General features: G+C 61.0%; 56 protein-coding genes and 1 pseudogene (1 of these 57 only partly in view). 36 read left to right on the forward strand and 21 right to left on the reverse strand.

Annotation, left to right across the window (positions count from 1 at the left end; genetic code table 11):
• The first annotated feature begins 3 nt into the window (after positions 1-3).
• The 4 genes from BM110_RS18010 to rluB all read left to right on the forward strand — a co-directional run bounded on the left by BM110_RS18010 (position 4) and on the right by rluB (position 3,784).
• Positions 4-633, forward strand: a complete 630-nt coding sequence (locus BM110_RS18010) for an L-threonylcarbamoyladenylate synthase (protein ID WP_093125290.1) — start codon at positions 4-6, stop codon at positions 631-633.
• A 120-nt stretch (positions 634-753) separates the two neighbouring features.
• Positions 754-1,452 (forward strand): segregation and condensation protein A, encoded by a 699-nt coding sequence (locus BM110_RS18015; protein WP_164365898.1) that lies wholly within the window; start codon positions 754-756, stop codon positions 1,450-1,452.
• Between the two features lie 12 nt (positions 1,453-1,464).
• Positions 1,465-2,385, forward strand: coding sequence for an SMC-Scp complex subunit ScpB (gene scpB, locus BM110_RS18020; protein WP_093513919.1), 921 nt, complete (start codon positions 1,465-1,467; stop codon positions 2,383-2,385).
• Between the two features lie 187 nt (positions 2,386-2,572).
• Positions 2,573-3,784: a 23S rRNA pseudouridine(2605) synthase RluB gene (gene rluB, locus BM110_RS18025; RefSeq protein ID WP_093513920.1), complete on the forward strand. Its 1,212-nt coding sequence runs from the start codon at positions 2,573-2,575 to the stop codon at positions 3,782-3,784.
• A 194-nt stretch (positions 3,785-3,978) separates the two neighbouring features.
• Here the strand turns inward: rluB and BM110_RS18030 are convergent, their stop codons facing one another.
• Together BM110_RS18030 and BM110_RS29615 are read right to left on the reverse strand one after the other, a co-directional pair.
• Complete coding sequence (locus BM110_RS18030) at positions 3,979-4,938, reverse strand: CgnE/CgnB domain-containing protein (protein ID WP_093513921.1); 960 nt, start codon at positions 4,936-4,938, stop codon at positions 3,979-3,981.
• A gap of 72 nt (positions 4,939-5,010) precedes the next feature.
• Positions 5,011-5,148: a hypothetical protein gene (locus BM110_RS29615; RefSeq protein ID WP_163034543.1), complete on the reverse strand. Its 138-nt coding sequence runs from the start codon at positions 5,146-5,148 to the stop codon at positions 5,011-5,013.
• Positions 5,149-5,786: 638 nt separating this feature from the next.
• On the opposite strand from BM110_RS29615, the gene BM110_RS18035 reads away from it, so the two are divergent.
• Both BM110_RS18035 and arfB read left to right on the forward strand, forming a co-directional pair.
• Positions 5,787-7,208: an amino acid permease gene (locus BM110_RS18035; RefSeq protein ID WP_092246945.1), complete on the forward strand. Its 1,422-nt coding sequence runs from the start codon at positions 5,787-5,789 to the stop codon at positions 7,206-7,208.
• 113 nt (positions 7,209-7,321) lie between these two features.
• The gene (arfB, locus tag BM110_RS18040) at positions 7,322-7,735 is read left to right on the forward strand and encodes an alternative ribosome rescue aminoacyl-tRNA hydrolase ArfB (protein ID WP_093125308.1); all 414 of its coding nucleotides are present in this window, start codon (positions 7,322-7,324) and stop codon (positions 7,733-7,735) included.
• Here arfB and BM110_RS18045 read toward each other — a convergent pair.
• Together BM110_RS18045 and BM110_RS18050 are read right to left on the reverse strand one after the other, a co-directional pair.
• Positions 7,732-8,928: an MFS transporter gene (locus BM110_RS18045; protein WP_093125311.1), complete on the reverse strand. Its 1,197-nt coding sequence runs from the start codon at positions 8,926-8,928 to the stop codon at positions 7,732-7,734. The genes arfB and BM110_RS18045 overlap by 4 nt on opposite strands.
• A 104-nt stretch (positions 8,929-9,032) precedes the next feature.
• Positions 9,033-9,215, reverse strand: a complete 183-nt coding sequence (locus BM110_RS18050) for a hypothetical protein (RefSeq protein ID WP_093513922.1) — start codon at positions 9,213-9,215, stop codon at positions 9,033-9,035.
• Between BM110_RS18050 and BM110_RS29620 the strand changes: the two genes are divergently transcribed.
• Entirely contained in the window at positions 9,214-9,555 is a 342-nt protein-coding gene (locus tag BM110_RS29620) for a hypothetical protein (protein ID WP_156682176.1), read from the forward strand. The genes BM110_RS18050 and BM110_RS29620 overlap by 2 nt on opposite strands.
• 12 nt (positions 9,556-9,567) lie before the next feature.
• Here BM110_RS29620 and BM110_RS18055 read toward each other — a convergent pair whose 3' ends face one another.
• Entirely contained in the window at positions 9,568-9,879 is a 312-nt protein-coding gene (locus BM110_RS18055; protein WP_092246957.1) for an Mpo1-like protein, read from the reverse strand.
• A 160-nt stretch (positions 9,880-10,039) separates the two neighbouring features.
• Between BM110_RS18055 and BM110_RS18060 the strand changes: the two genes are divergently transcribed.
• Positions 10,040-11,098 (forward strand): AraC family transcriptional regulator, encoded by a 1,059-nt coding sequence (locus BM110_RS18060; RefSeq protein ID WP_093513923.1) that lies wholly within the window; start codon positions 10,040-10,042, stop codon positions 11,096-11,098.
• Here the strand turns inward: BM110_RS18060 and BM110_RS18065 are convergent.
• From BM110_RS18065 to BM110_RS18105, 8 genes and pseudogenes are all read right to left on the reverse strand, one after another.
• The gene (locus BM110_RS18065) at positions 11,055-12,509 is read right to left on the reverse strand and encodes a TrkH family potassium uptake protein (RefSeq protein ID WP_071489431.1); all 1,455 of its coding nucleotides are present in this window, start codon (positions 12,507-12,509) and stop codon (positions 11,055-11,057) included. The genes BM110_RS18060 and BM110_RS18065 overlap by 44 nt on opposite strands.
• 177 nt (positions 12,510-12,686) lie before the next feature.
• The gene (locus BM110_RS18070) at positions 12,687-14,030 is read right to left on the reverse strand and encodes an imelysin family protein (protein WP_093513924.1); all 1,344 of its coding nucleotides are present in this window, start codon (positions 14,028-14,030) and stop codon (positions 12,687-12,689) included.
• A 129-nt stretch (positions 14,031-14,159) separates the two neighbouring features.
• Positions 14,160-16,211 (reverse strand): putative bifunctional diguanylate cyclase/phosphodiesterase, encoded by a 2,052-nt coding sequence (locus tag BM110_RS18075; protein WP_092246961.1) that lies wholly within the window; start codon positions 16,209-16,211, stop codon positions 14,160-14,162.
• Between the two features lie 464 nt (positions 16,212-16,675).
• A complete protein-coding gene (locus BM110_RS18085; protein ID WP_092246967.1) occupies positions 16,676-16,900 on the reverse strand; it encodes a hypothetical protein in 225 nt (74 codons plus the stop codon).
• A gap of 300 nt (positions 16,901-17,200) precedes the next feature.
• A pseudogene (locus BM110_RS18090) lies at positions 17,201-17,478 on the reverse strand (IS5/IS1182 family transposase); the annotation flags it as partial.
• A 169-nt stretch (positions 17,479-17,647) separates the two neighbouring features.
• Positions 17,648-18,244, reverse strand: coding sequence for a superoxide dismutase (locus tag BM110_RS18095; RefSeq protein WP_003212997.1), 597 nt, complete (start codon positions 18,242-18,244; stop codon positions 17,648-17,650).
• 178 nt (positions 18,245-18,422) lie between these two features.
• Complete coding sequence (locus BM110_RS18100) at positions 18,423-19,022, reverse strand: LysE/ArgO family amino acid transporter (RefSeq protein WP_092246970.1); 600 nt, start codon at positions 19,020-19,022, stop codon at positions 18,423-18,425.
• 5 nt (positions 19,023-19,027) lie between these two features.
• Positions 19,028-19,429 carry an ACT domain-containing protein gene (locus BM110_RS18105; protein ID WP_093513925.1) on the reverse strand — a complete coding sequence of 134 codons (402 nt, stop codon included), beginning with the start codon at positions 19,427-19,429 and terminating at the stop codon, positions 19,028-19,030.
• Between the two features lie 98 nt (positions 19,430-19,527).
• On the opposite strand from BM110_RS18105, the gene BM110_RS18110 reads away from it, so the two are divergent.
• The 10 genes from BM110_RS18110 (at position 19,528) to BM110_RS18155 (ending at position 30,568) form a co-directional block, all read left to right on the forward strand.
• Positions 19,528-20,421 (forward strand): LysR family transcriptional regulator ArgP, encoded by an 894-nt coding sequence (locus BM110_RS18110; protein ID WP_071489437.1) that lies wholly within the window; start codon positions 19,528-19,530, stop codon positions 20,419-20,421.
• Positions 20,422-20,473: 52 nt separating this feature from the next.
• Entirely contained in the window at positions 20,474-21,472 is a 999-nt protein-coding gene (locus tag BM110_RS18115; protein ID WP_093125323.1) for an NAD-dependent epimerase/dehydratase family protein, read from the forward strand.
• A gap of 114 nt (positions 21,473-21,586) precedes the next feature.
• The gene (locus BM110_RS18120) at positions 21,587-22,432 is read left to right on the forward strand and encodes an ATPase (protein WP_071489439.1); all 846 of its coding nucleotides are present in this window, start codon (positions 21,587-21,589) and stop codon (positions 22,430-22,432) included.
• A 115-nt stretch (positions 22,433-22,547) separates the two neighbouring features.
• On the forward strand, positions 22,548-23,807 hold the full coding sequence (locus BM110_RS18125; protein WP_093513926.1) for a D-mannose isomerase: 1,260 nt from the start codon (positions 22,548-22,550) through the stop codon (positions 23,805-23,807).
• A 104-nt stretch (positions 23,808-23,911) separates the two neighbouring features.
• Positions 23,912-25,198: an ABC transporter substrate-binding protein gene (locus BM110_RS18130; RefSeq protein ID WP_092246984.1), complete on the forward strand. Its 1,287-nt coding sequence runs from the start codon at positions 23,912-23,914 to the stop codon at positions 25,196-25,198.
• An 81-nt stretch (positions 25,199-25,279) separates the two neighbouring features.
• Positions 25,280-26,188 (forward strand): carbohydrate ABC transporter permease, encoded by a 909-nt coding sequence (locus BM110_RS18135; protein ID WP_071489442.1) that lies wholly within the window; start codon positions 25,280-25,282, stop codon positions 26,186-26,188.
• A complete protein-coding gene (locus BM110_RS18140) occupies positions 26,181-27,026 on the forward strand; it encodes a carbohydrate ABC transporter permease (protein WP_071489443.1) in 846 nt (281 codons plus the stop codon). The genes BM110_RS18135 and BM110_RS18140 overlap by 8 nt, the downstream gene beginning before the upstream one ends.
• A gap of 2 nt (positions 27,027-27,028) precedes the next feature.
• Positions 27,029-28,189, forward strand: a complete 1,161-nt coding sequence (locus BM110_RS18145) for an ABC transporter ATP-binding protein (RefSeq protein WP_071489444.1) — start codon at positions 27,029-27,031, stop codon at positions 28,187-28,189.
• 84 nt (positions 28,190-28,273) lie between these two features.
• Positions 28,274-29,620 carry a carbohydrate porin gene (locus BM110_RS18150; protein ID WP_071489445.1) on the forward strand — a complete coding sequence of 449 codons (1,347 nt, stop codon included), beginning with the start codon at positions 28,274-28,276 and terminating at the stop codon, positions 29,618-29,620.
• A gap of 102 nt (positions 29,621-29,722) precedes the next feature.
• Positions 29,723-30,568 (forward strand): D-hexose-6-phosphate mutarotase, encoded by an 846-nt coding sequence (locus tag BM110_RS18155; protein ID WP_071489446.1) that lies wholly within the window; start codon positions 29,723-29,725, stop codon positions 30,566-30,568.
• Positions 30,569-30,690: 122 nt separating this feature from the next.
• On the opposite strand, the gene BM110_RS18160 is transcribed toward BM110_RS18155, so the two are convergent.
• Positions 30,691-31,551 (reverse strand): MurR/RpiR family transcriptional regulator, encoded by an 861-nt coding sequence (locus BM110_RS18160; RefSeq protein ID WP_170856097.1) that lies wholly within the window; start codon positions 31,549-31,551, stop codon positions 30,691-30,693.
• Between the two features lie 218 nt (positions 31,552-31,769).
• Between BM110_RS18160 and zwf the strand changes: the two genes are divergently transcribed.
• Genes zwf through BM110_RS18175 form a run of 3 tightly spaced genes read left to right on the forward strand, consistent with a single transcriptional unit; the run spans position 31,770 to position 34,619 of the window.
• Positions 31,770-33,236 carry a glucose-6-phosphate dehydrogenase gene (gene zwf, locus BM110_RS18165; RefSeq protein WP_092246987.1) on the forward strand — a complete coding sequence of 489 codons (1,467 nt, stop codon included), beginning with the start codon at positions 31,770-31,772 and terminating at the stop codon, positions 33,234-33,236.
• Positions 33,223-33,936, forward strand: a complete 714-nt coding sequence (gene pgl, locus BM110_RS18170; RefSeq protein WP_093513927.1) for a 6-phosphogluconolactonase — start codon at positions 33,223-33,225, stop codon at positions 33,934-33,936. The genes zwf and pgl overlap by 14 nt, the downstream gene beginning before the upstream one ends.
• 17 nt (positions 33,937-33,953) lie before the next feature.
• Complete coding sequence (locus tag BM110_RS18175) at positions 33,954-34,619, forward strand: bifunctional 4-hydroxy-2-oxoglutarate aldolase/2-dehydro-3-deoxy-phosphogluconate aldolase (RefSeq protein ID WP_026013852.1); 666 nt, start codon at positions 33,954-33,956, stop codon at positions 34,617-34,619.
• 94 nt (positions 34,620-34,713) lie between these two features.
• Here the strand turns inward: BM110_RS18175 and BM110_RS18180 are convergent, their stop codons facing one another.
• Together BM110_RS18180 and BM110_RS18185 are read right to left on the reverse strand one after the other, a co-directional pair.
• Positions 34,714-35,889 (reverse strand): aminotransferase class V-fold PLP-dependent enzyme, encoded by a 1,176-nt coding sequence (locus tag BM110_RS18180; protein ID WP_093513928.1) that lies wholly within the window; start codon positions 35,887-35,889, stop codon positions 34,714-34,716.
• A gap of 9 nt (positions 35,890-35,898) precedes the next feature.
• On the reverse strand, positions 35,899-36,135 hold the full coding sequence (locus BM110_RS18185) for a DUF3820 family protein (protein WP_092247157.1): 237 nt from the start codon (positions 36,133-36,135) through the stop codon (positions 35,899-35,901).
• Between the two features lie 205 nt (positions 36,136-36,340).
• Here BM110_RS18185 and BM110_RS18190 point away from each other — a divergent pair, with 205 nt between their 5' ends.
• Positions 36,341-36,808, forward strand: coding sequence for a ferritin-like domain-containing protein (locus BM110_RS18190; RefSeq protein WP_010208206.1), 468 nt, complete (start codon positions 36,341-36,343; stop codon positions 36,806-36,808).
• Positions 36,809-36,933: 125 nt separating this feature from the next.
• Here the strand turns inward: BM110_RS18190 and BM110_RS18195 are convergent, their stop codons facing one another.
• Both BM110_RS18195 and BM110_RS18200 read right to left on the reverse strand, forming a co-directional pair.
• A complete protein-coding gene (locus BM110_RS18195; RefSeq protein ID WP_010208208.1) occupies positions 36,934-37,404 on the reverse strand; it encodes a MaoC family dehydratase in 471 nt (156 codons plus the stop codon).
• Between the two features lie 57 nt (positions 37,405-37,461).
• Positions 37,462-38,406, reverse strand: a complete 945-nt coding sequence (locus tag BM110_RS18200) for an alpha/beta hydrolase (protein ID WP_093513929.1) — start codon at positions 38,404-38,406, stop codon at positions 37,462-37,464.
• Positions 38,407-38,638: 232 nt separating this feature from the next.
• Between BM110_RS18200 and fadD2 the strand changes: the two genes are divergently transcribed.
• A complete protein-coding gene (fadD2, locus tag BM110_RS18205) occupies positions 38,639-40,327 on the forward strand; it encodes a long-chain-fatty-acid--CoA ligase FadD2 (protein WP_092246996.1) in 1,689 nt (562 codons plus the stop codon).
• Between the two features lie 394 nt (positions 40,328-40,721).
• The gene (gene fadD1, locus BM110_RS18210) at positions 40,722-42,413 is read left to right on the forward strand and encodes a long-chain-fatty-acid--CoA ligase FadD1 (RefSeq protein WP_092246999.1); all 1,692 of its coding nucleotides are present in this window, start codon (positions 40,722-40,724) and stop codon (positions 42,411-42,413) included.
• 55 nt (positions 42,414-42,468) lie between these two features.
• Here the strand turns inward: fadD1 and BM110_RS18215 are convergent, their stop codons facing one another.
• Positions 42,469-42,846, reverse strand: a complete 378-nt coding sequence (locus BM110_RS18215) for a hypothetical protein (protein ID WP_016973105.1) — start codon at positions 42,844-42,846, stop codon at positions 42,469-42,471.
• 200 nt (positions 42,847-43,046) lie between these two features.
• On the opposite strand from BM110_RS18215, the gene BM110_RS18220 reads away from it, so the two are divergent.
• The 3 genes from BM110_RS18220 (at position 43,047) to def (ending at position 44,898) form a co-directional block, all read left to right on the forward strand.
• A complete protein-coding gene (locus tag BM110_RS18220) occupies positions 43,047-43,232 on the forward strand; it encodes a CsbD family protein (protein WP_016973106.1) in 186 nt (61 codons plus the stop codon).
• 169 nt (positions 43,233-43,401) lie between these two features.
• Positions 43,402-44,355: a YihY/virulence factor BrkB family protein gene (locus BM110_RS18225; RefSeq protein WP_058423207.1), complete on the forward strand. Its 954-nt coding sequence runs from the start codon at positions 43,402-43,404 to the stop codon at positions 44,353-44,355.
• A 3-nt stretch (positions 44,356-44,358) separates the two neighbouring features.
• The gene (gene def / locus BM110_RS18230) at positions 44,359-44,898 is read left to right on the forward strand and encodes a peptide deformylase (protein ID WP_092247002.1); all 540 of its coding nucleotides are present in this window, start codon (positions 44,359-44,361) and stop codon (positions 44,896-44,898) included.
• Positions 44,899-44,974: 76 nt separating this feature from the next.
• Here def and BM110_RS18235 read toward each other — a convergent pair whose 3' ends face one another.
• A complete protein-coding gene (locus BM110_RS18235; protein WP_093513930.1) occupies positions 44,975-45,793 on the reverse strand; it encodes a class I SAM-dependent methyltransferase in 819 nt (272 codons plus the stop codon).
• 59 nt (positions 45,794-45,852) lie between these two features.
• Positions 45,853-46,290, reverse strand: a complete 438-nt coding sequence (locus BM110_RS18240) for a GNAT family N-acetyltransferase (protein WP_092247006.1) — start codon at positions 46,288-46,290, stop codon at positions 45,853-45,855.
• A gap of 301 nt (positions 46,291-46,591) precedes the next feature.
• Here BM110_RS18240 and BM110_RS18245 point away from each other — a divergent pair, with 301 nt between their 5' ends.
• From BM110_RS18245 to BM110_RS18285, 9 genes are all read left to right on the forward strand, one after another.
• Positions 46,592-47,521, forward strand: coding sequence for a fatty acid desaturase (locus tag BM110_RS18245; protein ID WP_093513931.1), 930 nt, complete (start codon positions 46,592-46,594; stop codon positions 47,519-47,521).
• 9 nt (positions 47,522-47,530) lie between these two features.
• Complete coding sequence (locus BM110_RS18250) at positions 47,531-48,322, forward strand: phosphate/phosphite/phosphonate ABC transporter substrate-binding protein (protein WP_093513932.1); 792 nt, start codon at positions 47,531-47,533, stop codon at positions 48,320-48,322.
• Positions 48,323-48,430: 108 nt separating this feature from the next.
• The gene (locus BM110_RS18255; RefSeq protein WP_092247015.1) at positions 48,431-48,940 is read left to right on the forward strand and encodes a sigma-70 family RNA polymerase sigma factor; all 510 of its coding nucleotides are present in this window, start codon (positions 48,431-48,433) and stop codon (positions 48,938-48,940) included.
• Positions 48,937-49,881 carry a FecR domain-containing protein gene (locus BM110_RS18260; protein ID WP_093513933.1) on the forward strand — a complete coding sequence of 315 codons (945 nt, stop codon included), beginning with the start codon at positions 48,937-48,939 and terminating at the stop codon, positions 49,879-49,881. The genes BM110_RS18255 and BM110_RS18260 overlap by 4 nt, the downstream gene beginning before the upstream one ends.
• A 115-nt stretch (positions 49,882-49,996) precedes the next feature.
• Positions 49,997-52,633 (forward strand): TonB-dependent receptor plug domain-containing protein, encoded by a 2,637-nt coding sequence (locus BM110_RS18265; RefSeq protein WP_093513934.1) that lies wholly within the window; start codon positions 49,997-49,999, stop codon positions 52,631-52,633.
• Between the two features lie 31 nt (positions 52,634-52,664).
• Positions 52,665-53,678, forward strand: coding sequence for an ABC transporter substrate-binding protein (locus BM110_RS18270; protein WP_092247024.1), 1,014 nt, complete (start codon positions 52,665-52,667; stop codon positions 53,676-53,678).
• Positions 53,678-54,604 carry an aliphatic sulfonate ABC transporter substrate-binding protein gene (locus tag BM110_RS18275; RefSeq protein ID WP_092247027.1) on the forward strand — a complete coding sequence of 309 codons (927 nt, stop codon included), beginning with the start codon at positions 53,678-53,680 and terminating at the stop codon, positions 54,602-54,604. The genes BM110_RS18270 and BM110_RS18275 overlap by 1 nt, the downstream gene beginning before the upstream one ends.
• 56 nt (positions 54,605-54,660) lie before the next feature.
• Positions 54,661-55,665 carry an ornithine cyclodeaminase family protein gene (locus BM110_RS18280; protein ID WP_093513935.1) on the forward strand — a complete coding sequence of 335 codons (1,005 nt, stop codon included), beginning with the start codon at positions 54,661-54,663 and terminating at the stop codon, positions 55,663-55,665.
• Positions 55,662-56,224 carry the 5' portion of an aromatic amino acid lyase gene (locus tag BM110_RS18285; protein ID WP_093513936.1) on the forward strand. 868 nt of this gene lie beyond the right edge of the window, so 563 of the gene's 1,431 nt are visible here — the first part of the coding sequence; its start codon is at positions 55,662-55,664; the stop codon falls past the right edge of the window. Before BM110_RS18280 ends, BM110_RS18285 begins: the two co-directional genes overlap by 4 nt.

Below are 56,224 nucleotides of genomic sequence, written 5' to 3' on the forward strand. Positions count from 1 at the left end.
CACGTGAGTCAATTCTTCCAGATTCATCCGGAAAACCCCCAGGCGCGCCTGATCAAACAGGCCGTCGAGATCATCCGCGCCGGCGGCGTGGTGATCTACCCCACCGACTCGTCCTACGCCATTGGTTGCCAGATCGGCGACAAGGGTGCGGTCGAGCGGGTAAGACGCCTGCGTCAGCTGGACGACAAGCACAACTTCGCGCTGATCTGCAGCGACCTGTCCCAATTGGGGCTGTTTGCCAAGGTCGACACCGGCACCTTCCGCCTGCTCAAGGCGCACACGCCGGGGCCCTACACCTTTATTCTCAACGCTACCCGCGAAGTGCCGCGCCTGCTGCTGCACCCCAAGAAGCGCACCATCGGCCTGCGGGTGCCAGAGCACCCCATTGCCCTGGCGCTCCTCGAAGAGCTGGGTGAGCCGTTGATGAGCGTGTCGTTGATCATGCCGGGTAAAGTCGAGCCGCTGTACGATCCTTACGAAATGCGCCGGCTGTTGGAAAAGCACGTCGACCTGATCATCGACGGCGGCTATGGCGGCAACAAGGCCTCCACCGTGATCAACCTGGCCGACGGCGAACCCGAAGTGATCCGCGTGGGTTGCGGCGATCCGGCTCCGTTCATGGTCGAGGCCTGAATGTCGGCCGTGGAAACCGTCGACAGCCAGGCGGGGGCCCAGCAGGAACTGCCGTTTGCCATGGTGTATGGCCAGGCGGTCATGGAAATGCCTCTGGACCTGTACATTCCGCCGGACGCGCTGGAAGTCTTCCTTGAGGCGTTCGAAGGCCCGCTGGACTTGCTGCTGTACCTGATCCGCAAGCAGAACATCAACATCCTCGACATCCCGGTGGCGGAGATCACCCGTCAGTACATGGGCTATGTGGAGTTGATGCAGTCGGTGCGTCTGGAGCTGGCCGCCGAGTACCTGGTGATGGCTGCCATGCTCGCCGAGATCAAGTCGCGCATGCTGCTGCCGCGCTCGGAGACGGTGGAAGCCGAAGAAGATGACCCGCGCGCCGAACTGATCCGCCGCCTGCAGGAGTACGAACGCTTCAAGGCCGCCGCCGAAGGCATCGATGGCCTGAGCCGGGTGGGCCGCGACGTGGTGGTGCCCAAGCTGGATGCCCCCGAGGCCCGTGCGCGCAAACTGTTGCCGGACGTGAGCCTGGAAGAATTGCTGATGTCCATGGCCGAGGTGCTGCGCCGTGGCGATATGTTTGAAAGTCACCAGGTCAGCCGCGAGGCGCTGTCCACCCGCGAGCGCATGAGCGACGTACTGGAGCGCCTCAAGGGCGGTGGTTTCGTGCCGTTTGTCGAGCTGTTCACCGCCGAAGAAGGGCGCCTGGGAGTGGTGGTGACGTTTATGGCGATCCTCGAACTGGTCAAGGAGTCCCTGGTCGAGCTGGTCCAGAATGAGCCTTTTGCGGCTATCCACGTGCGGGCGCGAGCCGAATAACGAGCTGAATCGATGAATCTGACTGAACCCCGCGAACTGGCACCGCTGCTGGAAGCTTTCCTACTGGCGTCGGGCAAACCGCAATCCCTGGAACGCTTGTTCGAACTCTTTGAAGAAGCCGAACGCCCCGAACCGCCAGTGTTCAAGAAGGCGCTGGAGATTCTGCGCAAGTCCTGCGACGGTCGTGCGTTCGAACTGCGCGAGGTGGCGTCGGGTTATCGCCTGCAGATTCGTGAGAAATTTTCCCCTTGGGTGGGCCGCCTGTGGGAAGAGCGCCCCCAGCGCTACTCGCGGGCGATGCTGGAGACCATGGCGCTGATCGCCTATCGCCAGCCCATCACCCGGGGCGAGATCGAGGACGTGCGGGGCGTGGCGGTCAACAGCCACATCGTCAAGACGCTGCTGGAGCGCGAGTGGATCCGCATCGTCGGTTACCGTGACGTGCCCGGCAAACCGGCGATGTTTGCCACCACCAAGGTGTTCCTCGACCATTTCAACCTGAAAAACCTCGACGACTTGCCGCCGCTGGCCGAATTGCGCGAGATGGAAGCGGAGCCGGTGCTCGACTTCGACGATGCCCCGGTGCCGGCCAGCCTGCAAGAGCTCGCCGATGCGACGGCAGAGCCGGAAGAGCCGAAGGACGAAACCAGTTTCCATACCTTGCTGCTGGAACTGGACGACATGGAGCAGGGCATCAAGACCGACTTTGATGACTTGTTGCGTGACGGTGTGACTGAGGCAGAACCCCAGGAAACCGTTGACCCCGAGCCGGAACCCGACCCTGAAGAAGACATCCTCGGCGTCGCTGAAGCCCGCGAAAAACTCCTGGCCGCCGTCGCCGCCCTCGAACAGCCGCCGTTGAGCGACGAAGAAGACGAAGCCCGGGCCCTGGCTGAAGCCATTGAGGCCGAGCGCCGCCAGTTCGAAGATTGACCCGGACCCCACATGGCTCACCGGTCGGCGGAAAAACCGACGACCGGCCACTAATCGACTAGTCTCTGATGCGCAACGCGCGCCATGCGCGTATGATTCGCGACCCTTTGCCGAGCTATTCGGCCAAAGCCCCGCTTTCAACACTCTTCAGGCCATGCCTGAATCGACCCACCGGGAGGTGCTTAAGATGAACGACAAAGACCAGAACGACAGCCAGGAAATCGGCCCAGCAGGCGAAAAACTGCAAAAGGTGCTGGCGCGTATCGGCGTGGGCTCGCGCCGCGACGTCGAAGCCTGGATCACCCAGAAGCGCATCAAGGTCAACGGCGTCGAGGCTACCCTCGGCCAGCGCGTCGACCTGCACGACGCAATCACCATCGATGGCAAGGTCATCAAGCGTGAAGAGGCCGCCGAATCGGTGCGCCGCGTGATCATGTACAACAAACCCGATGGCGAGATCTGCACCCGTGACGACCCGGAAGGCCGTCCGACCGTGTTCGACAAGATGCCCAAACCCAAAGAAGGCCGCTGGATCAACATCGGTCGTCTGGACATCAACACCACCGGCTTGCTGATGTTCACCACTGACGGTGAGCTGGCCAACCGCCTGATGCACCCGTCCTACGAGATGGACCGCGAGTACGCCGTGCGTGTACGCGGCGAAGTCGATGACGAGATGATCGAGCGCCTCAAGGCGGGCGTGGTGCTGGAAGACGGCCCGGCCAAGTTCACCGACATCAAGCAGGCACCGGGTGGCGAAGGTTTCAACCACTGGTACCACTGCGTGGTGATGGAAGGCCGTAACCGTGAAGTGCGTCGCCTGTGGGAATCCCAGGGCCTGGTGGTCAGCCGCCTGAAGCGCGTGCGTTTCGGTCCGGTGTTCCTCAACTCCGACCTGCCGATGGGCCGCTGGCGCGAAATGAGCCAGTACGAAGTCGACATCCTCAGCGCCGAAGTCGGCCTGACGCCGGTGGCGATGCCGCAGATGAATGCCAAGAGCAAAGACAAGCTTGAGCGGATGCAGCGTAAATCGTCGCGCCCGGTGGCGCGCACCGAGCGTGTTGCCCGCACCCTGCGACCTGCGTTGAATGCACCGGCGACTGGCGGTCGTATCTCCCGAGAGCCGCAGATCGAAGGTGAACGCCGCCCAACCGCGCCGTCGCGTCAGGAAGGCGAGCGTGCGCCGCGTGCACCGCGTCCGGCCCCGGCCGGTGGTCGCAGCAACCGGGGTGAAGAGGATCGCCCAGCCGACAACGCCAGCACCAAGCGTCCAGCCAGGCCGGCGGCGAACAAGCGCCCTGGCCCGAAACTGGTCGCGGACGAGCCGTCTGGCAAGCGCCGTGGCGCACCGGCCGGTTCCGGCCAGCGTCCTGGTTTTGGTCGCAAGAAGCCGCAGTGATTTGATCGCCGCATAAAAAACGCCAACCCTCAAGTTGGCGTTTTTTTTTATCTGAATTTGAAATGCATTCAACTGTGGGAGGGGGCTTGCCCCCGATAGCGGTATGGCAGCCACCACATACATCAACTGACCGACTGCCATCGGGGGCAAGCCCCCTCCCACATTCAGATTTTCAGTGTTAGTTAAAGCTTTGCTCAGAACGCAAAGGCCCCGTCAAACACCGGCTTGTCATCCAGCGCCAACACCCCACTGGCAAAGATCAGATCCAGATGATGGCTGCCTTTCTGCCCACCTCCCAGTCCCAGGTGCAACCCGCAATGGCGCTCCTCGAACCCGGCGTTGCGCGCATACAGATCCTTCACCCCTTCATTGGTACCAATCCCCAACTCTTCCACACGCCGGTTCGACGGATTGGCATTCAGGTACTTGTTGAAATCATCGGCCAACCCCGGCACTTCACTGGCCACGCTGCAGATGGTCGAGTTCTCGATCCACAGCTCCAGCGGTGACTCCAGCACGCCGTATTTGCGTGCGAACGGGATAGTGCTGAGAAAGGTGCCGACAAACCGCACCTGGCCATTGATCGCTTCGCTGTGCGTGGCGATCTCACCCGGCGCCAGGTCGTGGTTGCCGACGCCGTTGATATTGGTCCACTTCTTGATGCTGCTCATTGGCGCTTCCAGCCGCGAGCCATGTTTGTCGGTAAAGCTCAGCACGTTGGCCTGGGACATGCGCCGAATCAGCGTGGCGTTGAGGTCGGCGATGCGCTGCGGCTCGACGCTGAAGGTGTCGTAGAAATAGTCGCCGTAATCCTTGAACAGCAGGGATTTTTTCCAGTGCTCGGCCATCACGCCCTGCAGGGCACGGATGAAGTCCGGGCCTTCGGCGCGTGGGTTGGGCAGGGTGGAGGAATCGTAGAGAAACAGGTACAGGTCGCAGGCTTCGATGGCAGTGGCCAGGGTGTCGCTGGCGGCGAGGTCCAGGCGCTGCACCTGGAAGTTGAAACGCGCGGCGCTGCCCTGGGTGATCGCCTGGGCGATGGCGTCGTAGCGCTCGGTATGGCCCAGCAGCACGGTGGGGCGGCTCAAGCCACTGAGGGCCGGATGGTGCGCGAGGTAGTAGAGAAAGTGTTCGACGGCGCGGGCCTTGTCCATGACGTACATCCTTCTGTGCCTTGGGTAAGGGAGCAGGTGCCGAGCGCGGCACCTGCCGGGAGCGTGCCGGTTTTAGAAGGGCCACATCGCGGTGCCAAATGGCACAACGGCATCGGCTTGCATCATCTCAACGGCGGCGTCATGGGTCGGTGCTTCAAACCAGTCGTCGAGTTGCAGTTCGGTTTCCAGGTCGTTTTCCAGTGCTTGCATGGTGTATCTCCTAGAGGACGGTGTTTGAGAACGGCTTGCCAACGGGCTTCGTCAGCAAGTGGGATGAACCTAGGAGAGAGTGTTTCAAAATGCAAAATTTTTATTGACACGGTTTCATTTAGATATTTTGTTCTGTTTTTCCCATTTGATTTTTTCTTGAGTAAATACAGGCGGCTGAAGCGACTGCTGGGTCAGAATCTTCCTACCGTCAATTTTTATGAAGATCATGGCTGTAACGTTAATTTTCCGTGCTGTAACGATTAATTTACGAGTAAATGTCGGCATCATTGACCTTTTTTGCCCTGTAAGAATTACCTGACAGATCGTCGCACTCGCTTTTCGCGGGCGCCTCCAAGCTGTCGAGCGGTGTACAATCCGCCGCGTTTTACTGTGACCCCCTTGCGTAACCACGCAAAAGGACAAGACCTCAGGGTTCACCCACCCTGATCACTCCGCCTGGCCATGAGCCGGACGGGTTCGATTTCGTCACAGATAAAAACAAACAGGTGACGCATGACCGTAAGAAAGACGCTGTACTCCTGGTGCCTGCGCTGGGGTTTGAGCGGCGCTGCTTGAGTCGTTGATTCAACGCAGCAACCTGCAGTCAAAATTCTCAAACCTTGCGTGAGACCCTTTTCATGAGTGGACCCCATTCCTCTTCAGGCGAGCTGAAACGCGGCCTGAAAAACCGGCATATCCAGCTGATCGCCCTCGGTGGCGCCATCGGTACCGGCCTGTTCCTCGGCTCGGCCGGGGTGCTCAAATCCGCCGGGCCGTCGATGATTCTGGGTTATGCCATCTGCGGCTTCATTGCCTTCATGATCATGCGCCAGCTTGGCGAAATGATCGTCGAAGAGCCGGTCGCCGGTTCCTTCAGCCACTTTGCCCACAAGTACTGGGGCGGTTTCGCCGGCTTCCTGTCGGGGTGGAACTGCTGGATTTTGTACATCCTGGTGGGCATGTCGGAACTGACCGCCGTCGGCAAATACGTGCACTACTGGTGGCCGGAGATTCCGACCTGGGTCTCGGCCGCGGCGTTCTTCGTGCTGATCAACCTGATCAACCTGGCCAACGTCAAAGTGTTCGGTGAAGCCGAGTTCTGGTTCGCCATCATCAAGGTGGTGGCCATCGTCGGCATGATCGCATTGGGCAGCTACCTGCTGGTCAGCGGCAGTGGCGGGCCACAGGCCTCGGTGACCAACCTGTGGGAACACGGCGGCTTCTTCCCTCACGGCGTCGGCGGATTGGTGATGGCCATGGCGATCATCATGTTCTCCTTCGGCGGCCTGGAAATGCTCGGCTTCACCGCTGCCGAGGCGGACAAACCGCGCACCGTGATCCCGAAGGCGATCAACCAGGTGATCTACCGCATCCTGATTTTCTACATCGGCGCCCTGGTTGTGCTGTTGTCGTTGACGCCGTGGGACAGCCTGCTGGAGACCCTCAACGCCTCGGGTGACGCCTACAGCGGCAGCCCATTCGTGCAGGTGTTCTCGATGCTCGGCAGTAACACTGCCGCGCATATTCTCAACTTTGTGGTCCTGACAGCGGCGCTGTCGGTGTACAACAGCGGCACTTACTGCAACAGCCGCATGTTGCTGGGCATGGCCGAGCAGGGCGATGCGCCCAAGGCATTGGCCAGGATCGACAAACGCGGCGTGCCGGTGCGTTCCATCCTCGCCTCGGCGGCGATCACCCTGGTGGCGGTGCTGATGAACTACCTGATCCCGCAGCACGCGCTGGAACTGCTGATGTCCCTGGTGGTGGCTACGCTGGTGATCAACTGGGCGATGATCAGCTTCTCGCACTTCAAGTTCCGCCAGCACATGAACCGCACCGGCCAGGTGCCGTTGTTCAAGGCATTGTGGTACCCCTACGGCAACTTCGTGTGCCTGGCGTTCGTGGTGTTTATCCTGGTGATCATGCTGATGATTCCGGGCATCCAGGTGTCGGTGTATGCGATACCGGTGTGGGTGGCGTTTATGGCGGTGTGTTACTGGATCAAGAACAAGCGTCGTGCGCAGCAAGCCTTGGACGCGGCAGTGCCCGCAGTTAAGTAAGCGTAATCCGTGATCAAGCAAACCCGGCCGTGTGCCGGGTTTGCTGCTTAGAGGACGGAGGGAGTGCGCATTCGCGTATCCTTGAGCTTCTCCATTCGAGGTAGCTGCCGCTCATGCTGGTAATTTCCAACAACGTCCACCTGCCCGACACCGAGATCGAGCTGACCGCCATTCGCGCACAGGGCGCCGGTGGGCAGAACGTCAACAAGGTGTCGAGTGCGGTGCACCTGCGCTTTGATATCCCGGCGTCGTCGCTGCCGGCGTTCTACAAGGAGCGTTTGCTGGCGCTGCGCGACAGTCGGATTACCAGTGAGGGCGTGCTGGTGCTCAAGGCCCAGCAATACCGGACCCAGGAGCAGAACCGCGCGGATGCGCTGGAGCGCCTGGTGGAGTTGATCCTCAGTGCGACCAAGGTGGAGAAGAAGCGCCGCCCGACCAAACCGACCCTGGGCTCGAAAAAGCGTCGCCTCGAATCCAAGACCAAGCGCGGCAGCATCAAGGCCGGGCGTGGCAAGGTCGACTTTTAGTCGCCACGTGCCTCACGGGCTTTTGGCGCTTGTCGGTACAGGTAAACACTGAGCAGCAAGCCACCCACGGCGGCGAGGGCGGCGAACAGGAAGATCGACGCAAAGCCGAAGCCTGCCGCCACGGCCCCGGCGAGCGGGCCGGTGATGCCCAGCGACAGGTCGATAAACAGCGAGTAAGCCCCCACCGCCGAGCCCCGGCTGGACGCCGGTACCAAGTTGACGGCTTCGACGCCCAAGGCGGGAAACACCAGGGAGAAGCCAAACCCGCTCAACGCCGCGCCGGCCAGGGCCAGGCTGGCATCCGGGGCGAGCCACAGCAACAGCAGGCCGAGGATCTCCACCGACAGGCAGGCAATCGCCACGCGAAACCCGCCGATCCGGTTGATCAGGTTGCCGAACAGCAGACGTGCACCGATAAAGCTGGCGCCGAACAGGCTCAAGGCCCACACCGCGTTATCCCAGTGCTGGGTGGTGTAGTACAGGGTGATGAAGGTCGCGATGGTGCCAAATCCAATCGAGCCCAGCGCCAGCGCGCAGCCGTGGGGCAATACCCGGCCCAGCACATTCATGAAGGGCAGGCGCACGCCGGCCACGATCGGTGCGGCGACCTTGTTCCAGGCCAACAGCAGGCCGACGATGGCCAGCAGGATGATGCTGACCCCCATGCTCCACAGCCCGAAACTCTTCACCAGCACGACGCCCAACGGTGCACCGACCGCCAGTGCGCCGTAGCTGGCGATGCCGTTCCAGGAAATGACCTTGGCGGTGTTCTGCGCGCCGACCCGGCCGATGCCCCAGCCGATGGCGCCCGAGCCCACCAGGCTTTCCGCGCTGCCCAGCACCAGGCGGCCGATCAACAGGCTGCCCAGGCTCAAGGCCGGCAGGCTGGAGAACCACGCAGCGAGCAGCATGAACACGCCGCTCAGGCCGCAGCCGGCCAGGCCTATCAGCACGGCGCGCTTGCTGCCCAGGTTGTCGATGATCTTGCCCGCGTACGGGCGGCTCAGCAGGGTAGCCAGGTATTGCACGCTGATCACCAGGCCGGCAATCACCGCGCCGTAGCCCAGCTCACTGTGGACATAGCCCGGCAACACGGCCAGGGGGATGCCGATATTCAGGTAGCCGATGAAGGTGAACAGGACGATGGAAACAACTTGCAGCGTGACCGCCATGGGGCGCTGGGTATCGAGCATGGGAGGGGTCCACTGTCGCAGCAGGTAAAGATAGGTTGCTAATGATACCGGTGGTTTGCTTCGCGCAGGGCGCTAAAACACAAAAACCTCGGATCAAAAAGACCTCAGGCGCGCGCAGCGGCCAGCAGTTGGGTGGTGACCAGGGCGGCCAGCGCGTTTTCCTGGGTGCCGAAACGCTTGAGCAGTACGGCCTGTTTCTCCACGCTGAGGCGGTTCCACACCTCGACCATCTGCAGGGCAGCGTCGAGTACAGCGGTGTCCGGGTTGTCGGGGAGGGTATCGGTCATGGCGGGGCCTCGATTCATTCAGGCAGTGTGGAAAGCGCTCAACATTGCGCTTTCCACACGGTCTGGTACGGCGTCAGTCCTGGCTTTTGCTGTCGACTGGTTTGGCTTCTTTTTTGGCCTCAGGCTGTTTATCGCTGGCCTGCTGCGGTGTTGGCTGCTCTGTAGGGTGCAGGCTTGGGAAGGGGAGATTAGGTATCTCGTGCATCGTGGTCGCTCCTCGCAAGGTCTGTTTTTTCAATCGCAGGTGATTCCGCGCTCTCAAAAAGCCTTGGCAGGATACAGCACCGCAAATGACAAAAAGATTTTTATGTCGCCGGATGCAGGAACTTTCATCGTTTAAACGGTCGTTCGCCTAGAACGGCACCTTGCCCAGAATCATGTCGCGGTACATCACAAAGTCCCCCAACAAGCTGTAAAACGGGTGCTGAAAGGTCGCCGGGCGGTTCTTTTCGAAGAAGAAGTGGCCGACCCAGGCAAAGCTGTAGCCGGCAATCGGCAACGCCACCAGCAAACCCAACGAACCGCGGCCGATGGCATACGCCAGAATGCCGATTACCAGCGTGGTACCGATGAAATGCAGGCGCCGGCAGGTACTGTTGGCGTGCTCGGCCAGGTAATAGGGGTAGAACTCAGCAAAGCTATTGAATCGCTTGACGTTTTCCACAGTGGCTGGCCCTTTGATTGTTATGCCGCCCAACAGATGTTCGGCGGGGAGCTTATTTGAGTCTAGAGTGATCAGTAGTAACAGCCAGTGACAATAGATGCCACTTTAGTATCCTTGGCTTCCTGGCTGTCGTTTGAGCCTGCTTTATTAAGAAGACGCCATGAGCGAACGAACAACTTCTGCAAGCTGGGCGATGGGGATAGTCAAGGCACTGGAAATGGACGGCCTGGATTGCCGCGCCTTGTTCAGGCAGTTGGGCCTGGACTACGCCGCCCTGAATGACCCCGATGCGCGGTTTCCACAGGATTGCATGACCCGCCTGTGGCAGCGCGCGGTGGAGCTGTCGGGCAATCCGGCGATCGGTCTGAACATGGGCAAGGTGGTGCGCCCGGCGTCGTTTCATGTGGCCGGCTATGCGCTGATGTCCAGCAACACCCTCGCCGAGGGTTTTATGCGCTTGGTGCGTTACCAGCGCATCATCGCTGAAAGTGCCGACCTGAGTTTCCGACTGATCCCCGAAGGGTATGCGCTGATTCTGACGGTGCACGGGGATCACCTGCCGCCGACCCGGCAAAGCGCCGAAGCCTCGCTGGCCAGTGCCCTGGCGCTGTGTGGCTGGCTCACCGGCCGCACCCTGCAGCCACGCAAGGTGGTGCTGCAAGGTGATCAGCCGGCGGACCTTGGCCCGTACAAACAAGCCTTCCACGCACCCCTGGAGTTCAACGCGCCCTACGACGCGTTGATTTTCGAGCGGGCCGACATGGAAGCGCCGCTGCCCACGGCCAACGAGGCCATGGCGCTGTTGCATGATCGATTTGCCGGTGAATACCTGGCGCGTTTCTCGGAAAGCCGCGTGACCCACAAGGCGCGGCAAGTGCTGTGCCGGCTGTTGCCCCAAGGCGAGCCCAAGCGTGAAGTGGTGGCGCAGACGTTGCACCTGTCCCAGCGCACCTTGCAGCGGCGGCTACAAGAGGAGGGCACCAGCTTCCAGACCCTGCTCGACGACACCCGACGCGAACTCGCCGAGCAATACCTGGCACAGCCGAGCATGACCTTACTGGAAATCGCTTACCTGTTGGGTTTTGCCGACCCGAGCAACTTCTTCCGTGCGTTTCGTCGCTGGTTCGATGCCACGCCCGGTGAATACCGGACGCGGTTGTTGGAATCCTCGGTTGTCAGTGACGCCAAAAAGCCGGAATACACAGAACAAAGACCGTAATGATCTCCAGTCGACCGAGCAGCATGCCCAATGACAGGATCCATTTGGCCGCATCCGGCAGGCTGGCGAAGTTGCCCGCCGGGCCGATGGTTTCCCCCAGGCCCGGGCCGACACCGGACACCGTGCTGGCGGCGCCGGTCAAGGCGGTCATCCAGTCCAGGCCCAGCAGCGACAAAGCGAGGGCGATGGCGCAGATGGTGATGGCGAAGAAAAACGAAAACGTCAGGATCGAACGCACGATCTCTTCGTCCAGACGATGGCCGTTGTACTTCTGCTTGATCACCGCGCGCGGGTGAATCAGCTGGTTCAAGTTGGCTTTGAGCAGGATGTAGGCGACTTGGAAACGGAAGATCTTGATCCCGCCGGCTGTCGAGCCCGAACAACCACCGATAAACCCCAGGTAGAAGAACAGCATCAGTGAGAAGTTGCCCCAAAGGCTGTAGTCCCCCAACGCGAAACCGGTGGTGGTGACCACCGAGGTCACGTTCAACGCCACATGGCGCAGGGCATCGAGCCAATGCAGGTTGGTGGTCCACCAGTACCAGGTACCGAGCACCAACCAGGTCACGATCAGCAAACCGAGCAAGCCTTGTACCTGCTGATCCTTGATCAGTGCCTTGCGGTTGCCGCGCAACGTGGCCACATACAGGGTGAACGGCAGGCTGCCGAGAATCATCACCACCACCGCCACCCAGTGCACCGCCGGTTGTTTCCAATGGGCCAGGGACTCATCCGAGGTGGAGAAACCGCCGGTGGAAATCGCCGACATTGCGTGGTTGATTGCATCGAACAGGCCCATGCCCGCCCACCAGAACGCCAGGCTGCCAAGGATGGTGATGCCCACGTAGGCGGCCACGATCAGCCGCGCCACCATGTGCGAGCGGGGCATGACTTTTTCCGAGCGGTCCGAGGACTCGGTCTGGAACAGGCGCATGCCACCGATGCGCAGCAGCGGCAGGATCGCTACCGCCATGCCGATAAAACCGATACCACCGAGCCAGTGCAGCAGCGAGCGCCACATCAGGATGCCCGGCGACAGGGTGTCCAGGCCGCTCAACACCGTGGAGCCGGTGGCGGTGATGCCGGACATGCTTTCGAAGAACGAGTCGGTGTAGCTGATGTGCTGGGTCAGCAGAAAGGGCAGCGCGGCGAAGACACACACCACCACCCAGCTGCTGACGGTCAGCAGGTACATGTCCCGCGGGCGCAGGTGCACATGCTCGGGGCGACCGGGAATCACCAGGGCCAGGCCGGCGAGAAAGGTGATCATGCTGGCCCACAGGAACGAAGGCAGGTCGCTGGTGCGTTCGAAAATCACCAGGGTGGCCATGGGCACGACCATGGCGATCGCGAGGGTGATCAGGAAGATGCCGATGATGAAACCGATGATACGCAGGGTCGGCAACGCCATGAAATTCGCTCGAGGTAGGGCAGAGGCGCCATTCTACCTGGGGTGCGGGGCATGTAAACCGGGGTTTGAGGCAATGCAGTCAAATGTGGGAGGGGGCTTGCCTCCGATGGCGATGTGTCAGTAAACACCTGCTTCACTGACACACCGCTATCGGGAGCAAGCCCCCTCCCACCTGGATCAGAACTCGTGATCAGCGTTATCCGGGTTCAGGTCGCTGATACCCAGCTTGCCCGCTGCCGCTTCGATCGAGCCAGTCTGCTTGACCAATGCGGCGATGGCGTCGCGCACGATCTGGTTGCCCGCGTCATTGCCGGCCGCGATCAACTGGTCGTAGTGCTCACCCTTGTTGGCGTGGTCCACCATGACCTGGATCTTCGCTTCGGTCGCCGCCAGGTCCGCTTTCAAGGCGGTGTCGGCAGCCGGGTCGGCCTTGGCCACCAGGGACGACAGGCTGGCGCCGGTCATTTTGGTGCCGTCGACGCGGGTGTACTCGCCCAGGTAGACGTTGCGGATGCCCTTGGCGTCGTAGAAGTGCGAGTTGTGGGTGTTGTCGCTGAAGCAGTCCTGTTCGTCTTCCGGCGAGTTGGCTTCCAGGGACACCTTCATGCGCTCACCGGCCAGTTCGCCCAGGGACAGGCTGCCCATGCCGAACAACATTTTGCGCAGGCCGTCGGTGGCAGGTTCTGCCTCCAGGGTGGCGCGGTAGTTGTCTTCGACGTTGGGTTTCCAGTTGCCGACCATTTCTTCCAGATCGCTGACCAGCAGTTGGGTCACGGCACGCAGGTAAGTGCGGCGGCGCTCGTTGTGGCCACCGGTGGCACCGTCGCCCGTCAGGTAGTCCGACGCCGGACGGTTGCCGGCGCCTGGGCCGGTGCCGTTCAGGTCCTGGCCCCACAGCAGGAATTCGATGGCGTGGTAGCCGGTGGCGACGTTGGCTTCGGAACCGCCCAGCTCATTGAGGCTGGCGAGTTTTTCCGGCGTGATGTCCTTCACGTCGACCTTGTCTTCGCCGACCTGGATCTGGGTGTTGGCAATGATATTGGCGGTGGCGCCCGGGTTACCCAGGGCGTGCTCGTAGGACTTGTCGACGTAGTCGATCAGGCCTTCGTCCAGCGGCCATGCGTTCACCTGGCCTTCCCAGTCGTCGATGATGGTGTTGCCGAAGCGGAACACTTCGCTCTGCAGGTACGGGACGCGGGCCGCGATCCAGGCGGTACGTGCGGCTTTCAGGGTTTCGTCGTTCGGCTTGGCGAGGAACGTGTCGATCGCGGTCTGCAGGGTTTTCGCGGTGGACTCGGCATCGCTGTAGACCGCAAATACCATGTCTGCGTAATGCGCGACCACGGCCTTGGCGGCCGCTTCGTCGACCTGACCGGCAGGGGTGGCAGCCGCTGGAGCGGTAGTGCTGGCAGCCGGGGTCGGCGCCTGTGGCGCTGCGGCCTTGTCTTTACCTTCGCCACAGCCGGCGAGAGAAATGGCAATGGCCAGCAGACTGGCGGTGGCCAGGGGCATACGAATCATGGCGAACATCCTGCTTCGGTTGTTGATGGGGCGCGCGGGGGGGAGCGCAAAAACTGCGACATAATGCGAAAGATTTGCATTTTGTGTAAAGGGTTATACGCGGGAAATATTCAGTATCGTTTTGGCCGGTCAAAGAATGACGGCGTTGTTACGCTCCGACTGCTTCAGAAATGCCGCCAACTCCCTGGCCTGCAAGGGTTTGCTGTAGTGGTAACCCTGACCCTCATGGCAGCCCTCGGAGATGATATAGGCCTCCTGCTCAGCGGTTTCCACGCCTTCGGCGATCACCTGCATGCCCAGGCTTTTGCCCAGTTGGATGATCGCGCGCACGATGGTGGCATCGTCGTCATCGTCCAGCAGGTCCTGGACGAAGCTCTTGTCGATCTTGATCTTGTCCAGGGGCAGGCTTTTCAAGTAGCTGAGGGATGAGTAACCGGTGCCAAAGTCATCGATGGCAATCAACGCCCCGGAGCGACGCAGGCTCAGCAGATGCTGGGCTGCGGTGCTGATGTCTTCCATCAGGCCGGTTTCGGTGACTTCCAGTTCCAGGCTGCGCGGCGGCAGGCGGTAGATCTGCATCAGGTTATTGACCACCCGTGGCAGTTCGGTGTGGTGCAGTTGCACGGTGGACAAGTTGACCGCCATGCGCAGGTCGGTGAAGCCCAGGTCGTGCCATTCGCGCAATTGCCGGCAGGCCTGGTCCAGCACCCATTCGCCAATCGGAATAATGGTGCCGTTCTGCTCAGCGAGCGGGATAAACAGGTCCGGCGGTACCAGGCCATGCTCTGGATGCTGCCAGCGGATCAGCGCCTCCACACCGACCACGCGGTGATCGCGGTAGCTGATCTGCGGTTGGTACACCAGGTGGAACTGGTCGCGGCTGAGGGCTTCGCGCAGGTCTTTTTCCAGCTCGCGGCGGCGGCGCATTTCGCTGTCGACGCTGGCGATGTAGAACTGATAGCGGTTGCGCGAACGGGTCTTGGCCAGGGTCATGGTCTGTTCGGCTTTTTGCAGCAGCTTTTCGGTGCTGTCGCCGTCTTCCGGGAACAGGGTGATGCCGATGGTGGCGCGCAGGCGGATACCTTCGTGGTCGAGAGCGAACTCCGCCTCCAGGTCGTCCAGAATGCTTTGTGCCAGTTCGGCGGCCTCGTAAGGCTGGTCGATATCGGCCTGTACCAGGGCGAACTGGTCGCCGCCCAATCGGGCGAGTGCGCCGAGGCGGCCGCTGTGGGCACGCAATCGGTCGGCCAAGGCCAGCAACAATTTGTCACCGGCCTGGTAGGTGAACTGTTCGTTGACGCTCTTGAAGTCATCCAGCCCCACGCACAATACCGCTACGCGCCGTTGTCGACGGCCGGCGTCGATGAGGATCTTGTCCAGTTGCTCCTGCAGTTTCTGGCGGTTCGGCAGGCCGGTCAGGAAGTCGTACTGGGCCATGCGCAACAGGCTGCTTTCGGCCTCATGACGCAAATGGGTGTTACGTTCGATGGATTCGAGCAATTGGTTGGCGGTGTTGATCCACAGCCCCAACTCGTTGCGCTCGTGGCCCTTGAGCTGCGGGATCTTGTGTTCGCTGGGCCGGTCCGGGTTGATCGACGTCAGGTGCTCGATAATCCGTGACAGCGGCTTGGTCAGCAGCCAGTGATAGACCAGGTACAGCACCAGGCCCATGGCCAGGGCACGCAACACCCCGGAAATGAAGATGATCACCGAGTTGACGATAAAGCCCTGGCCATAAGTCGCGGTGTCGAGGGTGATGCTCAGGTCGCCGTAATACTCGCTGTAGGGGCCTTTGCCCACCAGCGCCGTGGTGAAGGTGCGTTCCCGGCCGAGAATCAGGTCAGTCAACCAGCGGCTGGGCGCTTGCTGCAAGGCACGGCTTTTTTCCGCCAGCATGGTTTCGTTGGGGTGGCCGATGGACGCCATGCGCACCGCGTCATCCTGGAACAGGCCCTCAATCACTTGCATGCCCATCTCGCGGTCCAGGCTGTAGACGGCCTGGGTCGAGGGGTCGCGAAACATGTCGAGGATGCGCTGGGCATCACCGGCTACGGCCTGGCGTGTCTTGTAGGCATCGAACACGATCTGCGCCACGCTCAGCACGACGCCCACGATCAATGCCGACAGCAGCACAACCCGTAGCAACTTCACCGACAAGCTGTTTTTGAGTTCCAGCTTCAAAGGGGCATTCCTTGTCTCATGCGGGTGGCCTTCAATATGCCATGAGTATTGGCAATCTGGGGTTGGCAGTCAAAGGGACATTGGGTCAGCCGCAAAAAGGTCATGAGACATGGAACCCTCTCCTTGGAAATGCCCACTCAGGGCGGGAGAGGAATGTGCCTTTCATTGAATATCGGAGTATTTACTTATGAGCGTAGCAATAGCCGCCGCAGCACTGGCACCCGTCGCCGCCGCCGTGGCCCCCGTGGTTCTATCCGTTGCAGGTCAGGCAGCAAAAGTGGCTACGGATGCCGCGAGGGACATGGTGGGCGGTGCAATCGATTTGGCAGGAAGCGGTGTCAGCAAACAACCGCAAATCCGGTTCTGACTGGGCGTATCTGTACGTTTCGATCCTATGTCATCAGGGGGGGGCGGAGAGAGGCGCTCCCGCCACCCCTTGGTTTCTTCTTTAACTCAGTCAGTGCTTATTGCTTGAAGCTGATGGCTATTTTTCCTGCGCCTTTCTCCATGGGGAGCTCAATGGTTTTGCTTGGGGGCTCTTCCTCTTTGCCGGCAATCTGTTTAGCCAGGGCATCGGCAAAGGGTTGCAGCAGCGGCGCGACCGCTTTGACTATGTCGCCAACCACAGGAAGTCCTGTTTTCACCAGATCACCCACTACGGGAAGTTGTGCCAGTGCACCAATAGTCATTGTTATTTCTCCGACAGGTAAGAGACCTCAATTCGTCTCACTGAATACGTGGCAAATGACAATGGCTGAGTTCCTGAGCCTGAATGACTATATGTTGCGCAAAAAAACCGGCATTCCAGGCTGTCTGAAAACGCAGCCTGCGCCGGTCAAAAGCAAATGCCCCGACTTATCGGGGCATTTGCTTTTTAGGTTTCGGATAATGAAAAAGGGCTTTTCAGCCCATCAACCCCATCATCTTTTGCACACCCAGCACGTTTATGGCTCGTTTCAGGTTGTACGCCTGTATCGCAAGTGCCATTTCCGGTCGCCTTTGTTGAGCGCTTTAAGCGTGAGTACCGTGCCGTTGGGGCAGTGGTAGCTATCACTTTCCTCGTCGTAACTGAAAAGTGTGCGATCAAGATTTTGCTCTTCACCACCCTGGGTATTTACAGCTCGATTGGGCGGGACAAAGGGGGTGATACCAGCATCTTCACACGCCTGGAACTGGCCGCCATCGGCTCAAGCTGACGGTTATCAGTACCTTCCTGGGTTACTTCGTGATGCACGATCAGGCGGTGTTTCGCGTCGACCGCACTTTCGTCCAGTGAGACTGGAAACAGAGCGCCTTGAGTACGGTCTTCACCTTGGATATAGCGCATAAGAAAAATGCCCGTATCTTGCGATACGGGCATTTTCTTAAACCGGGCGGCAGATTGCTAGGTTTTCACACAGCCTGATTCGCCGGGCTTTTTTTACTGCAAGCGTTGCTTAGGCAGTGAAGGTCTTGCCTTCGAACTGCTCAGCCACGAACTTCCAGTTGACCAGGTTCCAGAACGCTTCCACATACTTTGGACGCACGTTGCGGTAGTCGATGTAGTAGGCGTGTTCCCAGACGTCGCAGGTCAGCAGCGGGGTGTCGCCGCTGGTCAGCGGGTTGCCGGCGCCGATGGTGCTGGCCAGGGCCAGGGAACCGTCAGCCTTTTTCACCAGCCAGCCCCAACCGGAGCCGAAGGTGCCGACGGAGGTCTTGGTGAACTCTTCCTTGAACTTGTCGAACGAACCGAACGCAGCGTTGATGGCTTCAGCCAGCGCGCCGGTGGGTTGGCCGCCAGCGTTTGGCGCCAGGCAGTTCCAGTAGAAGGTGTGGTTCCAGACCTGGGCAGCGTTGTTGAAGATACCGCCCGAAGAGGATTTGACGATCTCTTCCAGGGTCTTGCCTTCGAACTCGGTGCCTGGCACCAGGTTGTTCAGGTTCACGACATAGGTGTTGTGGTGCTTGTCGTGGTGGTATTCCAAGGTTTCCTTGGAGATGTGCGGCTGCAGGGCATCGTGTGCGTAGGGCAGCGGCGGCAATTCGAAAGCCATGATAAATCTCCTAATCAGGTCAGTTGCGGTGAGCGCAAGGCCGATCACGGGCGGCCAAACAAGCGCCGGGGAGTTTGTACTCTTTGCGGCGCAGGGTCAGGATCATAGCACCGGGGTTGTGGCAAAACCACGCAACAACTGTGTGGGATAGAGGTTCCAGAGCGTTTTGGAATATTCCTCAGGCACTGATCAATTGATAGGCCACGCTGAACATCATCACCGCCACCAACAGGTCCAGCAGGCGCCAGGTGGCCGGGCGTGCCAGCCAGGGGGCCAGCCACGCCGCGCCGAGCGCCAGGGTTGCGAACCACAGCAGCGACGCACTGGCCGCGCCGGCGACGTAGGCGCCGGGTTCGGTTTGTTGGGCGCCGAGCGAGCCGATCAGCAACACGGTGTCCAGGTACACGTGAGGGTTGAGCAGGGTGACGGCCAGCGCGCTCAGCAGCACCGCGCGCAGCGAGCGCACCTGCAGGTTGCCGCCCTGGTCCAGGCTCTGTTTCGAACAGGCCCGGCGGAGTGCGCAGGCCCCGTACCAGATCAGGAAAGCCGCGCCGCCCCAGCGTGCGATCGCCAGCAGTATCGGGCTCTGCGCCAGCACTGTCGCCAGGCCGAACACCCCGGCGGCCACCAGCAGCGCATCGCACACCACACACAGCGCTGCCACGGGTAAATGATGTTCACGGCGCAGGCTTTGCGCCAAGACAAAGGCATTCTGGGTGCCGATGGCCATGATCAGGCCGAGGGCGACCAGCAAACCATTCAGGTAGCTTTGCCACATAGGGTCTACTCCGCGTTTGCCGCCAGTTGCTGCAACACGTGCATGGCACGCTGGGCATCGGCACGGCCGACGAACAGGTGGTCGTGGTAATAGCCGGCAATCACGTTGCAACTGATGCCGGCCTTGCCCAAGGCACTGGCGAAGGCGGCGGTCAGGCCCACGGCCTCCAGGGCCGAGTGCACATTCAAGGTGATCCACGCGGCGACGTAGTCGAAGGCCAGCCCAGCCTGTTCCGCTTGTTGGCGTTCGACGATCAGGGTCAGGCCTTCTTGTTCGCGGAAGCTGCCGATCACCTCGCAATCGGCAGGGATTCGCTGATCGGGCAGGGTGCAGAATACGTAGTCGCCGTCATTCAGATGAGGACTCATGCTGCGCAGCAGGGTAGCCAGGGCGGTTTCGCCAGCCATGGGAGGTTCCTTATAAAGAGAGAAGCGATGCTGGCTATTCTCATGGCGCAGGCTGTATAAGAAAAACCAATATTGCTGATCGCTCATTAGAGAAACTGATGTTCGACTATAAATTGCTTTCCGCTCTGGCGGCGGTGGTGGAGCAGGCGGGCTTCGAGCGCGCCGCCCAGGTGCTGGGGTTGTCGCAGTCGGCGATCTCCCAGCGCATCAAGTTGCTGGAGGCGCGTATCGGCCAGCCGGTACTGGTGCGGGCCACGCCGCCGACACCCACCGATATCGGCCGTCGCCTGCTCAACCATGTGCAACAGGTGCGCCTGCTGGAGCGCGACCTGCAAAGCCAGGTGCCGTCCCTGGATGAGGAAGGCATGCCCGAGCGCCTGCGTATCGCGTTGAACGCCGACAGCCTCGCCACCTGGTGGGCCGAGGCCGTCAGTGGTTTTTGCGCCGAACAGCATCTGCTGTTGGATCTGGTGGTGGAGGACCAGACCGTAGGCCTCAAGCGCATGCGCGCCGGTGAAGTGGCGGCCTGTATCTGCGCCAGCGAGCGCCCGGTGGCCGGGGCACGCAGCCTGCTGCTGGGGGCCATGCGTTATCGCGCGTTGGCCAGCCCGGCCTTTATTGCCCGGCACTTTCCCGACGGCGTGCGCGCCGACCAACTGGCACGCACCCCGGCATTGGTTTTTGGCCCGGATGATTTCCTGCAACACCGCTACCTGGCATCCCTGGGCGTGGATGGCGGCTTCGAACACCATTTATGCCCATCGTCCGAAGGCTTTATTCGCCTGACCGAAGCGGGCCTGGGTTGGGGGCTGGTGCCGGAATTGCAGGTGCGCGACCAACTGCAAAAGGGCCTGTTGGTCGAGTTATTGCCAGATAAGCCCATCGATGTGCCGTTGTACTGGCATCATTGGCGCAGTGGCGGGCAACTGCTGGGCTTGTTGACCGACCATCTGGCCCAGGCATGCGGGCAGTGGTTGGTGCCGTTGGAGTGATGGCGTGCGTCAAGGCAACAGCGATGAAAAACGAAAGCACACGGGGTAATACATGAAGATTCTGGTCACCGGCGCAAGCGGCTTCATCGGCGGGCGCTTTGCGCGTTTCGCCCTGGAGCAGGGCCTGGACGTGCGGGTCAACGGGCGACGTGCCGAAGGTGTGGAACACCTGGTCAGGCGCGGCGCCGAGTTTATCCAGGGTGATTTGAATGACGCCGACCTGGTGCGCGATCTCTGCCGCGATGTCGAAGCCGTGGTGCATTGCGCCGGCGCCGTCGGGCTGTGGGGCAAGTATCAGGACTTTCATCAGGGCAATGTGCTGGTCACCGAAAATGTCGTCGAGGCCTGCCTCAAGGAGCGCGTGGGCCGGCTGGTGCACCTGTCGTCGCCGTCGATCTATTTCGATGGGCGCGATCACCTGGGGCTGACTGAGGAGCAAGTGCCCAAGCGCTTCAAGCACCCCTATGCCGCCACCAAGTACCTGGCCGAACAGAAGGTGTTCGGTGCCCAGGAGTTCGGCCTCGAAGTCGTGGCCTTGCGTCCGCGCTTCGTCACGGGCGCCGGTGACATGAGTATCTTCCCGCGCCTGCTGAAAATGCAGCGCAAGAATCGCCTGGCCATCGTCGGCGATGGTCTGAACAAGGTCGACTTCACCAGCGTGCACAACCTCAACGAAGCGCTGCTCAGCAGTTTGCTCGCCACGGGCTCGGCGCTGGGCAGGGCCTACAACATCAGCAACGGTGCGCCAGTGCCGGTGTGGGATGTGGTGAACTACGTGATGCGCCAAATGGAATTGCCGCAGGTGACGCGGTATCGGTCCTACGGTTTGTCCTACAGCGTGGCAGCACTCAACGAAGCGTTTTGCGCGATGTGGCCCGGTCGTCCCGAGCCGGCGTTGTCGCGCCTGGGCATGCAAGTGATGAACAAAGATTTCACCCTCGACATCAGCCGCGCCAGGCATTATCTGGACTACGAGCCCAAGGTCAGCCTGTGGACCGCCCTCGACGAGTTTTGCAGTTGGTGGAAGGCCCAGGACCCTGGGTTGAAGTAAGAACACAACAGGCAACACTTCGGGAACCGAATTCGGCGTTCCGGGTCGATCAGGGCGTCGGGAACGCGGTTTATACTCCCGTCGCTCGCCACCTCACCGATTCAGGGTTGATACATGCGCAACGATGCTAAAGACGATTTCGACAACGTTCCCAGCCTGCGGGCGGATGTCGGGGATGACGATGACTTCGAACCTACCCCGGCCACCTCAGTGCGTTCGCGTAACACCAAGGTGGTCAAGGTCAAGAGCGCCAGCACCGGCCCGTTGTGGGCCTTGATCGGCGCGCTGCTGATCGCCTTTGCGGGCCTGGCCTGGTGGAGCTTCCAGCAGATCTCCCTGATGGGCCAGCAGTTGGTTGCCACCCAGGAGAGCTTTGCGCGCATCAGCGAAGAAGCGGCGGGGCGCCTGCAGGATATTTCCGGCAAGGTGGTGGCCAGCGAGGCCAGCGTCAACAACGGCAGCGAAGCGCTGAAACTGCAGATCAAGCAGCTTGAAAGCCAGTTGCTGGAGCAGGGTAAACAGCAGATCGGCGTGGCCGGCCAGGCCACCGAGCTGGACAAGCGCCTGGCGCAAATGACCGCCAGCACCACCGACCTGTCCAACGCCAACAGCAAGCTGCAAGGCCAGGTCCAGGCGTTGACCGACGCCGTGGCGACCCTCAAGGCGGCGCAGGTTGACGCCGGCAAGCGCGATACCGAGATCAAGGAACTGGCCGCTGACGTGGCCGCCTTGAAGAAACAGGGTAACCCCAGCGCCGCCATCGCCCGGATCGAACAGGACCTCGTGGTGCTCAAGAGCGCCCAGGACAACGCGTCGGCCAACAGTGATGCGCCTACCAACAAGGAGTTCGACGTGTTCCGCATCCAGACCACGCGTAATATCACCACCTTGCAGAGCCAGGTGCAGAACCTCAACCAACAACTTAACGCGCCGGCGAGAGTTACCCCGCTCGGGCAATGAGGTCTCTTGTAGAAATGTCACCACTCGGTGACATTTCCCATCCCCTTCGTTACTTGCTCCCAGTGCGCCCTTGTTTAGACTCCGGTCATCCCACAAACAATAATAAGGGCCACCCATGACCACCCAACCACTGCCTGCCAGCAGTTGGCTGAACGCGCCTGCCCATCACGCCTGGCTCGCTGCCGAAGGCCAGCGCCTGCTGGCGTTTGCCAAGGCGTCTCGACTGCCCGATGGCTTTGGCAACCTGGACGACAAAGGCCGGCTGCCGGCCGATGCCCGCGCTGAAACCATGAACACCGCCCGCATGACTCACAGTTTCGCCATGGCCCACGCCATGGGGTTGCCTGGCTATGCCGAACTGATTGAACACGGGGTTGCCTCCCTCAACGGCCCGTTGCGCGACAGTGAGCATGGCGGCTGGTTCGCCGCACCCCACGCCGTCGACGGCAACCGTGGTAAGGCCGCGTACCTGCACGCCTTCGTGGCCCTGGCCGCCAGCTCTGCAGTGGTGGCGGGCGCTCCCGGCGCGCAACACTTGCTGAATGACGCCATCCATATCATCGACCAGTTCTTCTGGAGTGAAGAGGAGGGCGTGATGCTCGAGTCCTTTGCCCAGGACTGGAGCGGCGTCGAAGCCTATCGCGGCGCCAACAGCAACATGCACGCCACCGAAGCCTTCCTCGCCCTGGCCGATGTGACCGGCGATACACGTTGGTTGGACCGTGCGCTGCGGATCGTCGAGCGCGTGATCCATACCCATGCCGCCGGCAACCAGTTCATGGTGATCGAGCATTTCGATACAGGCTGGCAACCCTTGCTCGGTTACAACGAAGACAATCCCGCCGATGGCTTCCGCCCCTACGGCATTACCCCCGGCCATGGCTTCGAGTGGGCGCGGCTGGTGCTGCACCTTGAGGCCGCGCGTCTGCAAGCCGGGCTCGCCACACCCGAGTGGCTGGTGACCGACGCCAAAGGCCTGTTCGCCAGTGCCTGTGAGTACGCCTGGGCGGTGGATGGTGCCCCCGGCATCGTCTACACCCTCGACTGGAACCACCGCCCGGTGGTGCGCGAGCGCCTGCACTGGACTCACGCCGAAGCCAGCGCTGCTGCCCAGGCCCTGCTCAAACGCACCGGCGAATCGCATTACGAAACCTGGTACCGGCGCTTCTGGGAATTCTGCGAAACCCACTTCATCGACCGCATCAACGGCAGCTGGCATCACGAACTCAGCCCGCATAACCAACCCAGCAGCAAAATATGGGGCGGCAAGCCGGACCTGTACCATGCCTGGCAAGCGGTAGTGCTGCCTGCACTGCCCTTGGCACCCAGCATGGCCAGTGCCATCGGGGCTGGGCACTATGTCACCAACTGGTGACATTTGTGCATCCCTTTGTTACCTGCGCCTCAAAAAACCCTGTTTAAACTCCGTGCAGCGCAAGCCTAAGACTTGCATGCATAACAACAAGAAAAGGTACTCAGATGAACGCGATTAATCGCCTCGCCGTCGCTATTTCCATTGCCTCGTTGTTTCCCCTCAGTGCATTTGCCGCCGACTCGAAAGGGACGGTTGAAGTTGTGCATTGGTGGACCTCGGGTGGTGAGAAGGCGGCTGTAGATGTCCTGAAGGCCCAAGTTGAAAAAGACGGCTTCACCTGGAAAGACGGTGCCGTCGCAGGTGGCGGTGGCGCCACGGCCATGACCGTGCTGAAAAGCCGCGCAGTCGCCGGCAACCCGCCAGGCGTTGCCCAGATCAAAGGCCCCGACATACAGGAATGGGCGTCCACCGGCCTGCTCGACACCGACGTGCTCAAGGACGTCGCCAAAGAAGAAAAGTGGGACTCCCTGCTCGACAAGAAAGTCTCCGATACCGTGAAGTACGACGGTGACTACGTTGCCGTACCGGTCAATATCCACCGCGTGAACTGGCTGTGGATCAACCCGGAAGTCTTCAAGAAAGCCGGTATCACCAAGAACCCGACCACCCTCGAAGAATTCTACGCCGCTGGCGACAAGCTGAAGAAAGCCGGCTTCATTCCGCTCGCCCATGGTGGCCAGCCTTGGCAGGACAGCACCGTGTTCGAGGCGGTGGTGCTTTCTGTGATGGGCGCCGATGGCTACAAGAAAGCCCTGGTCGACCTGGATAACGCTGCACTGACCGGCCCGGAAATGGTCAAGGCCCTGACCGAGCTGAAAAAAGTCGCGACCTACATGGACGTCGACGGCAAAGGCCAGGACTGGAACCTCGAAGCAGGCAAGGTCATCAACGGCAAGGCCGGCATGCAGATCATGGGTGACTGGGCCAAGTCCGAATGGACCGCCGCCAAGAAGGTCGCCGGCAAAGACTATGAGTGCGTAGCCTTCCCGGGTACCGACAAAGCCTTCACCTACAACATCGACTCCCTGGCGGTGTTCAAGCAGAAAGACAAAGGCACTGCGGCGGGTCAGCAGGACATTGCCAGAGTCGTGCTGGGTGAAAACTTCCAGAAAGTGTTCAGCATCAACAAGGGTTCGATCCCTGTGCGTAACGACATGCTGAACAAAATGGACTCGTACGGCTTCGACTCCTGCGCCCAGACCGCTGCCAAGGACTTCCTGGCAGACGCCAAGACCGGCGGCCTGCAGCCAAGCATGGCGCACAACATGGCCACGACCCTGGCGGTGCAAGGTGCATTCTTTGACGTTGTGACCAACTACATCAACGACCCGAAAGCCGACCCGGCCGACACCGCCAAGAAACTCGGCGCTGCGATCAAGTCCGCCAAGTAACGGTTGACCTTATGGGGGGGACTCCCTTGCCCCCCATAAGGCGTGTTCCTGTAGTCCTTTTTCCCTGTACTGGATTTTCCCATGAGTTCTGTTGCTGTGTTCAGCAAAGCCTCGCCGTTCGATGCACTGCAGCGCTGGCTACCCAAACTGGTGCTGGCGCCCAGCATGTTCATCGTGTTGGTGGGCTTCTACGGCTACATCCTGTGGACGTTTGTACTCTCGTTCACCAATTCCACGTTCCTGCCAAGCTACAAATGGGCGGGCCTTGCGCAATACGCGCGGTTGTTCGACAACGACCGCTGGTGGGTGGCGAGCAAGAACCTGGCGGTGTTTGGCGGGATGTTCATCGGCATCACCCTGGTTATCGGGGTGACCCTGGCGATCTTCCTCGACCAGAAAATCCGTCGTGAAGGCTTTATCCGCACCATTTACCTGTACCCGATGGCGCTCTCGATGATCGTCACCGGTACGGCCTGGAAATGGCTGCTCAACCCGGGCATGGGCCTGGACAAACTCCTGCGTGACTGGGGCTGGGAAGGCTTCCGTCTCGACTGGCTGATCGACCCGGACCGCGTGGTCTACTGCCTGGTGATCGCCGCTGTATGGCAAGCCTCGGGCTTTATCATGGCGATGTTCCTCGCCGGCCTGCGTGGCGTCGATCAGTCGATTATCCGTGCCGCCCAGATCGACGGCGCGAGCCTGCCACGCATCTACTGGAGCGTGGTGCTGCCCAGCCTGCGTCCGGTGTTCTTCAGTGCGGTGATGATCCTGGCGCACATTGCGATCAAGAGCTTCGACCTGGTGGCGGCAATGACTGCCGGCGGCCCGGGCTATTCGTCCGACCTGCCTGCCATGTTCATGTACTCGTTCACCTTCAGCCGTGGCCAGATGGGCATGGGTTCGGCCAGTGCGATCCTGATGCTCGGTGCGATCCTGGCGATCATCGTGCCTTACCTCTACTCCGAGCTGAGGACCAAACGTCATGACTAGTCTCGCCTCCAAATCACCTGTCAGCCTGAGTCGCATCGCGATCTACGCGGTGCTGATCCTCGCCGTGCTGCTGTACCTGGTGCCGCTGGTGGTGATGCTGCTGACCAGCTTCAAAACCCCGGAAGACATCAGCACCGGCAACCTGCTGAGCTGGCCGACCGTGGTCTCCGGCATCGGCTGGGTCAAGGCCTGGGCCACTGTGGACGGTTACTTCTGGAACTCGATCAAGATCACCGTTCCGGCCGTACTGATCTCCACCGCCATCGGTGCGTTGAACGGCTATGTGCTGTCGTTCTGGCGCTTCAAAGGCTCGCAGTTGTTCTTCGGCTTGCTGCTGTTCGGTTGCTTCCTGCCGTTCCAGACCGTGCTGCTGCCGGCGTCGTTCACCCTCGGCAAGATGGGCCTGGCCAGCACCACCACCGGCCTGGTGTTTGTGCACGTGGTCTATGGCCTGGCGTTCACCACGCTGTTTTTCCGTAACTACTACGTGAGCATCCCGGACGCGCTGATCAAGGCGGCACGCCTGGACGGTGCGGGATTCTTCACCATCTTCCGTCAGATCATTCTGCCGATGTCGACCCCGATCATCATGGTCTGCCTGATCTGGCAGTTCACCCAGATCTGGAACGACTTCCTGTTCGGCGTGGTGTTCTCCAGTGGCGATTCCCAGCCCATCACGGTGGCGCTGAACAACCTGGTCAACACCAGCACCGGGGCCAAGGAATATAACGTGGATATGGCGGCGGCGATGATCGCCGGGCTGCCGACCCTGCTGGTCTATGTGATCGCAGGCAAGTATTTCGTGCGCGGCCTCACGGCCGGCGCGGTCAAGGGGTAATCATGGCTACGCTTGAACTTCGCAATGTAAACAAGACCTATGGCGCCGGCCTGCCCGACACCTTGAAGAACATCGAACTGTCGATCAAGGAAGGCGAGTTCCTGATCCTGGTCGGCCCTTCAGGGTGCGGCAAATCCACGCTGATGAACTGCATCGCCGGCCTAGAGACCATCACCGGCGGCGCGATCATGATCGGCGACCAGGACGTGAGCGGCATGAGCCCCAAGGACCGGGACATCGCCATGGTGTTCCAGTCCTACGCGCTGTACCCGACCATGAGCGTGCGCGAGAACATCGAGTTCGGCCTCAAGATCCGCAAGATGGCCCAGGCGGATATCGACGCCGAAGTGGCGCGGGTTGCAAAACTGCTGCAGATCGAACACCTGCTCAACCGCAAGCCGGGCCAGCTCTCCGGCGGCCAGCAACAGCGCGTGGCCATGGGCCGTGCCCTGGCGCGTCGGCCGAAGATCTACCTGTTTGACGAGCCGCTGTCCAACCTCGACGCCAAGCTGCGCGTCGAGATGCGTACCGAAATGAAGCTGATGCACCAGCGCCTCAAGACCACCACGGTCTACGTGACCCACGACCAGATCGAAGCGATGACCCTGGGCGACAAAGTGGCGGTGATGAAGGACGGCATCATCCAACAATTTGGCACGCCGAAAGAAATTTACAACGACCCGGCCAACCTGTTTGTGGCAAGCTTTATCGGTTCACCTCCCATGAACTTCGTTCCTATGCGCCTAAAACGCAAGGAAGGTCGTTTGGTCGCGCTGCTCGACAGCGGCCAGGCCCGTTGCGAATTGCCATTAGGCATGAACGACGCAGGTCTGGAGGACCGTGATGTGATTCTGGGCCTGCGCCCGGAGCAGATCGTGTTGGCGGCGGGTGAGGGCAACGGCTCGTCGAGCATTCGTGCTGAAGTCCAGGTCACCGAACCGACCGGTCCGGACACCCTGGTGTTCGTGCAGCTCAATGACACCAAGGTCTGCTGCCGTTTGGCGCCGGATGTGGCGCCCCAGGTCGGCGAGACCCTGACCCTGCAATTTGATCCGGCCAAGGTATTGTTGTTCGACGCCAACACTGGCGAACGCCTAGGCACTGCTTCTTCATTGCCCGCACAGGGGCATGCCGACAACGTGGCCCAATTCAAAGGCCGCTGAAGCAGCTAAGTTGTTGTTTCAAATAAAAAAGTAACCCGCGTTAGATAAAAACAGTTTAATAACAATAAAGACGAGGATGTAGGGATGAAAAAGCAACACAACAACACTCGGCTGATCTGCCAAATGTCAGCTGCAGCAGCCCTGGTTTTGTCCGCCAATGCGATGGCGGCCGATGCATTCAGTGCTGATTCGAAGTGGATGACCGGCGATTGGGGTGGTGAGCGTACCAAGCTGATCGAGCAAGGTATCGACATCAAGGCTGACTACGTTGGGGAGATGGGCTACAACGCCAAGGGCGGTTACAACCACGACAAGACCGGTCGCTACTCTGACCAGTTCGGTCTCGGCGTGGCACTCGACCTGCAAAAACTGTGGGGCTGGGATAACACCCAGGCCAAGATCCAGTTGACCAACCGTAATGGCCAGAACATCTCCAACGACCGCATCGGCGATCCGCGTGCCGGCACCTTGAGCTCGTCTCAAGAAGTGTACGGCCGTGGCCATATGGTGCGTCTGACCCAGTTCTGGATCCAGCACCAGATGTTCGACAACAAGTTGGACGTGAAGCTTGGTTACTTCGGCGAAGGCGAAGACTTCAACACCTTCCCGTGCGACTTCCAGAACCTGTCGTTCTGCGGTTCGCAAGTGGGTAACTACGTCAACACCTGGTACAACTGGCCGGTCAGTCAGGCCGCGATCCGTGTGAAGTACAACATCACGCCTGAGCTGTATGCGCAGATCGGCGCGTACAACCAGAACCCCTCGCAGCTCGAACACGGTAATGGCTTCAAGCTCAGCGGCAGCGGTACCAAGGGCACCGTGATCCCAGTGGAATTGGTCTGGTCGCCGAAGGTCAACAACCTGCCGGGCGAATACCGTGTGGGTTACTACAAGAGCGCGGCTGATGCCTCTGACGTCCGTGAAGACATCAACGGCAATGATGCTGCGACCACCCGCGCCGCCTACCGTACCCGCAGCAGCAAGAAAGGCTACTGGTTCGTTGCTCAACAGCAACTCACCACCCATAACGGCGATGCCTCCCGCGGCCTGAACATCGCGGCCAACGCCACCTTCCACGATAAGGAAACCAACCTGGTCGACAACTATCAGTCGCTCATGCTGGTGTACAAAGGCCCATTCGACGCGCGTCCGAAAGATGACGTCGGCATTGGTGTCGCGCGCCTGCACGTCAACGATGACGTGAAGAAAAACTCTGAACTGCTCAACGCCGCCAATGGTGTGAGCGACTATGACAATCCTCTCTACACGCCGATCCGTGAGACCGAGTACAACGTTGAACTCAACTACGGCTTCCACGTCACCAACTGGCTGACCGTGCGTCCTAACCTGCAATACGTTGTCCAGCCTGGCGGCGTGGACAAAGTCGACAACGCGTTGGTGGCGGGCCTGAAAATTCAGTCTACGTTCTAACGCTGTTGCGATAAGCTCCTTCTCTCTGTGCGCATTTTGCGGGTAGCCATGGCTACCCGCTTTTTTTGGGTCGCACTGTGAAGACAATCAGGACCGTGGCACATGCATGAGCAACCGCTGCAACGCTTTTTCAAATCCCTGCGCGAGCGTCCGGTGTTCGCCTGGGAGCGTTTTCAGATGCGTGATGTGTTGGTGATCGATCATCCGCTGTGCCAGGCGGTGTTCAGTCGCCAGGGCGCGCAATTGCTGCACTTTCAGCCTACCGGCCAGAAACCGTGGTTGTGGTGTGCCGCCAAGTGGCCGCAAGTCGGCGCCATCCGTGGAGGCGTGCCGGTGTGCTGGCCGTGGTATGGCCGTCACCCGAGTGAAAATGCCTGGCCATCCCATGGCTGGGCGCGCTTGATCGACTGGAAATTGCTCGACAGCAGCACTGACGACGACGGTGTGCGCCTGCACTGGCAATTGCAGCTGTGCGACTGGCAGGTCGACCTGCACGCGCACCTGGGCGAAACCTTGGAGCTGCGCCTGAGCACCGAGCATCAGGATGAGTTGCCGTGCCAACTGAGCCATGCATTGCACGCTTACTGGCGTATTGGTCATGTTGATGAGATAGCGCTGTCTGGGCTCGACGGTGCGCAAGGTTACGACCAGCTCAACCGCCAGGTCTGCCAGCAGGAGGGTGAGTTGCGGGTAGAAGGCGGTTGCCAGCGGGTGTTCCAGCACGAAGGCGAATTGCAACTCAAGGACCACGCCTGGCAGCGCGAACTGTGCATCGACACCGGCGACAGCGCCGACACGGTGGTGTGGCATCCGGGCAGCCGACCGCTGTTGGGCGTGAGCTTCAACGAGGCGTCGGGGTTTGTGTGCGTGGAGTCGGCGATGGCCGGGGCGAGCCTGGCGCCGGGGGAGAGGGCGCATCTGAGTTTGCAGGCCAGGGCTGGGGTTTAGCTGTGTTGCTGGTGGCCTCATCGGGGGCAAGCCCCCTCCCACACTTTGCTCTGTGAATACAGTCAAAATGTGGGAGGGGGCTTGCCCCCGATAAGGCCAGTACAGCCAACACAAAGGCAGGCCTAGTTGAACTCATCCCCCACCGGATACCGGCTGTCATTCAAACTCTCTTTGATCTTGCGCAAATGCGGCTGGAAATCCACCCCGCGACGCAAGGTCATGCCGGTGGCCAATACGTCCAGCACCGTCAACTGGATGATCCGCGAGGTCATCGGCATGTAGATGTCGGTGTCTTCTGGCAGTGGAATGTTCAGGCTCACCGTACTGGCCTTGGCCAGCGGCGAGTTTTCGGCGGTCACGCCCAACACTGAAGCGCCGTTTCCACGGGCGATGCGCGCCACTTCCACCAGTTCACGGGTACGCCCGGTGTAGGAAATGATCACGAACAACTCGCCGGTGTGTGCCACCGAGGCGATCATGCGCTGCATCAGCACGTCGGCATGGGCGGTGACCGCCAGGTTGAAGCGGAAGAACTTGTGCAGCGCATCCATCGCCACCGGTGCCGAAGCGCCCAGGCCGAAGAAGTGGATCTGCCGCGCCTGGATCAACAGGTCCACGGCCTTGCTGATCAGGGCCGGGTCCAGGGCCTGGCAGGCGCTGTCGAGCGACGCGATTGCGCTGCCAAAGATCTTCTGGGTGTAGGCCTCGGGGTTATCATCGGCTTCCACTGCGCGGCTGACATACGCCGCGCCGCTGGCCAGGCTTTGCGCCAGCTGCAATTTCAGTTCAGGGTAGCCGCTCACGCCGAACGAACGGCAGAAACGGTTGACCGTCGGTTCACTGACCGAGGCGGCCTGGGCAAGGGCGGCGATGGAGAAGCGGGTCGCCTGCTGCGGGTTGAGCAGGATGACCTCGGCAACTTTTTTCTCGGCCTTGTTCAATTCTTCGAGGCGGTTCTGGATCTGTTCCAGAAGATTTCGCACGCGGTCCATTCAGTCTTTCCTTCGGGCGACGATGCAAATTAGGGTGGCAACCAATCGACGAGTGGCCTTTTGCGGTGGCCTATCCTACTGAGGGTAGCTGAACACCACCACTCGGAATGCGTATTTCGGGAAAATGTTGTGGTTATTACTACATTTTTCCTTGAGTGATGCCTTGAAAAAAGGTATTTGTAGCTTAACTTGATAAAAGAACAAACATCATGCCTTCGATAACCGTAGAACCCTGCACCTTTGCCCTGTTTGGCGCCTTGGGTGATCTGGCGCTGCGCAAGTTATTTCCTGCCCTCTATCAACTCGATGGCGCCGCGCTCCTGCACGACGACACGCGCATCCTGGCCCTGGCCCGCGAAGCCGGTTCCGAGCAACAGCACCTGGCGCACATTGAAAAAGAACTGCGTAAATACGTCGGCAAGGAACTGGACGAAACCATCGCCCAGCGTTTCCTGGCGCGCCTGACCTATGTTCACGTCGACTTCATGAAAGCCGATGACTACGTGGCCCTGGCGGAAGTCGCCGGCACCGAACAACGCTTGATCGCCTACTTCGCCACACCGGCGGCGGTGTACGGCGCTATCTGCGAGAACCTGTCCAAGGTCGGCCTGGCGGACAACACCCGCGTGGTGCTGGAGAAACCGATTGGTTCGGACCTGGAGTCCTCGCGCAAGGTCAACGACGCCGTGGCCCAGTTCTTCCCGGAGAACCGCACCTACCGCATCGACCACTACCTGGGCAAAGAGACCGTCCAGAACCTGATCGCCCTGCGTTTCGCCAACAGCCTTTTCGAAACCCAGTGGAACCAGAATTACATCTCTCACGTGGAAATCACCGTGGCCGAGCAGGTCGGTATCGAAGGCCGTTGGGGCTACTTCGACAAGGCCGGCCAGCTGCGCGACATGATCCAGAACCACTTGCTGCAGCTGCTGTGCCTGATCGCCATGGACCCGCCGGCGGACCTGTCCGCCGACAGCATCCGTGACGAGAAGGTCAAGGTGCTCAAGGCCCTGGCGCCGATCAGCCCGGACGGCCTGACCACCCAGGTGGTGCGCGGCCAGTACATCGCCGGCTACAGCGCCGGCAAGCCGGTGCCGGGGTACCTGGAAGAAGAGAACTCCAACACCCAGAGCGACACCGAGACCTTCGTTGCCCTGCGTGCCGATATCCGCAACTGGCGTTGGGCGGGGGTGCCGTTCTACCTGCGCACCGGCAAGCGCATGCCGCAGAAGCTGTCGCAGATCGTCATCCACTTCAAGGAACCGTCCCACTACATCTTTGCCCCCGAGCAGCGCCTGCAGATCAGCAACAAACTGATCATCCGCCTGCAACCGGACGAGGGCATTTCCTTGCGAGTGATGACCAAGGAGCAGGGCCTGGACAAGGGCATGCAACTGCGCAGCGGCCCGTTGCAATTGAATTTTTCCGACACCTACCGCAGCGCCCGTATCCCGGATGCCTACGAGCGGTTGTTGCTGGAAGTGATGCGCGGCAATCAGAACCTGTTTGTTCGCAAAGATGAAATCGAAGCCGCGTGGAAGTGGTGTGACCAGCTGATCGCCGGGTGGAAAAAATCCGGTGATGCGCCCAAGCCGTACGCGGCCGGGTCCTGGGGGCCGATGAGCTCGATTGCACTGATCACGCGGGATGGGAGGTCGTGGTATGGCGATATCTGATTTGAAACTGCCCCAGGGCGTAACCCCTCACGAGTACCGCACCCCGGTGCTGTTGGCGGAAGGCCTGGCCAATGACGTGGCCGAGCAACTGCGCACGGCCATCAGTGCCAGTGGCGAAGCGACCCTGGTGGTGTCCGGTGGCCGCAGCCCCGTGGCGTTTTTCCAGCACCTGGCCAAGCAGGGCCTGGACTGGTCCAAGGTCACCATCACCCTGGCCGACGAGCGCTGGGTGCCAGTGGAACATGCCGACAGCAATGCCGGCCTGTTGAAGCAGCACCTGCTGCAAGGCCCGGCGGCCAAGGCCAGGTTCTTGAGCCTGTACAGCGCTGCGGCCAATCTTGAAGACGCAGCCGAGCAGGCCGATCGCCTGCTGGCCGAATTGCCAGCCATTGACGTACTGGTGCTGGGCATGGGCGATGACGGCCACACCGCATCGCTGTTCCCCGACAGTCCCAACCTGGGCGAAGCGTTGAAGGCCGACGGTACCCGCCGTTGCTGGCCGATGCTGGCGCCGACCGTGCCGCACCAGCGCCTGACGATGAGTCGCGCGCTGCTGGCCACGGCGAACTACACCGTACTGTCGATTTCCGGCAGTTCGAAATTGACCACCTTGAGCGCCGCGCTGGCCAGCGATGACGTCGCTGCCATGCCGATTCGCGCGTTTCTGCAACCTACATTAGAGATTTACTGGTGCCCATGAGCCAAGGATCAGCCGCTATGAAAAGCCCTCAACCGACCGTGTCCATGGCGGATAAAGTTGCCTTGATCGACAGCCTCTGCGCCAAGGCGCGGATCCTGCCGGTGATCACCATTGCCCGCGAACAGGACATCCTGCCGCTGGCCGATGCCCTGGCAGCCGGCGGTTTGACCGCACTGGAAGTGACCCTGCGTTCGGAGTTCGGCCTCAAGGCCATTCAGGTACTGCGCGAACAACGCCCTGAACTGTGCACCGGTGCCGGCACCGTGCTGGACCGTCACATGCTCGAAGCGGCCGAAGTGGCCGGCTCGCAATTCATCGTCACCCCCGGCATCACCCGCGACTTGCTGGAAGCTTCGGTACACAGCCCGATCCCGCTGCTGCCGGGCATCAGCAATGCCTCCGGCATCATGGAAGGCTATGGCCTGGGTTATCGCCGCTTCAAGCTGTTCCCGGCGGAAGTCAGCGGCGGCGTGGCGGCGATCAAGGCCCTGGGCGGCCCGTTCGGCGAAGTGAAATTCTGCCCGACCGGCGGCGTGGGCCCGGCCAACATCAAAAACTACATGGCGTTGAAAAACGTGATGTGCGTGGGCGGTAGCTGGATGCTCGACCCGGAATGGGTCAAGAACGGCGACTGGGCGCGTATCCAGGAAGTTACCGCGCAGGCGCTGGCCCTGCTGGATTGATCTGCTTTTACTGAATCGTTGTTGCTGTGCTTGACGGCATTTTTGCGGTGCACTTGGTCGGTGTACCGCTTTTTTTTGTCTGCAGAAAAGGCGCTTAGCCGACGCTCAACTCGGTGATGGCTTTGACCAGCACGGCGATCTCGGTTGCCGACGTCACCAGCCCCGGTGTCACCCGGATACAGGTGCCGAACGACGCACCGGTTCGGGTAGTGACAAACAGGTTGTAGTCCTTGAGCAGTCTATCGACCATCGCCTGCTGATCCCGCCCGCTGAACTTGAACGCCGTAATCCCGCAATACACCCTCGGATCATCCGGCGTCAGCACCTCGATCCCCGGCAATGCCCGCACCTGGCTGACCCACAGGTTGCGCAGGTAATTCACCCGTGCGCCTTTTTCCGCCGAGCCACCTAATTGGCGATGCTCTTCAAACACCAGCGGCAAGGTCATCAGCGCCGGAAAGTTCGGCGTGCTGTAGGACGTACGCGCACGCACATCGGTGGCGGGGTAGTGAAACTCACCCATGTCCGGGTCGATATCGGCCAGGCGCTCCGGGGCGATGTACAGGAAGCCCAGGGTCAGTGGCGCGCCGATCCATTTGTGCAGGTTGAAGCCGGCAAACTGAATGCCCAGCTCGGCCAGGTTGAACTCGATCTGGCCCAGGGCATGGGCACCGTCGAGGATCACGTCCACGCCATGCTCGCGCGCCGCCCTGGCGACCGCTTCGACGGGCATCACCAGGCCGGTGCGGTGGGTGACGTGGGTCAGCGCCATCAGCTTCAGACGTGGGTACTGGACGAACGCATCAAGATACGTCTGCACCAGGCTGTCGAAACTGGCCGGGTGTGTGTGGGACAGTTCGATCACCTCCACCCCGCGAACGCCGGCCAGCCAACGCATGGCACCCTTGACCGTGTCGTACTCCAGGTCACTGATCAGCACCTGGTCGCCCGGTTGCAGGCGGTTGTAGTTGCGGATCAGTGATTGCAAGGCTTCGGTGGCGTTGCGGGTAAAGGCCACCGACTTCGGGGCCACATCAATCAGCTCGGCCAGTTGCCGACGAATCTCGACGTTCTCGCCTTGCTCGAAGCGCTGGCGCACATGCAGCGAATTACTCCGGTTGATAAGCGCAACCTGGTCCAGGTAATGGGATTGCACCGTTCGGCTCATACGCCCGAAGTAACCGTTTTCCAGGTTGATCGGGCCGGTCTCCAAGGCGTAGCGCTCGGAAACGGCCTGCCAATGTTGTTCGTTGTCAGCATTGCGTGGCATTGGGAGCTCTCAATGGCGCGGGGCGGGTTTGCCGTGTTTGGCACGTAGCGGTTCGAGTAACTCGGACAATCCGTTGCTGTCGATTTCCTGCATCAACGCCAACAAGCCGCCGAGTTCGCCGTGGGGGAAACCTTCACGGGCGAACCAGTTGAGGTAGGGGCCAGGAAGGTCGGCGATGATCCGTCCCTTGTATTTGCCGAAGGGCATTTCGCGGGTGATCAGCAGTGCGAGTTTTTCGGGATTCATGAAGGCTCGGAGGGTTGAGTCGTGACCTTGGAAAATACAGGCATTCTGCATGAAGGCCAAATGACAGATCATGCAAATAACATACATACAGATGGTTCAATTAATCTTAAGTGATTGAAATATATATGTATTTTGTTTTTTTAAAACCTGGCACGGGCGCTGCAATCACTAAGACAACCTTCTAACCCGTACAAGGAATTGAAAAATGACTGACATCAATAAAGAATCGATCTCCGTACTGAACGACCTGATCGAAACCAGCATCGACGGCCAAAAGGGTTTCAAGGAGTGCGCTGAAGACATCAAGCACCCAGAGCTCAAAGCCCTGTTCGCCAAGCGTTCCGCCGACTGCGCCACCGCTGCCGCCGAGCTGAAAACCGCCGTGCGTGCCCTGGGTGGCGATCCGGAAGATTCCGGCAGCGTTGCCGGCGCTTTGCACCGTGGTTGGGTCGACGTGAAGTCGATGCTCACCGGTAAAGATGAAGAAGCGGTGCTGAACGAAGCCGAGCGCGGTGAAGACCACGCACTGAAGGCTTACAAGGAAGCGATCGAGAAGATCAACAAGCACAACCTGCTGGGCATTCGTGACCTGGTTGAGCGTCAGTACCACGGCGTGCAACGCAACCACGACCAGGTGAAAGCTCTGCGTAACCAGGCTCGCGCTCAGTCGTAAGCCCTGCGCTGTAAAAGAATGTGGGAGGGGGCTTGCCCCCGATAGCAGTGCCTCAGTCATTGAAATATCGACTGATCTATCGCTATCGGGAGCAAGCCCCCTCCCACATTTGTCTTGCGTAGACTTCAGCCAATGCTGATCGGCGGCAACTCGGTCAGCGTCACCACCTGCTGCTTGCGCGGCGCCAGGATTTCCGCCTCGCCATCCACCACCAACTCATCGCGCTGGTTGAACACACGCGTGGCGATGCGCACGCGGAACTTTGGCAGCTTCTCGAGGATTTCCAGGCGCACGGTCAGGGTGTCGCCGATTTTCACTGGCTTCTGGAAGCTCATCTGCTGGCCGATGTAGATCGTGCCCGGCCCAGGCAGCTCGCAGGCAACGGCTGCGCTGATCAGGGCACCGCTGAACATGCCGTGGGCGATACGCTCCTTGAACATGGTCGCCTTTGCGTACTCGGCATCCAGGTGCACCGGGTTGTGGTCGCCGGACATGGCGGCGAACAGCTGGATATCACGCTCCTCCACCAACTTGCTGTAACTGGCGGTCTGGCCGACTTCGAGGGCTTCGTACGGGGTGTTGGTTACCTGGGTCATCTAAACGTGCATCCTGTGGCTAATCGGTAATTTAACTGACTGATTTTAATCGAAAATTTATTCGCATCGCGCCGGTCTGCGCAAGGTCAGGGCCTGGTCGAGCCAGCTCAGTACATCCGCCGTGACTTCATCACGGTTGGTTTCGTTGAACACTTCATGGCGCGCCTGCGGGTAGATATTCAGTTGCAGGTGCTGGCAGCCCGCTTCACGCAGGGCGTCGGCCAGGCTGTTGAGACGCTTGCCTTCGCTCACCGGATCACATTCGCCACCCATCACCAGGATCGGCAGGCCCGGGTCGATCTGCGCGAGATTGGACGCTTTGCTGATTTGCTGCAAGCCGCCGAGCAGGTCGATCCACAGCTGGTTGGTGCAGCGGAACCCGCACAGTGGGTCGTTGATGTACTTGTCCACTTCGGCCGGGTCACGGCTGAGCCAATCGAAAGCGGTGCGATTGGGTTTGAACGCCTTGTTGAACGATCCAAACGACAGGAAATCGATCAGCGCACTGCGCCCGCGCAATCCCTGGCGCAGTCGTTCGACCCGTGCGATCAATCGCGCCGCGCGGTACAGCGCCACCGGCTGGAAATTCGAACCGCTGAGAATCGCCCCATCCAGGCTGGCGCTGTGGTGCAGCAGATAGGCCTGGGCGATATAGCTGCCCATGCTGTGCCCCAGCAAGATGATCGGCAACCCCGGCTGCTGCTGGCCGATGTGCTGGTTGAGGCTGGCGAGGTCGCCCACCACCTTGTTCCAGCCGTCGTGCTCGGCGTACAGGCCCAGGGTGCCTTCGTCGGCGGTGCGGCCGTGACCCCGTTGGTCCGGCGCATATAAACCGTAGCCAGCGTCGCACAGGGCTTGCGCCAGGCGCGCATAGCGCCCGCTGTGCTCGGCCATGCCATGGGACAGCATCACCAGCGCCCTGGGCGGAGCGTCGGGCATCCATTGATTGACGTACAGGCGGCTGCGGTCATTCGCGGTCAGCCAGAAGGAGGTGTGGTTCATGGCGGTTCCTTTGCTCAAGGTCTGCTCAAGGTCTGCTCAGCGTCGTTGCAGTGTATAGCTCATCCGCACGGCTGCGTCTGATCAGTGCGAAGCCTTGTAGGAAGATTCACGCAATTAATGACGCTCTTTCCTGTATTTGCCTGTTTGGCCATAGCTGCTAACGTCCCCAAAGCTCCGCTTTTCATAGCAGTCAGAAAGCGGCCGGACACACTCAGGTAAGAGGACAAGAATAATGCAACCTGATTTCTGGAATGACAAACGCGCAGCGGGCGTTCCCAACGACATTGACCTCTCTGCCTACAAGTCGGTGATCGAAGTCTTCGAGCGCTCCTGCAAGGCCTTCGCCGACCGTCCGGCATTCAGCAACATGGGCATCACCCTGACCTACGCCGAACTGGAACGCCAGAGCGCCGCGTTCGCCGGCTACCTGCAGCAGCACACCGACCTCAAGCCGGGCGAGCGCATCGCGGTGCAGATGCCCAACGTGCTGCATTACCCGATTGCGGTGTTCGGCGCCTTGCGCGCCGGGCTGATCGTGGTCAACACCAACCCGCTTTACACCCCGCGCGAGATGCGTCACCAGTTCAAGGACGCCGGCGTGCGTGCGCTGGTCTACCTCAACCTGTTCGGTTCGCGGGTGCAGGAGGTGTGCAGCGACACCGAGATCGACTACCTGATCGAAGCCAAGATGGGCGACTTCATGCCCGCTGCCAAAGGGTGGCTGATCAACACGGTGGTCGACAAGGTCAAGAAGATGGTGCCGGCCTACAACCTGCCGCGCGCGGTGTCATTCAAGCGCGCCCTGCACATGGGCGCGGGCCTGGGCGTGACCCGCCACCCCGTCACACTGGACGACATCGCGGTGCTGCAATACACCGGCGGCACCACCGGCCTGGCCAAGGGCGCGATGCTCACCCATGGCAACCTGGTGGCGAACATGCAACAGGTGCGCGCCTGTATGTCCCAGACCGGCGATGACGGTCATCCGCTGATCAAGGAAGGGCAGGAGGTGATGATCGCGCCGCTGCCGCTTTACCATATCTATGCCTTCACGGCGAATTGCATGTGCATGATGGTCTCGGGCAATCACAACGTGCTGATCACCAATCCGCGAGACATCGGCGGCTTCATCAAGGAACTGAAAAAGTGGCGGTTCACCGGGCTGCTGGGGCTCAACACGCTATTTGTGGCGTTGATGGACCACCCGGACTTCAAGACCCTGGACTTCTCCCACCTCAAGCTCACCAATTCCGGCGGCACTGCGCTGATCAAGGCCACGGCCGAACGCTGGCAGCAGATTACCGGTTGCGCGATTGGCGAGGGTTATGGCCTGACAGAAACATCACCGGTGGCCAGCACCAACCCCTACGGCAGCAAATCCCGCCTGGGGACGGTGGGTATTCCGGTGCCGGGCACGGCGATGAAAGTGATCGATGATCAGGGTGTTGAGCTGCCATTGGGCGAGCGCGGTGAACTGTGTATCAAGGGCCCGCAGGTGATGAAGGGCTACTGGCAGCAGCCGGCCGCCACCTCCGAGGCGCTGGACGCCGAAGGCTGGCTCAAGACCGGTGATATCGCGGTGATCGATGACGATGGCTTTGTGCGCATCGTTGACCGTAAGAAAGACTTGATCATCGTCTCGGGCTTCAACGTGTATCCCAACGAAATCGAGGATGTCGTGATGGCCCACCCGGCAGTGGCCAACTGCGCGGTGATCGGCGTGCCGGATGAACGCACGGGGGAGGCGGTGAAGCTGTTCGTGGTGGCGCGTGCCCAAGGGGTGAGCCTTGAAGAGTTGAAGGCATACTGCAAGACCAACTTCACGGGATACAAGGTGCCCAAGCACATCGTGTTGCGCGACTCGTTACCGATGACGCCGGTGGGCAAGATCTTGCGGCGTGAGTTGCGCGATATCGCTTGACCTGAAATATGCTGAAAAAAAGTGGGAGGGGGCTTGCCCCCGATGGCGGTGGGTCAGTCACCAGATGCGTAGACTGAACCACTGCCATCGGGGGCAAGCCCCCTCCCACATTTGTACTGTGTTGTTCTGAAAGCCCCGTTCCAGAGCCATCTATGCCGCTATTTCAGCTTGGTTTAAAGTGTGACCAAATATTGTAGGACAGTCGTGTTTATGACCGTGACCCCCTCTTTTGGCTCTAGGCGGCCTTTGGCAAAGCTGCTACTCTCGGCGCGCTTTGTGACGTCTCGGCCTGCTTGAAAGCGCCAGATTCACCTAAAAAAACATACACCAATAATAATCGCATCAAATGCGATGATGAATTCGCGTCGCTGACGTCGCTGAGGAGTGGGCTTCCATGAACGAAGACTTTTGGAAGGATAAGTACCCCGCCGGGATTGCCGCAGAAATCAATCCAGACGAGTATCCGAATATTCAGGCGGTACTGAAGCAGTCCTGCCAGCGCTTCGCCAACAAACCGGCTTTCAGCAACCTGGGCAAGACCATCACCTACGGTGAATTGTACGAACTGTCCGGCGCCTTCGCCGCGTACCTGCAACAGCACACCGACTTGAAGCCCGGCGACCGAATCGCCGTGCAACTGCCCAACGTCCTGCAATACCCGGTCGCCGTGTTCGGCGCCATCCGCGCCGGCCTGATCGTGGTCAACACCAACCCGCTGTACACCGCGCGGGAAATGGAACACCAATTCAACGACTCTGGCGCCAAGGCCCTGGTGTGCCTTGCCAACATGGCGCACCTGGCGGAAAAGGTCGTGCCCAAGACCGCCGTCAAGCATGTGATCGTCACCGAAGTCGCCGACCTGTTGCCGCCGCTCAAGCGCCTGCTGATCAACAGCGTTATCAAGTACGTGAAGAAAATGGTCCCGGCCTATCACCTGCCCAAGGCGATCAAGTTCAACGACGTGCTGGCCAAGGGGCACGGCCAACCGGTCAGCGATGCCAGTCCGGCCAGCAGCGATGTGGCCGTGCTGCAATACACCGGCGGCACCACCGGCGTAGCCAAGGGCGCGATGCTCACCCACCGCAACCTGGTCGCCAACATGTTGCAATGCAAGGCGCTGATGGGCTCCAACCTGAATGAAGGCTGCGAGATCCTGATCACGCCGCTGCCGCTTTACCACATTTACGCGTTCACCTTTCATTGCATGGCGATGATGCTGATCGGCAACCACAACATCCTGATCAGCAACCCGCGCGACCTGCCGGCGATGGTCAAGGAACTGTCGAAGTGGAAGTTCAGCGGCTTTGTCGGCCTGAACACGCTGTTTGTGGCGCTGTGCAACAACGAGGCGTTCCGCAAGCTGGATTTCTCTGCGCTGAAAGTCACCCTGTCCGGCGGCATGGCCCTGCAACTGGCGGCGGCCGAGCGTTGGAAGGCCGTGACCGGCTGTGGCATCTGCGAAGGCTACGGCATGACCGAGACCAGCCCGGTGGCCACGGTCAATCCGATCCAGCATATCCAGATCGGCACCATCGGCATCCCGGTGCCGTCCACCGTCTGCAAGGTCATCGCCGACGACGGCACCGAACTCGCACTGGGTGAAACCGGCGAGCTGTGCGTCAAAGGCCCGCAAGTGATGAAGGGCTATTGGCAGCGCCAGGACGCCACCGACGAGATGCTCGACAGCGAAGGCTGGCTCAAGACCGGTGACATCGCGATCATCCAGCCGGACGGCTACATGCGCATTGTCGATCGCAAGAAAGACATGATCCTGGTCTCGGGCTTCAACGTATACCCCAACGAGCTGGAAGACGTACTGGCGGGCCTGCCGGGCGTGCTGCAGTGCGCGGCCATTGGTGTGCCGGACGAGAAGTCCGGGGAGCACATCAAGCTTTTTATCGTGGTCAAGCCGGGTGCCACCCTGACCAAGGACCAAGTGATGGAGCATATGCGCGCCAACGTCACGGCCTATAAAGTGCCCAAGGCTGTCGAGTTCCGCGATGCCCTGCCGACCACCAACGTAGGCAAGATCCTGCGGCGTGAGCTGCGTGATGAAGAGTTGAAGAAGCTCGGTCTTAAAAAGTAACGCTATACAAATGTGGGAGGGGGCTTGCCCCCTCCCACATTTTGAACAGCGGTTTCTATAGGGCGAACTGCGCGAAGCTCACGCCAGCCCCGGCGGGGCGCACATCTTTCAAGAACGAGTCCTTGTCCGCGCTCAGCTCCAGAGTGATCTCAGGCTTGCGCTTGCCCGCATTGCGCACCACCAGGCCTTCGAGCTTTTCACGCAGGAACACCGTCGGCACCTTCAGGTGCAGCAACTGATCGGTCTCGGCGTTGTGCATCAACAGGTGGATCCACTCGTACTGGCCCACGGCAATCCGGCCCACTGGCAGGTCGAACCACCAGATGTTGCGCTTGCGGTCCAGGTCGGTGAAGTGGCAGTTGTTGACGCCGAGTACGGCACCGCCCAGTTCGGTGTTTCTGCGGGCGATGGCCTGTGCTTTATTGAGTTTCATAACCTTCCTACGGGATCTGTTATTCAGCGTTGTAGCCTGAATGTGCCGGGCATTCTCGTGGGTTGGCCGCAAAACATAAAGCCAAACCTGCGGTCGGCGATGAAATGCCCGACGAAAATAATTGAAACTCTGCCGAACGGCCCCGGGTCAATCTTTAGGTAATGACCAAAACCCTTTGATTGTTCTTTCGGAGAAATACCATGGGCAGCACAGCGGATAAGGCAAAAGGTTTGAAAGACGAGGCCGTCGGCAATATCAAGCAAGGCGTCGGCAAAGTCACCGGTAATGACAAACTGCGCGCTGAAGGCGTGGTGCAGGAAAAGAAAGGCCAGGTGGAAAAAGCCGTCGGCGATACCAAGGATGCAGTAAAAAAAGCGACCAAATAGGCCTGCTTTTGCGCAACCTGACGGCCATCCACGGATGGCCGTTTTTATGTCACATGGCGTGATTAAAGTTTCGAAATTGTTTCAAGGTCGCCAAATAGGCTACCTTGATGTAGAAAACGGCCCCTGAGTCGCCCACAAACTCAACCTTTATGCGGCGAAAGGAGACGCTATGATTTTTCCGGTTCTCGATGGTCTCAAGCTGCATAAAGTGCTGTTGCGTACCGTCAAGGAATTCGTCGATGACGAAATGCCCACCTACGCTTCGGCACTGGCCTACCAGATGCTGTTCTCGCTGTTCCCCTTCCTGCTGTTCCTGATTGCCCTGATCGGTTTCCTGCACCTGCCGGATTTCTTCACCTGGCTGCGCCTGCAATCGGAGCTGGTGTTGCCGCCCCAGGCCCTCGAGCAGGTCAACCCGGTGATCGACCAGTTGCAGCAATCCAAGGGTGGCCTGCTGTCGGTGGGTATCGTGATTGCGCTGTGGACCGCCTCGGCCGGTGTGCGCCTGATGATGAGCGCGATGAACGCCGCCTACGACGTGGTGGAAGGTCGGCCGATCTGGAAGCGCTTCCCGCTGTCGATTTTCTACACCGTCGGCATCGCCGGCATGTTGCTGGCCGCGGCCGCGCTGATGGTACTGGGCCCGCAAGTGATGGAGTGGCTGGCCGGGCAGATCGGCATGCAGGAATTCGTTGTGACCCTGTGGACCATCCTGCGTTGGCCGTTGATCGTGATTTTGTTGATGTTCGCCGTGGCCCTCATGTACTACGTGATGCCGGACGTCGAGCAGAAATTCCGCTTCATCACCCCAGGCTCCGTGCTGGCGGTGGTGGTGTGGATTGTCGCGTCCCTGGGCTTTGGCTACTACGTCAAAACCTTCGCCGACTACAACGCCATGTATGGCAGTATCGGTGCGATCATCGTGCTGCTCCTGTATTTCTATATTTCCGCCGCCGTGTTGCTGCTGGGGGCGGAAATGAACGCGGTGATCGAACACATGTCCGCCGAAGGCAAGGACCCGGGTGAAAAGGAATTCGATCAGTCCGCGCCGCCTGTCGGCGAAAAACAGCACGTCTCCGGCCTCGGCCGGGACCACTCCAAGCCCACCCCTGACGAAGTCTGATCGATGATCCGTGAAATCCTGAAAATGGGCGACGAGCGCTTGCTGCGTATCGCGCCTCCGGTTCCGCCGGAAATGTTCGACAGCCCCGAGCTGTGGCAATTGATCGATGACATGTTCCAGACCATGGAGCACGTGGGCGGCGTAGGCCTGGCCGCACCGCAGATCGGCGTGGACCTGCAATTGGTGATCTTCGGCTTCGAGGCCAGCGAACGTTACCCGGACGCGCCACCGGTGCCGCAGACGATCCTGATCAACCCGTTGATTACCCCCCTCAGCCCGGTGTTGGAAGAGGGGTACGAAGGTTGCCTGTCCGTACCCGGTATGCGTGGTGCGGTAAACCGCTATCAGCAGATTCGCTATGAAGGGTTTGATCCCAAGGGCGAGCCGATTGTGCGGTTTGCCGACGGTTTTCATGCGCGGGTGGTGCAGCATGAGTGCGATCACCTGATCGGCCGGTTGTACCCGTCGCGGATCACCGACTTCAGCAAGTTCGGGTTTATCGAGGTGATGTTCCCGGACATGGACCCCACCGCCGACGACTAACTCTCAGACATACTGAGATCACCCTGTGGGAGGGGGCCAAGCCTCCTCCCACAGGGTGACTGTATTTCAAGGCGGGTTATTGGGTCGGTTTGACGAACCGCAACGTCATCCGATCCGACTCGCCAATCGCCACATACTTCGCTTTGTCCTGCTCTCCCAATTTCAACGTCGGCGGCAACGTCCACACGCCCGCCGGGTAATCCTTGGTGTCCTTCGGGTTGGCATTCACCTCGCTCTGTCCCGCCAGCTTGAACCCGGCATCGGTCGCCAGCTTCACCACCTGGGCGGTGGTCAGGTAGCCGCTGTCCTTGATTGCCTGCAGATCCGCCCCGTCCTTGGCCCGGTGATCTTCCACACCCAGCACACCGCCCGGTTTCAGTACCCGGTAGAACGCACTGAAGGTGGCCGGCGCGGTGCCTGCCGCTACCCAGTTATGCACATTGCGAAACGTCAGCACCGCATCCGCCGAAGCGGGTTTGCCGAATACCGGCGCCTTGGGATCGAACTCCACCACCGAGGCCTTGCCGTAGCGCGTAGGGTCGGCCGCGAATTTCTTCTTCAGGTTCTCTTCCGACGTGCGCGCGTAGGCGCTGCTGCTCGCGGCCTGCACGGCGGCGATGTACTGCCCGTGATCCTTGAGCAGCGGCGCCAGTACTTCGCTGTACCAGCCGCCGCCCGGGGTGATCTCGATCACGGTTTGCCTGGCGCCCAGGCCAAAAAACTCCAGGGTCTGTTGCGGGTGGCGATAGCCGTCGCGGGCACTGTTGGCCGGGTCGCGCCAACTGCCGGCCAGCACGCTTTGGTACTGCCGGGCGCTGATCGGTGCATCGGCGGCCTGGCTCAAGGCCGGGGCGAGCAGGGCGGTGAGGGAGAGAGCTGCGAGCGTCGTTTTCATGATCATCCTGTAAAGGGCCATTGTGCCGCCGAGGCTAGCATGGGCCCTGTACATGCTGATCACACATTATCGGTGGTCGACCTCACCAAACGATCTAAGCCCATCGCGATCATCGGTTTGTTGCGCTTGTAGCGCACCAGCCGTTCGTTGAGCGACTGCGGCAACAGCGTGTCCTGGGTGAAGCCCATGCGCCGGTACATCCCTTCCAGTTCCGGATGGCACAGCAACCACAACATACCGTCCACATCGGCCGCAGCCGCCGTGATCAGCCGCGCCGCCAAGCCTTGGCCGCGATAGGCCGGGTCAACGAACACCCCGGTCAACCACTGCCCGCCAACCACGGGCGTGAGGCACAGGCCGGCGACAATCTCGCTGTCGCGCGCCACCCACAAGCGCCCGCCCTTGAGCGCTTTCATCGACGAATTGTGGCTGCGGTAAAACTTGTTCAGCAGGGGCCACAAGGGCTCGGCCAGCGGTTCGATGTGCAATGGGGGCATGGTCTTCAGGCAGCGTGATCAAGGGCCGGGGATTATAAACGCCTTGTGCGAGGCAATAGGTGGTATACCCATGACTGCAACCCCTTAAAGTGGAGTACGCATCATGGCCAAAGGTATGGATTCAAAGAAAGCCGCGAAGAAAAAACCGGCGAAGACCGCGGATGAAAAACGCGCCGACAAGAAAGCCAAGAAAACCGAGACAGGCCTGTTCGGTCACTGAGTTACAAGCTTATAGCCAAACGATCTGCAAGATTTTCCCGCGCCATTGCACAGAGCAGGAAACACCTGCTCTGAGCTGCCGATGGCCCACTACCTTGATCCTGCCCAACGCCGGGAAATCGAAACCCTGGCCCAATGCTTTACCGCCAGAACCGAATGGCCGACCTGGCTACTGTTGATCGGCGTATACGCCGGCTGGTTTGCCGTGATCCTTGGCAGTCACTGGCTGGGCCCGTGGTTGAGCACACTGCTGTTGATCCCGCTCGTGACGCTGTGGTTGTCGGTCCAACACGAACTGCTCCACGGCCATCCCACCCGTTCGCTGCTGCTCAATAAACTTCTCGGCTATGCACCCTTTGCCGTGTGGTACCCCTACACGTTGTACCGCGACAGCCACCTGCTGCACCACAACGACGAAGACCTGACCCTGCCGGGCATCGACCCGGAAAGCCGCTACCTCACCCAGCAGCAATGGGACCATAGCTCGCTGTTCGAACGCGGCGTGCACGGGGTGACCAAGACCGTGCTCGGCCGCTTCCTGCTTTCTGCCCCTTTGGCAATTGGCCGCCTGATCCGCCACGAATGCCAGCGCCTGCCACAGGTATGGCCGATGTGGCTGGCCCACGGTGCCGTCACCATGCTGATGTTGATATTCATCGCCCACTGCAGCGCGCTGTCGGTGGGGCATTACCTGCTGCTGGTCAGCGTGCCGGCCTTGTCCCTGGCCTCGATCCGTTCCTACTATGAACACCGCCCGCACCCCCGGCCCGAGCAACGCAGCGTGCTCAACGAAGCGTCCTGGCCGTGGACCTGGCTGTTCCTCAATAACAACCTGCACCTGGTGCACCACGATTTGCCGAAACTGCCCTGGTACTTGCTGCCCACGGTCTACCGTGCCCGGCGTGAACAATGGATCGCGCGCAGCGGCGGCTTCCTGGTGCAAGGCTACGGCCAGTTGATCGGCCGCCACGGGCTCAAGGCCATCGACAGCCCCCGGCACCCCTTTGCGTGAGAGACGAGCATGAGTGAGCACTACGCCGAACTGCTGATGTATGTCGCGCCCGAGCCGATCCGGCAGGCCAACCAACAGTGGCTGGAGCGCATCCTTGAACACCTCGGACTGCGCCGTCTCAATGCCGATCATCTGGACTTGCCCGGCCTGTGGCTCGCCCCCGAATTGCTGGTGACCCAAACCTGCGGTTATCCACTGATGACCCAATTGCGCGGCCAGGTCCGCGTGATCGGTCGACCGCGCTATGAGCTGCCCCACAGCAGCCGGGGCGAACATTGCAGCCTGTTGCTGACCCGCGACGACAACCCGCGCCACCCTCTGGCGGACTTCTACAACAGCCGTGGCGTGATCAACGGCCACGACTCCAACAGCGGCATGAACCTGTTGCGCGAACGCCTGGCGCCGTTGCAGCGCGACGGGCGTTTCTTCGCCAGTGTCGGCATCAGCGGCGCCCATCGCGAAAGCCTGCGCTGGCTGCGCGAAGACCGTGCCGACCTCGCCGCTATCGACAGCGTGACCTACGACTACCTCGCCCGCTTCGCGCCGCAAGAGGTGGCGGGGCTGCGCATCGTCACCCACAGCGCGCCGAGCCCGACCTTGCCCTACATCGGCCCGCCGGGCTTGAGCGATGAACAGGTGGTCCAGGTCCGCCAGGCGATGAACCAGGCGTTGCAGGACTTACCCGAGGTGGCCGAAACACTGGGCTTGCATGAAGTATTCCCCGCCAGCGAAGACGACTACGCAGTGCTCTTGACCTACCAGGATCAGGCCGTCAGCGTCGGCTATCCTGTACTTCAATAGAGTTATATAAAAATACCTTTTAAATATTATTAAAGAATAAGCAGCCTTGCTAGGATCGCTCCACCGGAACACCGGACATAACGTGCAACCCTCTCAAATGGAGCCACTATGTCCGGCGCCGACACTTCTCACAGCGATTACGTGGGCGGATTGTTCCGCAGTCATTACGACTGGCTGTGCAGCCGTTTGCACCGCCACCTTGATTCCCGCGCCCACGCCGAAGACATTGCCGCCGACACCTTCGTCCAGCTCCTGAGTGCGCCGGGTGTGGTGCCGATCCGCCAGCCCCGCGCCTTGCTCACTACGATCGCCCAGCGCCTGATGTACCAGCTGTGGCGTCGCCGTGACCTGGAACGTGCCTACCTCGATGCCCTCGACAACGATGCGACGTCTACCGCGCCATCCCCGGAAGAGCTGGCACAAATGCTCGAAGCCCTGCACGCCATCGACCAGCTGCTCGACGGCTTGCCGGCCAAGGTCAAGGCGACCTTTTTGCTTTCGCAACTCAATGGCCTGACCTACCCGGAAATCGCCGCCGAGCTGGGGATTTCCCAGCGCTCGGTCAGCGACTACATGACCCGCGCCTTCAACCGTTGCCTGCGGCTGTGCCTGGAATGAACGACGACCTGATCAACGACGCCACGCGCTGGTACGTGCTGCTGCGTTCCGGCCAGGCCACGGCGGGCGACTGGCAGCGCTACCAACTCTGGCGTGCCGCCGACCCACGCCATGACGCGTTGTGCCGGCAGTTGGAAACGCGCCTCGGCGTGTTCCAGATTCCCCAGGCACAAGGGGTCAGCGGCCAACTGTTGCAGCAGGCATTGGACGCACCGTCCAGCCGTCGCCAGGTGTTACAGGTCGCGCTGGTCGGTGCTGGTGTGGCTGCTGGCGCGACTTGGTTGGCCAAGCCGCTGGGTGTGCCGTTGGCGGACCTCACGGCGGATATCCGCACCGGCACCGGCGAGCGCCGCACCGTCACGTTGGACGACGGCAGCGAGCTGTCGCTCAACGCGCAAAGCGCGGCGGATATTCAGTTCGACCCACAACGGCGCCTGGTGCGCCTGCGCGAAGGCGAGTTGCTGGCCAAGGTGGCTGGCGATCGCATTCGGCCTTTTATGATCCAGACCGACCAGGCGCGTTTGCGTGCCTATGGCAACCGCCTCCTGGTGCGCGAGCGGGCAGGGCAGGGCCAGGTCGTCGCGCTGAACGGCGCGGTGGAAATCGACAGCCAGAACGGCGAGCGCCTGCAACTTGCCGCCGGCCATGAGGTGCACTATGACCGTGCCGGTTTCGGCCCGGTGCAGGCCAGCTCCTCCGGAGCCACGGCCTGGGTCGACGGCTTCCTGCAAGTGCGCGACCGCCCGCTGTCTGAAGTCATCGAGGCGCTGCGGCCTTACCACAATGGCGTGTTGCGCCTGGACCCCTCCGTGGCGGGCCTGCGTGTCAGCGGCCTGTACCGCTTGGACAACCCCCAGCAAATCCTCGATACCCTGGCGCGCACCTTGCCGATCCACATCACTCGCCGCACCGGTCTGTGGGTGAACGTCAATGCCGCGTGACCTTGGTTCTATCGACATAACCAAACGATCTGCAAGTTTTCCCCCGGCCGTGCCACATCACTCCCGTAAGCGCTGCGGGGAGCAGCGTTCTCGAGTTTCCTTGGGGGGAGCCAAAGTGAGTCAGTTCAACCGTGTGCCGCGTCGAACCTTTGCCCTGGTGCCGTTGGCCAGTCTGTTTTTCTCGTTCGCCGCCAGTGCCGAAGAGGCGCGCCAGACCTATCACATTGCCCCTGGCCCGTTGGATGAAGTACTGCTCGATATCAGCCGGCAAAGCGGCCAAGTGATCTCGTTCACGCCACAGTTGGCAAACTATTCTTCGTCCAGCGTAGACGGTTCGCTGTCGGCGCAACAGGCCGTCGACGCCGCACTGAAGGGCACCGGCCTGCACGTCCAGGTCAGCCCGGACGGCGCGTTCATCATCAAGGAAAGCGCGAGCAACAACGCCATCCGCAACGTCAAGGCCCAGACCAGCGCCGCCCAGGCCCCGACCCTGGACCGCGTGGTCGCCATCGGCACCCGGCGCAGTGACGCCACGGCCCTCACCAGCGCCGCGCCGGTGGATGTGATCAACGCCGAAGAACTCAAGCAGACCGGCGCCACCAGCCTCAACCAGGCTTTGTTCCAACTGCTGCCGTCGTTCAACTTTCCGCAGAACCAGAGCGCCACCCGTGGCCAGAACCCCAAGGGCGCTTCCCTGCGCGGGCTGGCCCCGGACCAGACGCTGGTGCTGATCAACGGCAAGCGCCGCCATGCTTCGGCGGTGGTGAACATCTCCGGTGGCGTACCGTTCATTGGCGCGCAGCCGGTGGACCTGGACATGATCCCCATCAGCAGCATCGACCACGTCGAAGTGCTGCGCGATGGCGCCTCGGCGCAATACGGTTCGGATGCGGTGGCGGGCGTGGTCAACATCGTGCTCAAGGAGCGTGACAGCGGCGGCCAGGTCAACACCCAGCTGGGCAAATACGCCCAGGGCGACGGCTTCAGCAAGACCACCGATGGCTGGTACGGCCTGGGCTTGCCGGGGGATGGTTTCCTCACGCTGAGCTTCAACACCCTCAACAACAAACCCACCGACATTGGCGACAAATATGTCGCCGACGGCCAACTGCAAGACCCCCGCTGGGGCGGTGCCGGGCGCGATAAATTCAACCTGGCGGCGAATGCCGAAATCGGCTTGAACGACCAGTGGCGGCTCTACAGTTTCGCCACCTTCGGCCAGGACAAGTCGGTGAACAACACGCCGCCGCTGCTGGCCAACAACCCGAACAACGTGCCGGGCATCTACCCCAACGGCACCATTCCCAAGTACCGCTACCGCTATGAAGACGGTGCGCTGACCGTCGGCACCCGCTACGAAGACGAGACCCTCGGCCGCTTCGACCTCAGTGCCACCTATGGGCGCGACCAGCACGATGAACTGGCCTTCAACACGGTCAACCCCAGCTACGGCTTGAACAGCCCGACCAAGTTCGACGTGGCCACCCTGGTCAACGAGCAGACCAACCTCGGCCTGGATTACGCCAAGGATCTGGACGTCAACTGGTCGAGCCATCCGCTGACCGTCTCGGCGGGCATTGCCTACCGCCATGAGCAATATCGGCTGGAAGAGGGCGACTACGAGTCTTACTCCTTTGGCGGCATCAACGGCGTGCAGGTCGGTGCGGTGCAAGCCTCCGGGCTCACGCCGGATGACGCCGGCACCTACAAGCGTGATGTCGGCGGTGTGTACTTCGGCCTCGAACATCAGCTCACCGATAAATTCCAGATCGGCCTGGCCGGGCGTACCGAGCACTACTCGGACTTCGGTTCGGCCACCACCGGCAAGCTCTCGGCGCGTTATGACTTCACCCCGCAGGTGGGCCTGCGCGCCACGGTGAACAACTCCTTCCGCGCACCGACCCTGGGCCAGATCGGCACGTCGTGGACCACCACCACCAACGTCGACATCAACGGCAACCCGGTGTTGACGCGCATGCTGCCCGCCGACAACCCGGCCGCCCGTGCCCTGGGCGCCGAGCCGCTCAAGCCCGAGAAGTCCACCAACTACTCCCTGGGCCTGGTGCTGCGGCCGGTCGAAAACGCGTCCCTGACCGTTGACGCTTACCAGATTTCGATCCGTGACCGCCTGCTCTACAGCGGCGGCATTTCCGGGCCGCGCGCCGAACAGATCCTGCAGCAGGCCGGGTTTGGCCAGTACACCTGGGCGCAGTTCATGACCAATGCGGCCAATACGCGCACGCGGGGTGTCGACATCGTCGGCAAGTACAACCTGGACCTGGCGCAGTACGGCGCATTGAGCCTGTCGGCCGGTTACACCAGGGCGCGCACCACGATTGAGAAGGTCCACGAGAACCCCAACGGGTTCGACATCCTCACCCGCGAAGCCCGTGGTTTCCTCGAACACGGTTACCCCGAAGACAAGCTGGTGCTCGGCGCCACCCACCGCATCGGCGCCTGGACCATCGCCCTCAGCGAAACCCGCTACGGCGAGTACCGCAAATACGCCGCCAGCGCAGCCAACGCCCAGTACGACCAGACCTTCGCCGCGCAATGGAACACCGACCTGGACGTGAACTACGCGTTCACCCAGCAACTGCGCCTGTCGATCGGCGCCAACAACCTGTTCGACAGCAAACCCGACGACTTCAACACCCGCCTGCGCCAGACCCCGGGCCAGCAGTACAGCTACCTGTCGCCGTCGGCGCCGGAAGGGGCGTTCTACTACACGCGGCTCAGTTATGACTTTTAACGAACATCACCGCACAACTATGAGGTTGCCGATGAAGCATCTGAAGAAACTCCTGGGCGGCGGCCTGCTGGCCCTGAGCCTGCTGTCCCCAACCGTCCACGCCACCGAAGCCGTCAAACCCATCCACTTCGGTGACATCACCTGGGAAAGCGGCAGCCTGATCACCGAGGTGCTGCGCCTGATCGTCGAGAAGGGCTACGGCTTGCCCACCGACACCCTGCCCGGCAGCACCGTGAGCCTGGAAGCCGCCCTGGCCAAGGACGATATCCAGGTGATCGGCGAAGAGTGGGCCGGGCGCAGTCCGGCGTGGGTCAAGGCGGAAAACGAGGGCAAGGTGTTCGGCCTGGGCGACACGGTCAAAGGCGCTACCGAAGGCTGGTGGGTGCCGGAGTTCGTGATCAAGGGCGATGCGGCGCGCGGTATCAAGCCCCTGGCGCCGGACCTGAAGTCGGTGGCCGACCTGCCGCGCTACAAGGATGTGTTCCGCGACCCCGAAGATCCGAGCCGTGGGCGCTTCCTCAACAGCCCCACCGGCTGGACCTCGGAGATCGTCAACAGCCAGAAACTCAAGGCCTACAAACTCACTGACAGCTTCGTCAACTTCCGCACCGGCTCCGGCGCGGCGCTGGATGCCGAAGTGGCCTCGTCGATCCGCCGTGGCAAGCCGGTGTTGTTCTACTACTGGTCGCCAACGCCGCTGCTGGGCCGGTTCAAGCTGGTCAAGCTGGAAGAGCCGCCGTTCAACGCTGATGCCTGGAAGACCCTGTCCGACGCGAAAAACCCCAACCCCATCGGCACCCGCTCGATGCCGGCACGCCTGGCGATTGGTGTGTCGGCGCCGTTCAAGGCGCAGTACCCGCAACTGGTGAGTGTGTTTGAAAAGGTCGACCTGCCGATTGATCTGCTCAACGGCATTCTCGGCGACATGAGCGAGAAACGCACGCCGCCCCGCCAGGTGGCTGAGGCGTTCCTCAAGGACCATCCAGACGTCTGGCAACAATGGGTGCCGGCGGATGTCGCGGCCAAGGTCAAGGGAGCGCTCTGATGCTTAAAGTCTTCGCTGCAGCCGTACTTTCGTTGATCGCCGGTCACGTGCTGGCGGCCGAGCCCTCCACCTTGCGCATCGGTTACCAGAAAAGCTCGGTGAGCATGGTGTTGGCCCGTGAGCACAAACTCTTCGAAGCGGCGCTGCCCGGCACCCAGGTGCAGTGGATCGAATTCCTCGGTGGCCCGCCGCTGATCGAAGCGCTGAATGGCGGCAGCCTGGACATCGGCAATATCGGCGACATCCCGCCGATCTTTGCCCAGGCCGCCGGCATCGACTTGCAATACTTCGCCGTCGAGCCCAATGAGGGCAAGACCGAAGCGGTGCTGGTGCCCAAGGCCAGTCCGGTGCAGAGCGTGGCTGAACTGAAGGGCAAGCGCGTGGCGCTGCTCAAGGGCTCCAGCGCGCACAACCTGTTCCTCAAAAGCCTGCTGCGCGCCGGCTTGCAATGGAAGGACGTGAACGTGGTGTACCTGTCGCCGTCCGATGGTCGTGCTGCGTTCGAGCAAGGCAAAGTCGATGCCTGGGTGGTGTGGGACCCGTACTACTCCGCCGCCGTGGTCGACGGCTCCGCCCGTGTGCTGGGTGACGGCCAGGGCCTCAACCCGGCCGGCAGTTTCTTTGTGGTCAGCAGCCCGTTTGCCAAGCAGTACCCGCAGTCCATCGGCACGATCATCCAGACCCTGGGCAAGGCGCAGCGCCTGTCCCTCGACAAGCCCGAAGAAAGCATCGCACTGATGGCCAAGACCCTGGGCCTGCAACCGGCGGTGGTGAAAAGCTACTTCGAACACCGCTCGCCCGCGCCGATCCGGCCGCTGCAAGCCTCGGACGTCGCGACCCAGCAACGCACAGCGGACCTGTTCTTCGCCAACGGCCTGATCCCGAAAAAGGTCGACGTGCAGCAAGCCGTCTTCAAGGCGCCATGAATGTGTGGTGAGCGGGCTTGCCACAACCACAAAAGCCCTTAATCAGTGAGCAGACCATGCAACCGATCTACATCGATTTTCTCAACGGCCTCGACATCGACGAACTGGGTCTCTCCAACGATGAAATCCTTAGCGCCATCGAAGCCAGCCTGGCGATCCAGGGCCGTGGCGAGGCGGTGATCGAGCCGCGTACCCACCTGATTCCCGGTGGCGAGATCAACGGCCACTTCAACGTGCTGCGCGGTGTGCTTGGCGGCGCTATCGGTTATGCCGGGGTCAAGGTGGTTGGGGATTTTGTCGACAACTATCGCAAGGGCCTGCCCTCGGAACTGGCGATTCTCAACCTGCTGGACCCGGCCACCGGGATTCCCAGGGCCATCCTGGATGCCTCGGCGATCACCGATATGCGCACCGGCGCGGTCACGGCCATCGGCGCCAAATACCTGGCCCGACCCGACAGTAAAGTGCTGGCGCATATCGGCGCGCGCGGCACGGCCTACTGGAACGTGCGCCTGCTGGATCACCTGTTCGACTTCGACGAAATCCGCGTGCACTCGCGCCGCAGTGAAAGCCGCGAGGCCTTTGCCGAACGCCTGCGCCGGGACCTGGGCAAGCCGGTGATCGTCACCGGCGATTGGGAATCCGCCGTGCGTGGTGCCGACATCGTCGTCGAGGCCTCGCGCCTGGACCAGCCCGAACCGCTGCTGCGCACCGAGTGGATCAAACCCGGCGCCTTCGTGGTGCCCTACGGCACCATGAGCGCGGTGGAACTGTCGCTCACCGACATCATGAGCAAGTTGGTGGTGGATGATTGGGGCCAGTGCAAGGGCGGTCTGTTCGGTTCGTTGCGTGCCCATGTCGATGCAGGAAAACTCAGCGCCGAGACCCTGCATGCCGAGTTGGGCCAGATCGTGGCCGGCTTGAAGAATGGCCGGGAAACCCCCGAGGAAACCATCCTGTTCTGGCATCGCGGGCTGAGCCTCAGTGATATCGCATTGGGCCATGCGCTGCTGGAAAAATCCAGGCGCCTGGGCATCGGCCAGCGGTTGCGCTGGGCATGATTCACTTCGATCCCCAAGGCTTGGTGCTGGCGGATTTGCTGGCGATTGCGCGGCAGGATATACCGGCGGATATCAGTCAATCGGCACGTCAACGTATCGACGAAGGCCATCGGCTGCTGGTGAAACTGGCGGCTGACGGCACGCCGATCTATGGCGTCAACACCGGCCTTGGCGCGGCGGTGGATACGCCGGTGGCGCCGGTGCAGGCGAGCATTCCGTTGGGGCGTGCGGTGGGGGTGGGGCGCCTTGCCAATCGCCAGGAGTTGCGCGCCATCACCGCGGCGCGCCTGGCCGGGTTGGCCCAGGGTCGCTCGGGGATTTCACCGGCAGCGGCGCAGGCATTGCTGGACCTGCTCAACTCGGGCGTCGAGCCCGAGGTGCCGTTGCTGGGTTCCCTGGGCGAAAGCGACCTGGCGCCATTGTCGCACCTGAGCCTGGCGCTGACGGTGCCTTTGACCGGTAAGGATGGCTTGGCGCTGGTCTCGGCGAATGCCGCCAGCGTTGGGCTCGGTGCGTTGCTGGTGGCTGAGGCGCAGCAGGCGTTGGAGGCTGTGCTCGC

It is taken from the genome of Pseudomonas sp. NFPP28 (assembly GCF_900115535.1).
GTDB classification, from domain to species: domain Bacteria; phylum Pseudomonadota; class Gammaproteobacteria; order Pseudomonadales; family Pseudomonadaceae; genus Aquipseudomonas; species Aquipseudomonas extremorientalis.

Coding starts and splice junctions, on each gene's coding strand:
- BM110_RS18070 (WP_093513924.1), bottom strand. CDS start 14,030: ATGATTCGTATGCCCCTGGCCACCGCCAGTCTGCTGGCCATTGCCATT.
- BM110_RS18175 (WP_026013852.1), top strand. CDS start 33,954: ATGAAAAGCCCTCAACCGACCGTGTCCATGGCGGATAAAGTTGCCTTG.
- BM110_RS18105 (WP_093513925.1), bottom strand. CDS start 19,429: ATGGCTGGCGAAACCGCCCTGGCTACCCTGCTGCGCAGCATGAGTCCT.
- BM110_RS18150 (WP_071489445.1), top strand. CDS start 28,274: ATGAAAAAGCAACACAACAACACTCGGCTGATCTGCCAAATGTCAGCT.
- BM110_RS18180 (WP_093513928.1), bottom strand. CDS start 35,889: ATGCCACGCAATGCTGACAACGAACAACATTGGCAGGCCGTTTCCGAG.
- rluB (WP_093513920.1), top strand. CDS start 2,573: ATGAACGACAAAGACCAGAACGACAGCCAGGAAATCGGCCCAGCAGGC.
- arfB (WP_093125308.1), top strand. CDS start 7,322: ATGCTGGTAATTTCCAACAACGTCCACCTGCCCGACACCGAGATCGAG.
- BM110_RS18060 (WP_093513923.1), top strand. CDS start 10,040: ATGAGCGAACGAACAACTTCTGCAAGCTGGGCGATGGGGATAGTCAAG.
- def (WP_092247002.1), top strand. CDS start 44,359: ATGATCCGTGAAATCCTGAAAATGGGCGACGAGCGCTTGCTGCGTATC.
- BM110_RS18200 (WP_093513929.1), bottom strand. CDS start 38,406: ATGAACCACACCTCCTTCTGGCTGACCGCGAATGACCGCAGCCGCCTG.
- BM110_RS18135 (WP_071489442.1), top strand. CDS start 25,280: ATGAGTTCTGTTGCTGTGTTCAGCAAAGCCTCGCCGTTCGATGCACTG.
- BM110_RS18250 (WP_093513932.1), top strand. CDS start 47,531: ATGAGTGAGCACTACGCCGAACTGCTGATGTATGTCGCGCCCGAGCCG.
- BM110_RS18140 (WP_071489443.1), top strand. CDS start 26,181: ATGACTAGTCTCGCCTCCAAATCACCTGTCAGCCTGAGTCGCATCGCG.
- BM110_RS18045 (WP_093125311.1), bottom strand. CDS start 8,928: ATGCTCGATACCCAGCGCCCCATGGCGGTCACGCTGCAAGTTGTTTCC.
- BM110_RS18085 (WP_092246967.1), bottom strand. CDS start 16,900: ATGACTATTGGTGCACTGGCACAACTTCCCGTAGTGGGTGATCTGGTG.
- BM110_RS18110 (WP_071489437.1), top strand. CDS start 19,528: ATGTTCGACTATAAATTGCTTTCCGCTCTGGCGGCGGTGGTGGAGCAG.
- BM110_RS18220 (WP_016973106.1), top strand. CDS start 43,047: ATGGGCAGCACAGCGGATAAGGCAAAAGGTTTGAAAGACGAGGCCGTC.
- BM110_RS18050 (WP_093513922.1), bottom strand. CDS start 9,215: ATGACCGATACCCTCCCCGACAACCCGGACACCGCTGTACTCGACGCT.
- BM110_RS18185 (WP_092247157.1), bottom strand. CDS start 36,135: ATGAATCCCGAAAAACTCGCACTGCTGATCACCCGCGAAATGCCCTTC.
- BM110_RS18195 (WP_010208208.1), bottom strand. CDS start 37,404: ATGACCCAGGTAACCAACACCCCGTACGAAGCCCTCGAAGTCGGCCAG.
- BM110_RS18100 (WP_092246970.1), bottom strand. CDS start 19,022: ATGTGGCAAAGCTACCTGAATGGTTTGCTGGTCGCCCTCGGCCTGATC.
- BM110_RS18095 (WP_003212997.1), bottom strand. CDS start 18,244: ATGGCTTTCGAATTGCCGCCGCTGCCCTACGCACACGATGCCCTGCAG.
- BM110_RS18235 (WP_093513930.1), bottom strand. CDS start 45,793: ATGAAAACGACGCTCGCAGCTCTCTCCCTCACCGCCCTGCTCGCCCCG.
- BM110_RS18245 (WP_093513931.1), top strand. CDS start 46,592: ATGGCCCACTACCTTGATCCTGCCCAACGCCGGGAAATCGAAACCCTG.
- BM110_RS18260 (WP_093513933.1), top strand. CDS start 48,937: ATGAACGACGACCTGATCAACGACGCCACGCGCTGGTACGTGCTGCTG.
- BM110_RS18065 (WP_071489431.1), bottom strand. CDS start 12,509: ATGGCGTTGCCGACCCTGCGTATCATCGGTTTCATCATCGGCATCTTC.
- BM110_RS29615 (WP_163034543.1), bottom strand. CDS start 5,148: ATGCAAGCACTGGAAAACGACCTGGAAACCGAACTGCAACTCGACGAC.
- BM110_RS18115 (WP_093125323.1), top strand. CDS start 20,474: ATGAAGATTCTGGTCACCGGCGCAAGCGGCTTCATCGGCGGGCGCTTT.
- BM110_RS18255 (WP_092247015.1), top strand. CDS start 48,431: ATGTCCGGCGCCGACACTTCTCACAGCGATTACGTGGGCGGATTGTTC.
- BM110_RS18280 (WP_093513935.1), top strand. CDS start 54,661: ATGCAACCGATCTACATCGATTTTCTCAACGGCCTCGACATCGACGAA.
- BM110_RS18130 (WP_092246984.1), top strand. CDS start 23,912: ATGAACGCGATTAATCGCCTCGCCGTCGCTATTTCCATTGCCTCGTTG.
- BM110_RS18270 (WP_092247024.1), top strand. CDS start 52,665: ATGAAGCATCTGAAGAAACTCCTGGGCGGCGGCCTGCTGGCCCTGAGC.
- BM110_RS18275 (WP_092247027.1), top strand. CDS start 53,678: ATGCTTAAAGTCTTCGCTGCAGCCGTACTTTCGTTGATCGCCGGTCAC.
- BM110_RS18145 (WP_071489444.1), top strand. CDS start 27,029: ATGGCTACGCTTGAACTTCGCAATGTAAACAAGACCTATGGCGCCGGC.
- fadD2 (WP_092246996.1), top strand. CDS start 38,639: ATGCAACCTGATTTCTGGAATGACAAACGCGCAGCGGGCGTTCCCAAC.
- BM110_RS18215 (WP_016973105.1), bottom strand. CDS start 42,846: ATGAAACTCAATAAAGCACAGGCCATCGCCCGCAGAAACACCGAACTG.
- zwf (WP_092246987.1), top strand. CDS start 31,770: ATGCCTTCGATAACCGTAGAACCCTGCACCTTTGCCCTGTTTGGCGCC.
- scpB (WP_093513919.1), top strand. CDS start 1,465: ATGAATCTGACTGAACCCCGCGAACTGGCACCGCTGCTGGAAGCTTTC.
- BM110_RS18120 (WP_071489439.1), top strand. CDS start 21,587: ATGCGCAACGATGCTAAAGACGATTTCGACAACGTTCCCAGCCTGCGG.
- BM110_RS18225 (WP_058423207.1), top strand. CDS start 43,402: ATGATTTTTCCGGTTCTCGATGGTCTCAAGCTGCATAAAGTGCTGTTG.
- BM110_RS18125 (WP_093513926.1), top strand. CDS start 22,548: ATGACCACCCAACCACTGCCTGCCAGCAGTTGGCTGAACGCGCCTGCC.
- BM110_RS18030 (WP_093513921.1), bottom strand. CDS start 4,938: ATGGACAAGGCCCGCGCCGTCGAACACTTTCTCTACTACCTCGCGCAC.
- fadD1 (WP_092246999.1), top strand. CDS start 40,722: ATGAACGAAGACTTTTGGAAGGATAAGTACCCCGCCGGGATTGCCGCA.
- BM110_RS18190 (WP_010208206.1), top strand. CDS start 36,341: ATGACTGACATCAATAAAGAATCGATCTCCGTACTGAACGACCTGATC.
- BM110_RS18035 (WP_092246945.1), top strand. CDS start 5,787: ATGAGTGGACCCCATTCCTCTTCAGGCGAGCTGAAACGCGGCCTGAAA.
- BM110_RS29620 (WP_156682176.1), top strand. CDS start 9,214: ATGGCGGGGCCTCGATTCATTCAGGCAGTGTGGAAAGCGCTCAACATT.
- pgl (WP_093513927.1), top strand. CDS start 33,223: ATGGCGATATCTGATTTGAAACTGCCCCAGGGCGTAACCCCTCACGAG.
- BM110_RS18155 (WP_071489446.1), top strand. CDS start 29,723: ATGCATGAGCAACCGCTGCAACGCTTTTTCAAATCCCTGCGCGAGCGT.
- BM110_RS18240 (WP_092247006.1), bottom strand. CDS start 46,290: ATGCCCCCATTGCACATCGAACCGCTGGCCGAGCCCTTGTGGCCCCTG.